Raw genomic sequence first — 57,671 nt, forward strand, 5'->3', positions numbered from 1 at the left:
GCTTTGATGTCAATAGTCTATTGGTACAAGGCGGAGGAAGCTTGTGCGCATCGTTGGATGTAGCTGGGGCGCCAGTTCACGTAGAGGAAGAAACAGAAGCTTGTACTGCTGAAGCAGGTAGGTTAAGATCAAGTAGCATATTAACGTGCTTAAGTGGTGGCGTGGCTACCATTAGTGCTAATCAAGTAGTGCCAGCTGAAATACCAACTGGTTATGAGCAATTATTTGTTTTGACAAACGCATTTAATCTAACGATATTAGATGTGTCAAGTACTCCTGAATTTGTGGTTTATCATGCTGGTTTTTACAGAATTCATAGTCTTGTTTACAATCCTGATACATTGGATTTAAGTATTGTTGATTTTGGTACTACAACGGCATTTGATGTTTTACCATTGTTACAACAAGGTGGTGGTGAAATTTGTGCATCTCTTGATGCAAAAGGAACTGTAACATTGGTGTTGCCAGGTTTCTTTTGCAATATTTTTGGTGGGTATTATTTCGGAAAAGATATAAATAATGACAAAGATGTTGTGAACACATGGGTAAATCAATATGACAGTTATAATGACTTTGAAAAGGATATGCTAAATGAGTTGACAGTGACTTCTGTTTATCCAAACCCGGTAAAACAAGATTTAAACGTAAATACTATTTTGTTAGATGAAGAATCAGTTGATTATACAATTGTGGATATGCAAGGAAGAATGTTAAAGCAAGGTGTTATTACTACGATGTCTAATGATTCATTTCAGATAGATATGAGCAACTTAAGTAACGGAACATATATTCTTCAACTTAAATCAGAGTTCAGGAACTATACTACTAAAGTGCAGTTGCAACGATAACTTATTATCTAGAATAGATTTAAAGCCACTAGTTTTCTAGTGGCTTTTTTTATTTGTTTAATACTCGATATACAGGGTATTGCATGTGGGCTTTCTCATAATTTCCACTTTGTTTATGTATCCAATCTAATTGCGCATACCAGTTCTCTGCAAATTCTTTATCAAATGTTTTTCTGAGGTTAAAATCAATCTGCAGTTTTGGATTTGCTCTTAAGACTAAATTTGCTCTGTCCTCCCATACATAAGGAGAAAATCCTTCTTTTTGCTGTAATATTGTATCGAAAAAATTCCAATTAAAGAAAGAATCAATAGCTGTAGGTTCCAAAGTTTCTATAAGATATCTAATTGAAGGTTGATCAGTGTAAATTAGATAATCATCCTTTCTGAATTTAATTTCCACAATGGATGACTTTACTTTTGTGGCGTAGTGTGAATAGTGTCCTTCATAAGGTGATCTTCGGGTTTTGTAGTCATCAATTTTATAAGATTCTACCTCTATAATTGTATCATTTTCTAATTGTGATAATTCTACATCATTTAATTGAACAAGGTCAATTACATTATGCCATCCCTGAGGAATTATATATGCTTTGGGTATTTCAATTTCTGAGTTTGATTTAAAGTAATTACGATATTTAACAGGCTTTTCAAATGGTTTTGTTCTGTCATATTTTAATCTTTGTTTTCCGGTTAGCTCGCTGGGTATCATAAAACCTTCAAATCCTTTAAAATTTAAAGTTGAAGACTTTGTAGTATCAATACTCCAGGTTAAAGGGTAGGTCCCACCAGCAGACCAAGTTTTTAATTGTTTATTTCTTAGTGCTTTGATTTGATCACCTTCTTCCTCAATAATTTCAATCATACTTACCATAAGCTCGTACGTTCCTTCAACCCTTTGTTGATATGGTTTTAGCATGTGGGTTTCAATCATCATACCGAGTGTATTAAATAGTGTGGTATAACCAGTGGAGTAACGTGGTGAATCCATAAATTGAGAAAAACCAGATTCTGGTGTTCTGTTAAATACATTTACATAAGGTGTAATGTCCCAAGTTTTTTCTTTCAATTTTTCTTCCAGATTAGGCATCATTTTATCATTGATATACTTGCCCAAAACACCACCCATTTTATTGTGTTGTGTAAAAAGATGCGTAAGTGTGTATTGATAATCAGCGCCATTACTAACATGATTATCAATAAAAACATCTGGTTTTACCAAATGAAATATTTGAGTAAATGTGCGAGCATTTTTACTGTCGGATTTTATAAAATCTCTATTTAAATCATAGTTGCGAGCATTTCCTCTAAAGCCATATTCTTTAGGTCCATTTTGGTTTGTACGCGTTCCGGAATTTCGGTTAAGACTACCACCAACATTATAGATTGGGATTGTCACTAATATTGTTTTTTCTGGTTTATCAATTTTATTTTGAACGATATCCCTGAAGAGCATCATTGTAGCATCAATGCCATCTGACTCACCAGGATGAATTCCATTGTTTATTAATAAAATTCTATTTGTATCTCTTAACTTGTCAAAATCATCTCCAGTACCATTAGTGTTCAGTGTAACAAGGTGCAATGGTTTTCCCGAATCCGTTTCTCCAATAGGTTTTATTGTTATTTCATTATAGGATTCTGCCAAGTCAGAATAGAATTGAATTGTCTGATCGTAAGTAGCAGTTTCAAGCCCCTTACTTTCTTCAAATATTGTAATGAAAGATTGTGATTTATCATTATTGGAATCTTTAGAACAAGACACTATAATTAGACATATAAATAGAAGTTTTTTCATATTCATAAAAATGACGAAAGGTTAAACGTTTCAATATCAAACATAAAGATTTTAATGCACAAAAACTCATTTGAAACTAATTTTCAAATAATAAAAAAGAGTAATTTTACACCACTTTCAAAAAACTAAAAATGCAACAGACAACAGACACAATTTTGATGGTTCGCCCAGTAAATTTTAGGAAGAATGAACAAACTGCTGTAAACAATTATTTTCAGGAGGATATGTCATTGAAGAATACTGAAATTAATACAAAGGCTCAAGAGGAATTTGATGGGTTTGTGAAAAAATTGAGAGCGGTAGGTATTAATGTTATCGTTGTAAGTGATGATGTGTTAATGGATACACCAGATTCAATATTTCCTAATAATTGGGTTAGTTTTCATAGTAATGGTGATGTTGCAATTTATCCTATGTTTGCGGAAAATAGAAGGCTTGAAAGAAGAGATGAAATTTTCATGAAATTAGAAGAAGAAGGTTTTAAAATTGAAAATATTGTTGATTATACTTCGGCTGAGGAAGAAGGGGTTTTTTTAGAGGGTACTGGAAGTATTTTAATGGATAGGGTTAATCAAAAGGCATATTGTGCATTATCTCCAAGAGCAGATGAAGAATTATTTATAGAGTTTTGTGAAGATTTTGAATATTTCCCAGTGATTTTTAATGCCAATCAAACGGTTAATGGAGAGCGTTTACCCATCTATCATACAAATGTTATGATGTGCTTGGCTGAAAACTTTGCTGTAATTTGTTTGGACTCAATTGATGATAAAAAGGAGAGAAAAAATGTTATTAAACATTTAAAGCAAACCAATAAGGAGGTAATTTCTATTACGGAAGAACAGATGCATCAATTTGCTGGTAATATGCTTCAATTAAGAGGCGAAAATGATCAGCGTTATTTAGTAATGAGTGGTGCAGCACATAAAAGCCTATCTAAAGATCAAATTGCAAAAATTGAAAAACATTGCCCAATTATATCAAGTTCCTTAGATACTATTGAAACATGTGGTGGTGGCAGTGCAAGATGTATGATGGCTGAGGTGTTTTTGCCTAAACACTAGTCTAATTTGTTAAATATATAACCACCTTTTTCTGCTCCCCATACGTGGTTACCATCAGCATCAAAACCACGATCCCACGAAATAATTTTATCCTCTAATATTTCTACTTCACTTTGTGCATAGGATGCCCCTCTTAATGAACTGGCACAAGGCTTATCACCTGTTTTGCCATTAAAATGATTTGGCCCAATACGTTTTAAAACAACTTCGCATCCACTTTTTAGAGAAATATCATTAATTGAAATAGAGTCAAAAGCTTTTAGGTTCTTCCATTTTCCTATCCAAAGTGAGTCTGCATTTAAAGTATATACTTCAGAAATAAATGTACTATCATTAACTCTTTTTACCTCATAAATTCTTTGGCGATATGGTTTGTTCTGCATACTGTTCAAGGCTTGCTCAACATATAAGAAATTACCTTTATCTTCCCAGATAGGATACATGTGCAATGATATATTAAAATATGTGGAGTCCACTTGAGATTGAATTTCAGAGTTAAATGACCCTTGCATCATCGTGAACAACTCCGATAAATCTTTATCTGCTTTAAGCTCTTCTGGAGTGTTGTTTTTGCAACTAAAAATAAGACCAATAAAAAGGAATATAATGGCAATAGATTGTCTCATGTAAATTAAAGTTAACTCCCTAAATATATTAAAAGTTATGTGGTAGGAGCTTGTTTTGGCAGTTCAATGAAGAATTTACTACCAACATTTAGTGTGCTTTCTACCCAAATTCTACCATTATTCAATTCTACCAAATCTTTAGCAATTGTGAGGCCTAGACCAGTACCTTTTTCATTTTTGGTACCTATAGTTGTGAAGTTTTTATTAGCCTTAAAAAGTTTGTCTAGATTTTCTCTAGAGATTCCAACACCTGTATCTTCAACACAGATAAGAGCTTTGCCATTAACATCTTGGTTTGAAACTGTAATTACATCACCTGTTCTACTAAATTTCACGGCATTGGTAATTAAATTTTGAATAACAATTTCAATCATACTTCTATCGGCATAAACAAAATCTCTTTGAGATTCATCGATAAGTACAATGCGTTTGTCCTCTAATTTTTGTTCTACTAAGGCAATCTTATTTTGGAATACCTCTTGAATATTGAAGTGTTCTTGTTTTGGTTCTAAATTTTGTAGTTGTGATTTAGACCAATTAAGCAGATTAAAAAGAAGTGCTGAAGCATTATTTGCATTCTCGCTTAACTCAGGTATTAGATCGTTGAACTCTTCTCTAGAGATGCTATCCTCTTTCAATAAATCTAAAAATGCTTTAATTGAAGAAATGGAATCTTTTAAATCGTGGGACACAATTGAGAATAACTTATCCTTAACTTGATTTACTTCTTCTAGATGATGCGTTTGTTCTAGAATTGCATCATTTCTAATTTTCTCAAGTTCTAATTCTTCTTTTTGCTCATTTACTTTTTTCTTATAGCCAGATAATTTTACAAGGCTGTAGATTAATAGTCCAGAGAGTAATAATAAAGCAAGAATTCCTCCATAAAAATATAGAGGATTCTTGCTAAACCAATTGTCTTTACCATCATTAGGTTGGATGGTATTTTCGCTATCAACAAAAGGATCATTGTCTTCAATATCTAAAGGTTCTAATTCTGTAGGGTAAACGGGTTGTTCTTCTTTAGATAGTTCGTCTTTTAAATCGTAATATTTATTCTGCCAAAAAAATGCATTCTGGTAATAACCTCGTGTAGAATCTAATGCAATATGTAGTTTGTAATTCTCTAAAAGTTCTGTCTTATTGTCTATTTTTTGGGCTATAGTATAGGCCTCGTTGAGTTGTAATTCTGCTAGTTTTACTTTTCTACGTTGTAAGTTTAAATTTCCAATAGCATTGAGAGTCCTTAGTAACCCTTCTTCATTACCTTGTCTACGATTGTATTGTAGCCCTTCTACAAGTAAAGAGGAAGCCTTGTCATATTCTTTAAACTTTAAATACTCGCTACCGAGTTTGGGCAATATTTCTCCTCTTAATTCTTGATCAGAATCAGGAAGAATCAGATCTAGAACCTTCTCGTAATATTCTATGGCTTTGCGATGTTCTTTCCTAAGCGAATATAAATCTGCTATATTTTTAGTTGAACTTTTAATACCATCAAAATCATCAATCTGCTTTCTAATAGCTAGAGCTTTAAAATTAAAATCTATTGCCTTGTCGATTTGATTGGTTTTAAAATAAGCTTCGGCTAAATTATTGTATGCGGAACTTAATTCACCCTTAAGACCCTTTTCCTCAAATATGTCAATTGCTGATAGCGAATTTCTAAGTCCAACTGCATAGTTGCCTCTTTTTATCTCTATCAGTCCAATACTGTTACTCACTTTGGCAACACCTAAAGAATCTTTTATTTGTAGAAAGTACTGACGTGATTTGTTATAATTATCAATGGCATTGAAATAGTCATTTTTTTGAGTGTAGATAAGTGCTCTGTAATAACTGCTCTCAGCAAGTCCTTTTAGATAATTTAAGTCTTCTGATAGTTTGGAGGTTCGGTTGACATAGAGCATTGCTTTTTTATAATCTTCAATGTCATATAATTCATTGATGAGTTCAATTGACAAATCTACCTTAGTAGAATCTTGGTCTTGAAATGCCAACTGTACGGTAAGATTATCTATTCTCTCATTTTGGGCAAAACCTGAAAATGAGACAACAAATAACAACAATGTCAGTATCCACCTCATGCTGGGGAGATGTTACAGAGAATTGTGTTGTTTTGGGTAGAAAAACTTTTATACTGATATACAAAATGTAAGTTCACACAAAACAAAATCAACCTAGTTAATGTTTGTTCCTTAAGCCTCATCAAAGTTTGGGACGTTTGTTAATAGCCTACCAAAAATGCATCAATGCTGTCAAAATCACTAATTATCGGGATTTAATACCAATAAATTAGATAAAAGGGCAGATGAAAATCACTAAAAAAAAGCTAAATCGACCAACGGTAAAAAACATAGAAAAACTACCGTTTTATCGATGAAATGCACGTTTCTTTTAATTGTCTATTTTACAGTAAGTTAGGTCTTTGGTGGTTGGAAGATGCATATATTTATTGTGATAAATAAACTTGAATAAAAAAATCAATTATTAGACTAATTCTTGTCAAAATTTCATGTGGTTTTCATCATTGACTAGAATTGCAAAATCCTACCGAGCATGAGCTTTGATTTCATGATTTAAAAAAGACAGAACTCATATACTTTTAATTAGAAGTTTTTGTCTTTTATGGCACAGATTGATTTTAAGCATTAGTGTTGGCAATTTATGCAATGCTTCTAATATTAAAACAATTAATCTGCTATCTTTGCAGGCGTTTAGAAACACAATATTAAACTTAAAATGAATCTTCAGGAAACTTTAGAAATACAAGTTAAAGAAGCAGTGCAAAAATTGTTTCAAGCTGAACTGCCATCAGTTGAATTTCAATCAACACGCAAGGAGTTTGCTGGTGATATTACCGTAGTAGTTTTTCCAATGCTTCGTGTAGTAAAAGGCAATCCTGTAGTAATAGGTGAGCAAATCGGAGAATATTTGAAATCAAACCTGGATTTGGTTAAAGACTTTAATGTTGTTAAAGGATTTCTGAATGTTGAAATTGATGACTCGTACTATCTGGATTTCTTAAATGCTATAAAGGATAAGGGTAATTATGGTTATGTTGATAGATTAGATGAAGGAGCTGTAATGGTAGAATATTCTTCGCCAAATACAAACAAGCCATTACACTTAGGGCATGTTAGAAATGTATTATTAGGATATAGTGTCTCTGAAATATTGAAAGCATCTGGTAAAAAAGTTTATAAAACTCAAATTATCAATGATAGAGGAATACATATTTGTAAAAGTATGTTGGCCTGGAAACGTTTTGGAAATGGTGAAACACCTCAGACTACTGGATTAAAAGGAGATAAACTCGTTGGAAATTATTACGTAGAATTTGATAAAGCCTATAAAGCAGAGATTTCTGAATTGGTAAATAAAGGACAATCGGAAGATGATGCTAAAAAGAATGCTCCAATTTTGTTGGAAGCACAAGAAATGTTACGTAAATGGGAAGCTGGAGATGAAGAGGTAGTGGCATTATGGAAAACTATGAACCAATGGGTATATGATGGTTTTGAAGCAACCTATAAAGCCATTGGAGTAGATTTTGACGCTTATTATTATGAAAGTGACACCTATCTTTTAGGCAAGGAGTTTATCGCCGAAGGATTAACAACAGGTGTGTTTTTTAAGAAGAAGGATGGTTCTGTTTGGTGCGATTTAACCGAAGATGGATTAGACGAAAAAATAGTTTTAAGAAGTGATGGTACAGCTGTCTATATGACACAAGATATAGGTACTGCGATTCAGCGATTAAAGGATTACCCAGATGTTGGAGGTATGGTTTATACCGTAGGTAATGAGCAAGACTATCATTTTAAAGTATTGTTTTTAATCTTAAAGAAGCTTGGTTTTGAATGGGCAAAGAATTTATATCATTTAAGTTATGGTATGGTAGATTTACCAAGTGGTAAAATGAAGAGTAGGGAAGGTACTGTAGTTGATGCTGATGATTTAATACAAGAAATGGCGGATACTGCTGAAGAGATTTCTAAAGAACTTGGGAAGCTTGATGATTATAATGAAAATGAAAAGAAAGCTCTATACAAAACTATAGGTCTTGGTGCATTAAAATATTTCATTTTAAAAGTTGATCCTAAGAAAAGAATCTTGTTTGATCCTAAAGAATCTATAGATTTTCAAGGGAATACAGGACCGTTTATTCAATATACATATGCAAGGATCCAATCTATACTGAGAAAATCAAAGGAGTCTGGAAATACAGAGGTATTGGATATTTCGCTTCATGAAAAGGAGAAACAGTTGTTAAAACAATTGGAGTTATTCCCTGAAGTGATACAAAACGCAGCGACACAACACAGTCCTGCTTTAATTGCAAACTACACATACGACTTGGTTAAAGATTTCAATTCCTTCTATCAAAATGTTTCAATTTTGGGAGCTGATTCAGATAAGGAAAAAACATTTAGAGTAGCTTTATCCAGAACTGTTGGTCAAACTATAAAAAATGCTTTCAGTATTCTGGGAATAGATGTTCCTGAACGCATGTAATTCTTTAATAACAGGCGGTGCAATACATATTTTAACCATTTTGTGGATAGAAAAATGCCACGATTTTCGTATCTTTACTAATGGCATTTTATAAAAATCTATAGTATTGTTTAATCTAAAAAATGCAGTTATGGAACGGTTAATTTTTAAGAATAAATTGAGTTTTATAGGTCTTGGTTTGATGTTATTTTTATTGTCACCAAGCTTTGCTCAAAATACATATTCCGAATATAAAGGAAAAGTAGTTGATGCTAGAAATAACAGGGCTTTAGAATATGTAAGTCTAAATGTGTTGGAAACTAATATAAGTACAATAACAAATTCTGAAGGAGAATTTTTATTAAAGGTACCAGAGGCTTATAAGGATTCTAAAATTGTTGTTGCCTTATTAGGGTACACAAAAAAGGTAATTAATCTTACCGATCTATCAGAAAACACATCTGTAATTAAATTGGAAGAGGCGTATACAGAACTTAAAGAAGTTAATGTTTCAGCTTTTAAAGATGCTGGTAAATTAGTTAGAAAGGTATTTGCCGAAAAAAGTAAGACCATTCAAAATCAGTCAGTGTACATGACAGCTTTTTATAGGGAAACTATAAAACGTAGAAATAGAAATGTTTCTTTAACTGAGGCCGTAGTAAATATTTTAAAACAACCTTATACTTCTGCAAATAGAGATGCCGTAAAATTAGGTAAGGCTAGAAAAAGTACAGATTATAAACGATTAGATACGGTGTCCGTAAAATTACAAGGAGGTCCGTTTTCAACATTGTATTTAGATATTATGAAATATCCTGAATATATTTTTACTGAGGAAAGTTTTGATACCTATAGATTTTCTTTTGACGCTCCTACCACTGTGAATAATAGAAATGTTTATGTGGTTGATTTTAAGCCTAGAAACAAGACCTTAGATTTAAGCTATTTCGGTAAGTTATATATTGATGTAGAAACTCTGGCATTGGTAAGTGCTAGTTATTCGTTGGATGTTAGTAACAAAGGCAAATCAAGAAACCTATTGGTTAAGAGAAAACCAAGAGATATTGTTGTTTATCCATTAGAAGCTAAATACAAGGTAGATTACAAACAAAATCGAGGTAAATGGTATTACAGTTACTCTAACCTGAGCTTAAAATTTAAGGTCAATAAAAAACGGGAAATCTTCAATAAAGTCTATACACTCTCTAGTGAAATGGCTGTAACGGATTGGGAATTAAATACTGATGATATTAAAATAAAAAACAAGGACAAATTACGTCCTACTGTAATTATTACTGATGCCATTTCAGGATTTTCAGACCCTGATTTCTGGGGAGAGTACAATCTTATTGAGCCAGATAAATCAATAGAATCTGCAATTGAAAAGATTAGAAAGAACATTAAGAAAGAACAAGAGAAAAACAGTCTTCCTTAATTGTATTTTCCCTTACCAGTTATCGCTTGTTTAATATGAGCCAAATGATGGTTGCTGTGCCATGCATAGACTCCTATGGTTTCTTCTATGGTATAAATTTTTCCGTATTCTGGATGGACAAATTCTCTTTTTAATTCTTCATCATTTAAACCTTTAAGAAGTATACCCAATTTTTGATGCACGCCTTTGAGTATTGAAATGGAAGAATCTAAAGGTTCATCATAATCAGATAATTTGGCAAACCTATCCTCAAAATATGGTCGTATTGCAGGTCTATGTTCAGTTAGCGCGAGTTTAAACCGTGTGATACTATTAATGTGGCTATCTGCACAATGGTGAACCACTTGTTTAATAGTCCATCCTTCTGGTCTATATTTATAGTTGAGTTCAACCTCACTCAATTTTTCTGTTAAGTTTAAAATTGAAGAAGGTAAGTTTTCAATAGTTTCAATCCAGTTGGCAATATGTTTTGCATCTATTTTTTCGGGCTTTTGAAATTCACCAATCGGAAACCTAAGTTTATGAAATTCTTGTTCAGTCATAATAGATTTTATTCTGATGATTTTTTGAAGTTATATCTATATGTATATCCAATACTCATTTCCGTAAAATCTGCTTGTCCTAAATTGGCATTAATATGCGCTCCTATAAAGATATTATGTTTTGGTGATTTATTAGTTGACCATAAATAATATTTTAGTCCCATTCTTGACGAAATGGTCCTTTTTATTTCGTAATACCAATCTAATTCGCCAAGTACAACTATGGTTTCTCCATTTCCAGTTTGGTAAGAATAACCTTGGTTAAGTTGCCAGTCTATTTTATAAAAAGGTTTATGAATATTCAAACCTAAATCAAATTCAAAACCAACATGTCCTAATAATAATTCTGATGTTGCGAAAAGTCCAAAATTAGTGGCATAACCAAATGGGTTATCTTTAAAATGTGGTAATTGCTCTTCTAATAAAGTGCCATTATTATTTATGTAATCGTAATAATGCTCATAGAAACGGTAATAGAAACCGCCTCCAAATTTAAAGGTGTTATTAATTATTTTTCCTGCATTCATTGCTATTGAATAAACCTCTTTTTTAGTATTGAATTCTTCTGAAAGTACATTTTGTCCTATGCCTAGTCGCCAAGAAAAATAATTTTGTGACTTAGATTTAAAATTATGTTTTACATCATCATTGATTTGTATTTCTTTTGAATCAATTTTCGCTGAAATGCTAGCGACTAAAGAATTAAGACCTTGGTTTGGCAATCTTGTATGACCATTAGAATGATGTAAATAGCCTAATCCAAAACGATAAGCAATATTATTTTTATTCACTAAATCGCGATATAGAAATGATCGAAATGACCAATTGATGTCAGTAGTTATTGCTCTATTAAATGGATTATTTACTTCGTCATATTGTGTATTAGTGTACGAAGCTCCAAAACCTACATGAACATTTAAATTTGGGATTCGTTTCTTTAAAAGTGAGAACTCTATAAATGGTAAAAGAGAAATTGCTTGACCAACTTTTTCAGAATTTCCAAAATCCGTATAACCAATGCTAATTCCTGTTTTTGGATAATTTAATCTGGCAGCCCATTCTTTATTTGGTTTAAAGTTATAATTCCCTAAACTGAAGAATATATTTTTTTGAAGATTGGTTTTTGGAAAATCAGTATTTGCTTCAAGGGTCTTTCCTAACATTAATTCTAAAACATAGAATGAAGATTCCTTTTCTAAAGTGTCTTTAGATTGACCTGTTAGACTAAGTGCATAACACAGTACAGAACAGGTTGTCAAAAATTTGAAAAATGATTTAATAAGAAACGAGTTAGTTGGTTGAGTTTAAAATTAATAACTAAAATCTTATTCTTAAACTTAAATTAGGTGTAAATTTTAAAGACCTATTGTCTATTTGAACAATGGTATTGTCAGAATCAAAAGTATAAAAGCGATTAATGATATTGGTTTGATCAAATAAATTCCAGATTGAGGCACCAACTTCTGCTTTGATATTATTCTTAAAATTAAAATTATAAATGGCAGAAACGTCAGTTCTAAAATAATTGCTAATTCTAGAGCTATTCGGTGTTTTGTATTCTATTGTGCTATTAGTATCATCTTGGGTTTCACTTGGCTCAGTATAAGGTCTACCAGAATGCCAATTGATACCTAATCCTATTTTTAAATTATCAATATTATAAGTAAACGAAGCATTTGCAGTATGTGTTAAATCTAATGTATTTGGAAATGGACTTCCATCATTTAAATTTCTAAATGTATAATCGTTTTTACTATAAGAATAACTTAACCAAGTGCTAAAATCTTCAAACCTTTTATTAATTAGAAAGTCAACACCTTTAATTGTGTACGAACCAATATCATTTACAAATTGAAATTGATTTTGAAACCCTTGACTTTTTGCTGTTATATTGTCTACAAACTTGTAATAGCCTTCAGCTGAAATTAATAAATCATTTTTATCATAGCTCAATCCAATTGATGCCTGTTGACTTTTAATGATAGGAACATCAGTTCCATTTGCGAGTTGCCAACGTCTTTTTTCAATACCAAAAAAATCTTGTTGTAGGTCTATAATTTGGGTAATAGATTGACTTTTTAATTCGGCCAGAAATTCTAGTCTAAAATTATCAAGGAACTTTTGGTTAAATGTAATTCGTGGTTCCATTAATACTTCAGAAACCTTATCAAAATAACTCATTCTTGCACCAAAACGGATTGAACTATTTTTAGATAAAGAATTCCATTCAACCTCACCAAATAAAGCATGTGTTCGTACAACCTCCTTTATTAAATTTGAGAATATAGGATTTGAAACATCTTCAAAATTAGTAACGCCAACCTCATTAAATTGATAGCCGCTATTTATGGCGAGGTTGTCACTGACAGTTTTAGAAAAGTCAATTCTAATACCTAAATCTTCAACTTTATTTTCTTGTACCAATATTTGGTTATTGGTAATATCATTATTAGAAGCCTCAAGATCATAATTTGAAAAATATGCTGTTACAGATGTTTCTAAGCTATTATCCCACAGTTTTGAGTATTTAATGCTGGCTCCAAAACTGTTTTGAAACAAGTCACTTTCGCTTTCTTGAAAACTATTCTGACTTGTGGTGTAGACTTGATTATAATCTAATCCGTTATAAATGTTTAAAAAGTTGACTCTTAATTTGGAGGTGTCGTTTATGTCGTAAAGGAATTTTAAGTTAAAATCATGAAATACAAAGCGTTCGTCCAAAGAAAGCTGAGTGCTGGTATTATTAGATGCATTTAGCTCAGAATCTCTAAAAATCCTATCAAAATAAGAGTCATAAGTTAGTGTCGCAAATACATCAGTAAATGATCGTCTAGCTGAAAGTTGAAGCTCGGTTTTTTGAGATAATGGAATTTTGGCGAACCCATCAGCGCTAATTAGGTTAGAGCCAATGCCAGCTTCAAATTTATTATCTAATTTATCAGAATTATTGATAGATATTATACTAGATACACCATTACCGAATCTAGCACTAGTGCCATTTTTTGAAATGTTCACCTCATTTGTTAAGTAAGGGTTAAATGCCGATATCAGCCCAAAAAAATGACCGCTTTGATACATTCTAATACCTTCGTATAAAATTAAATTTTGATCATTTGTGCCACCTCTTACATTTATGTTAGAAATTCTCTCATCAACACTTACAACGCCTGGTAATTTTTGTACTATTTGTAATACATCAGGTTCAATTAAACCTGGTAATATTTTAAAGGCTTTGGTGTCTACTTTAATAGCGCCATTGTTGGTTTTTGCGATTCCCTTTGTGAGGAAGTTTTTAATGACCACTTCTTCTAGGCGCTGAACAATAAAATTATTAGTGTTTGGATTTTTTGATATGGCAATGAATCTATTACTGAGTATTTTAAACTCTAAATCAGTAGATAGCCTCAATTCTCGTAAGACTTGTCTTAATGTGTAATTTGGATTGAGTTGAGGTAATGTAATTCCTTCTATACTCTTAGGTTCATAAGAGAACTTAACCTCAAATTTTTCTTCAATTCCTTGCAGAATTGTTGCCAAGGGTAGCTGTTCACTCTTTTCGCTTTGACAATAACTTAAGTTAGAGAAGGTGATTAAAAAAAGATAAAAAACTACACAACGAAATAGTTTACTCACGTCTTAGTACAATAGATGAACCTGATTTATTGTAACCTAAATTTAGTGGTATTGTAATGGATTTCAATGCTAAATCTAAATTTTTGTGGGTAAAACTTCCTGTAAATAGACGAGACGTATCAACTTCATCACTATCTATAGTCAGATTATAGTGGTTTTCTAATTCAGATATAACGTGTTTTAATGGAATTTCTGTAAAACTGCTCTCGCCTTCTAGCCAAGTAGGTGCAGAGGCAAATATATTTTCTTTTGCAATTAGATGCTTTCCATCGATTAGTTTAACTGTGTTGCCTGGTTTTAATTTTGTTTCACTACCATTATACTTAACAGAAACTAATCCTTCAAAACATGTAACTTCAAAATAGTCGTTTCTTTGCTTTACATTAAATTGTGTGCCTAGTACAGAAACAATACCATCGTTTGTTATTACATCAAATTTTTTACCTTTTGCAACTTTAAAAAAGGCTTCTCCATTAAGGTGAACTTCTCTGTTTTCTTCCCATTTTCTGTTATTATAAGTAATTGAGGAATTCGCATTTAATTCAACTTCAGAAGCATCAGGCAATTCAACTGTAGTAAGCTGTGCAATATCAGTATTGATATTTGTATCTAAAGAACCAGAATAATAATATATACTAAATCCTAGTGCCAAAACCGCTGCAATTCTTAATAAAGGTCTATACCAATTATTATGCGATTTAGTATTAAGTTTAGGATTTAATGCCTCAAAACTCTTATCTGCATTAAATTCAGGAGCTTTAAAACTTGCCATGGCGTTACCTAAGCGGATTATTTCTTTGTAATCCGGTAACTGCTCAAAGGCTTTTTGCTCTTGAGAATTGAGGTTATTATCTAACCATTTTTTTATGAGTTCGTCTTTATTCATAATTCACATTCAAACATAAAACAGTTTACTTTTATTTTTTCCTACCCTATCTATGCATTATTTTTAAAATTATAGTTCTTTTATGTCTTCCCTTAGTTTTTTTAGTGCACTATAAATTCTCTTTTCAACGGCTTTTGTTGATATATCTAATAAGGATGCAATTTCTTTAAATCGTTTGCCTTCAACTCTGTTCATTAAAAATGCCACACGTTGGGCTTCGGTTAAATTTGAGAGCGCCTTTTGGAGTTTTTGGTGGTATTCTTTTTCCTGCATTACAAATTCAGGAGATTCGTTTGTAGCACTTTTCTGAGGTTGTTTGTTATATTTTAGTACTACCTTTTCATGTGCAACAGCATTTAACATCAAATTATTTGCAGTAGTAAACAAGAAACTCTTGGCTTTATCTGGTGAAATTTTAGAACAGTTCTGCCAAACCTTAATAAAAGCTTCCTGAACCTTGTCTTCAGGATTTAACCGTTCTCCAAATTTATAATAGAGGAAGTTATGCAGATCTTTGGCATATTTTTTATAAAAATGCTCAAAGAAGGCATTCTCGCAAATATTATCTTTGATCGGTTGGCGCATATTTTATTTAGTGTTGCACAAATTATAAATATTTTTTTTAAATAAGGGGTAGGAGTTTTTTAGACTAGCCTGTTATATAAGTAAATCAACAAAATAAATATGTTATGAAGACCAAATTCAATCAATTTATCCTACTAGCCTTTTTTGCCCTATTAAGCTTTACAGCTTGTCAAAATGAAGAAACACAGGTTATCAATCCGTCTGAACAAGAAACAATAGTTCCTAGTTCTGCATTAGCCGGTTTAATGAGTAACACAACTGCTAATTATGGCGCTTATGACGATGTTTTAGATGGTTCTCCATGTTTCTCTATTGACCTACCAGTAACAATAGTTATTAGTGATATTACAATAACTATTGAATCAGAAGAAGATTTAGAAGAACTAGAAGATTTGTTTGAACAATTCGAAGGAAACGAAGATATTCTAGATTTTATCTTTCCTATTACAATCATTTTTAATGACTACACAGAGATAGTAATTGAAAATGAAGAGCAGTTAGAAAATTTTATTACTGATTGTGATGATGATGAAGATGATGTTATAGAATGTATTGATTTCGTTTATCCAATTTCATTTTCTGTATTCAATGCTGATTTTGATATTATTGATACGGTAACTATTGAAAATGATGAGGCGCTTTATCACTTTCTAGAAGAACTAGAAGAAGACGATAACGCCTTGATAGTTAGTTTAAACTATCCGGTTACATTAGAATATGCAAATGGTGAAACCATTGAAGTAAACTCTAATGAAGAATTAGCAGAAGCTATTGAATTGGCATCTAATGATTGTGACGATGATGATGAAGAATATGAGTGTAATGAAGATAATATCGCTGAGTTATTAGTTGAATGCCCTTGGGATATTGACGATGAGTTTAATGACTTTGATGACTATCAAATTACATTTAATGCAGATGGTACTTTAGAAATCTCTGAAGGTGACGCAACATCGGCAATAGGAGGTAACTGGGAGTTAACAGCTACTGACGATGGACTTAAGTTAATACTTTCTGATCTAACAGCTTATGATCAAGACTTAGGAGGTATTTGGATAATTACAGAATGTGATGATGATGAGTTAATCATAGAAAGAGGAGATTTCACAATTGAGTTAGATCAAGATTGTGATGATGATGAAGTAGATTGTTCTGTAGGAGAAATTTATGAAAGTATAGTAGAATGTGCGTGGTTGTTTGAGACTAATTTAATTGATACAACTGTAGCTGTATATGTTTACTTTACTCCAGATGGTCAGATATTAAATGCAAATGCAGATGGAACTGAATCAGTAATTGGTACATGGGAGTTAACACTTACAGGATCTTATATTTATTTTGATCTAGAATTTGAAAGTGAATTTGAAGTACTTAACGGTTTATGGAAAGTTGCTGAATGTGAAGATGATGAACTGTACTTAATTAATGAGAATAACTATATCTATCTACACCAGGAGTGTGATGATAATGAAGTGGATTGTGATGATGAAGATGTTGAGGTTAATCTTAAAGAGTGTGTTTGGAATGTTGTAAACTACAACGGAAGTGATGATCTAATTGATTTTAATTTTGATTTCACTGTAAATTATGATGTTTTTGTATCACTTAATGGTAATGTAGTCCAAGAAGGTAACTGGTCAGTTTCTTCTAATCCAGGAGGTTTAAACCTTAACATTGAATTACAATTTGAGAATATAACAGGTACATGGCAAATTATTGAGTGTGATGACGATAGATTAAAACTTGTTAGAGAAAATGATTATATCATTTTAGAACGCGATTGTGAAACTGATGCAAATCCATTTGAATGTTATGAAACTGATGGAGTAGAGCTAGAAGAATGTGATGAAGATGGAGATGGTTTCGGAGTATTTAATATTTACGAAGCTGTACCAGACTGTAGTAGTGAAAACACCTTGTCAATATCATTCCATACTTCTGCAGAAGGTGCTGCTACAAATACAGATATTTTAGAAGGAGCAACGGCTTATACAAACACTAGCAATCCTCAAACAGTATATGTAAGAGTTGCATTAGGTGATAATCCAGAGGTCTTTTATAAATACCCAGTAGAGTTAATTGTAGAAGATTGTTACGAAGGTGTATTTGATTGCTTCAGTGATTTTGAACTAGAAGCTTGTGCAAATCCAAATGGTGTTGCTGAATTTAACTTAAGTGCAAATACAATAGGCTTAATTGACTGTCAGTATAGTTTTACAGCTACATTCCATGAAACAGAGGCAGATGCTGAGGCTGGTATAGAGGCAATCCAAAATACAGAGTCTTATTATGCTGATACTGGAGAGGTTTACTTAAGAATAGTCTCAGAGAGCGGAAATTATGAAGTATATACAATCTACTTATTTGTTGCAGAATGTAATCCTTTTGAGTGCTTCGAGAGTTTTGATGCTGTAGTTGAAGTATGTGATGATGGTACTGATGGACCAAACCTATATGATTTAACAACTGCTTTTGCAAATTGTACGCCATCAGTAGATGTAGTAACATATCATGAAACACAGTCAGATGCGGCAAACGGAGTCAATGTAATTGCAAACCCAAGTGCTTATGCTTATGCTGGTGTTGAAACAACGGTATATATAAGAGTTGAAAGTGAAAACCAGATAGGAATATTCCAAATCCATTTAGTTGAATTAGATTGTAATCCAGGTGTATGTACTGAAGAAGATGTAGACGGTATATTGGCTGAGTGTTCTTGGATACCGGTTAGCTACAATGGAGATGATAATTTAATCGATTGGACATTAAACTTTGAAGCTAATAGCCAAGTGGTTGTTATGTCTAATGGAGAAACAACAGTAACCGCGACCTATACTACGTCAGGATCTGCTGACGGTGTTATAATAGAATTTGCAAATGTTGCAGGTCCAGATATTCAAGCCTTATCAGGTAGCTGGTTGGTTGTAGAATGTTCTGATGAAATGTTGCATTTACAAAACGGAGATATAAACTTAGTGCTAGAAAGAACATGTGATTAAGAAGAAGAACCGCTAAAGTAAGTTAGTATTTTTAGTAAGTTTAAGTTGATGAAAAGAGTTGCCCACCGCTAGGCGACTCTTTTTTATTGCATTATTATCAGTTTTCCATGTCTTAAATTAATAATATCGAGTTCGTTTATCTCTTGTAAATTCTTAAATTTGCAACTTCAAAAAGAGATAAAGATTATGTTTAATAATTTAAGTGAAAAGTTAGATAAAGCGTTACACGTTCTTAAAGGACATGGGAGCATTACTGAAGTAAATGTTGCCGAGACTCTAAAAGAAGTAAGACGTGCGCTTTTAGATGCCGATGTTAACTTTAAGATTGCCAAACAATTTACCAATAAAGTAAAAGAAAAAGCACTTGGTCAAAATGTATTAACAACATTGCAGCCAGGGCAATTAATGGTTAAAATTGTTAAGGATGAGTTAACCGAATTAATGGGAGGTGATGCAGAAGGTATTAACTTATCTGGTAATCCTAGTGTAATTTTAATGTCTGGTTTACAAGGATCTGGTAAAACAACATTCTCTGGTAAATTAGCCAACTATCTCAAAAACAAAAAAACAAAAAAACCTTTATTGGTTGCTTGTGATGTTTATCGTCCTGCCGCGATAGATCAGTTGCATGTAGTTGGAGATCAAATAGGTGTTGAGGTATATAGTGATAGAGGTAATAATGATCCTGTTGCAATTTCTCAGGCAGGTATTGCACATGCAAAAGCCAATGGACATAATGTCGTTATCATTGATACTGCAGGTCGTTTAGCTGTTGATGAGGCTATGATGACCGAAATATCAAATATTCATAAAGCTATTCAACCGCAAGAAACGTTGTTTGTTGTGGATTCCATGACAGGACAGGATGCTGTAAATACAGCTAAAGCTTTCAATGATATTTTAAATTTTGATGGTGTTATCCTTACTAAATTAGATGGTGATACTAGAGGTGGTGCTGCTATATCTATTAAATCTGTTGTTAATAAGCCGATTAAATTTATTGGTACCGGTGAAAAGATGGAAGCGATTGATGTTTTCTATCCATCACGTATGGCAGATCGTATCCTTGGTATGGGTGATGTTGTTTCTCTTGTTGAAAGGGCACAGGAGCAGTTTGATGAGGAAGAAGCGAGAAAATTACAGAAGAAAATCGCAAAGAATCAGTTTGGTTTTGATGATTTCTTAAAGCAAATCCAGCAGATCAAAAAGATGGGTAACATGAAGGACCTCATTGGAATGATTCCTGGTGCTGGTAAAATGATGAAAGATGTAGATATTGATGACGATGCGTTTAAAGGAATCGAGGCAATTATACATTCTATGACTCCTGGAGAACGTTCTAATCCATCTCTTCTTAATTCAAGCAGAAAAAAGCGTATAGCAAAAGGATCTGGTACAACTGTACAAGAAGTAAATCAATTGTTGAAGCAGTTTACTCAAATGAGTAAAATGATGAAAATGATGCAAGGTGGAGGCGGAAAACGCATGATGCAAATGATGAAAAACATGCCAAGATAAATCGAGTAGATATAAATTTATAAACCATTAGTATGACAATTTTAGACGGTAGAAAAACCAGTAGAGATATTAAAGATGAAATAAAGGCCGAAGTTGATAAAATGAAGGCTAATGGTGAAAAGGTGCCGCACTTAGCAGCTGTAATTGTTGGTAATGATGGAGCAAGTTTAACTTATGTTGGTAGTAAAGTTAGAGCTTGTGAGCGTGTAGGTTTTGAATCTACAATGGTACGTTTGTCAAACACAACTAGTGAAATTGAGTTACTTGATAAAATTGATGAACTCAATAACGATGATGATATAGATGGCTTTATTATTCAGTTGCCACTGCCACCTCAGATTAATACTCGTAAGGTTTTAATGGCAGTAAATCCAAATAAAGATGTTGACGGTTTCCATCCAATGAATTTTGGTAAAATGGCATTAGATATGTCTACCTTCATTCCAGCTACGCCATTCGGTATTTTGGAATTATTAGACCGTTATGGTGTTGAAACGGATGGGAAGCATACTGTAATAATTGGTCGTTCACATATTGTGGGAAGACCAATGAGTATATTGATGGGCCGTAAAGGATTTCCTGGAAATTCTACCGTAACCCTAACTCATAGTCACACCAAAAACATAACGCAAATAACATCTCAAGCAGATATCATTATTTCTGCTTTAGGTATACCAAAATTCTTAAAGGCAGAAATGGTAAAAGATGATGCTGTAATTATTGATGTTGGTATTACACGTGTTCCTGACGATTCTGAAAAAGGATATTACATTACTGGAGATGTAGATTTTGAAAATGTGAGTAAAAAAGCCAGTTTCATTACTCCAGTTCCTGGAGGTGTAGGCCCAATGACTATTGCAATGCTATTAAAGAATACATTATTGGCGAGAGAGCAACATCGCAGTTCATAACCAATCAACAATTATTTAGCAAACAGCTGGTCAATATCCTTAAATGCCTTAAATTCCAAGGCATTGCCTGAAGGATCTAGAAAGAACATAGTTGCCTGTTCACCAACTTGGCCTTCAAATCTTATGTAGGGTTCTATTATAAATTCAATGCCTTTTGATTTTAATAGATCTGCGAATTTTTGAAATGAATGCCAAGGTAATACTACACCAAAATGTGGTACAGGTACGTTTTTACCGTCTACGGCATTAGTATGCAGTTCTTCTTCAGATTTTGGCTTATAATGAATAACAAGTTGATGGCCGAAAAAGTTGTAATCTACCCAGTGGTCGCTACTTCTACCTTCTTCAAACTTTAAAACATTAGTGTAAAAATTTCTACACTCTGCTAAATTGTGTACAGGTATTGCGAGATGAAAAGGGGAAAGTTGAGTCATGATTTTGTAGCTGATAATTAATGACTAAAAATAATAATTACTCAGCTACGTTGTTCCAAATATCGAGATATATTTTCCAGTCATTACCAATTTTTTTCCAGATAATTACATACTTACCTTTCCATGAAACTTCTTGTTGTTCTTTGGTTAGGGTTGTGCCTTCATAATAGCCAAAATCATAAGCAATGTCGTTTTGTATATTTATTTCAGTTGGTGTTACCTTATGATTTAAAATTTTAACACCTTCAGGTAAATTCCAATAAGAGGATAAAGCCGATTTACCGGCTAGAATTTTCCTGTTATTTGGCATTATTTTACCATCGTCTGTATACATATCTACTAGTGACGCAATATCGTCATTCATATAAGCCTTTGAAAATGCCGCAATATTATTCTTAATTATACCCAAATCACTATTATCTCTAGAATCTCTTTTACATTCAATTTTCCAAGTTGGGTAAACAATTTTTTCAGTTACATCAACCCACTCACCAATCCAGCTATAGCCTAAATCGTTCATATTATAGAAGCTGATTCTGTATTTTCCGTCCATTCCATTCGGAGCTTTCTGATCTCTATAAAGTACAATACTATCATTGCTTACCTTGTTGCCTTCCCAAGTTGGTAATTTAGTGGTTGGAAAGTTTGTGGAATAATAGTGCACATACCATTTGCTGCTATCTGCTATGAATTGTCTAATGCTACCTGAATTATTACCATCGGGTTTTATGGTTTCATCTTGCACAGCCATTCCATTCATAATGTATTTCCATTCCCAAGTTATATTTTGTGTTTCTGCCCAAGTACCGTCTTGGTTTCTTAAGGTTGACTCACAATTGCATTTACCAATTAAAAGATGAAAGTCTTTTATTTGTTCAGGTGCATTTGGATTTGGAAGTCCATAAGGATGCGTATCAGATGGGATGTATTCGTTTTGTGAAAAGCCAAAAAATGAAATAAGCATAAAGAAAATTAATAGCGGTTTCATACTTTAAGAGATTGAATTAGTTCTCTTAAAGTTATATTTAAAACGGCTTTATTTCTGTGTAATTAGGATATAATTAACGTCTATTTCTTCTGTGGTGTTGATTTTTTGGGTCGAATGTTTTCTTAGAATCGCTAATAAGATCAGTCAGTGTTTTAAACTCATCATTTGTTAATTCACGGTACGTTCCTAATTTCATGTCTAATTCAATGTTCATTATTCTAACCCTTTTTAAAGTTTTGACATTATAATTAAGATAGTCGCACATACGTCTGATTTGACGATTTAAGCCTTGAGTTAAAATTATGCTGAATGTATATTTATCAATCTTCTGTACTTTACATTTTTTGGTGCGTTGTCCTAATTCTTCAATATAGATACCACCTGCCATTCGTTCAATGAATGTTTGAGAAATTGGCCTGTCAACTGTAACCACATATTCCTTTTCATGGTTATTGCTAGCTCTTAAAATTTTGTTTACAATATCACCATCGTCTGTAAGTAAAATTAATCCTTCACTTGGCTTATCTAATCTGCCAATAGGGAAGATTCGTTTTGGGTAATTGATATAATCAATGATATTATCCTTTTCAACCCTGGTGTCTGTAGTGCACACAATACCTACGGGTTTATTAAATGCTAAGTAGACAAAATCTTTCTTTCGTTCTCCTACAATTTCACCATCCACTTTTACAACATCACCTGAAGCTACTTTTGTACCCATTTCTGGTATAACATCATTAATGGTTACTCGTCCAGCATCAATTAATCGATCTGCTTCCCGGCGTGAGCAATAACCTGCTTCGCTCAAATATTTATTTAACCGTTTTAATTCGTTGGACATTATACCTTAATTATTTATAAATTTAATAATAGGAGGCGTTATGGACTTATCTCTTAAACTATGTCCAAAACCAGAGGTAGTTATAAGTTCTGAATTTTTATAACGATTTGCAAATAACAACGCATCTTCGTAGGGAATTATTTTATCCTTTTTGTCATGTATTATTAGTCCTTTAGCATTTATTGCTGTTGTGAAATTTGCTGCAGAAAAGTAGTCGGTTGGTTTGCCAAATCGCTCAAGGACAATTCTATCTAATCCTTCAGAAATACGATGATTATAGCCCATCATTGTTTTATATCTAGTAAAAACACCAGTAAAATGTGCAGGTGCACCTAAGAGCACCATTTTCTTTACAAAATCTAGTTGATGATTATGCATGCAAAAAACACTTGCCATTCCACCAACAGAATGTCCAATTAATACTTCTGGTTTATAAGCATTGGCAACTACATTGATAAATTCAGAATATAATATAGCATTAAACTGTTTGCCATCAGAATTGCCATGCGCTGGACCGTCCAGAAGAATGACGTTATACTTTTGTTTTAATAAATCATCTAATATATAAGACCAACGAGACGCATTACTTTCCCATCCATGGGCTAACAAAATGGTTTTGTTTGTGCCCTTAAAATTATACGTCGCTATTTTAAGATTGTTGTAAGACAGTTCTTGAAAATCTGCTGGCTCCAATATATTCTTTTGCGATTCATTGTATCTACCTTTCCTTGGTGAGGCAAATAAGTTTAAAGCTTTCTTTGATGCGTATTTAGCCGAAATAATACTAGTAGCATTTAATGCCTTGCCAATTGATTTAATTACAAAACTGCTCATTATAGGTCCTCTCTATTAACTGAATTTATGCAAAAGGCTGGTAAGCAAATTGCAATATACTCACAAGGTTCAGTGAATGGGTTTGAATACTGAAGTCGAGTATTTTTCTCAACTTTTATAGACTGACCTGCCTCCAAAATTATAGTTTCGTCATTTATGATAAATTGTTTTTTACCCTTAATTATAAAAGTGTATTCATCAAATTCAGGTGTTTGAAAAGGTTCACTCCAGCCAGGAGGCGCAACCATGTGAGCAATACTAATATTGGCGTTACCATCTGACGCTAAGCCAAAGTGTTCCTTTATTACTTTACCATCGTCAGTAGGTACAATAAAAGGTGATTTCTGAATAACATATTTTTTCTCTTTCATTTTACCAATGAATCATAAAATATTTAATCTTGGTCTCTCCTGGAATTTGAATTGCGTCAATAGTCCGTTCTGTAGTAAATCTGAGTGCTGCAGGTAAATCATTTTTATCAATTGTAAATGTAGCATCGATTTCATTTACGGAAATAACCAAAGAGTTATCGATGAGCTTGTCAATTTTAGAGATTTTATAGCTGTCATTTATTGCTTTAAACGTACTCAATGTGGAAATGTCTTTATCCGTTTTATATCGACTGTCCATTATTGTAATGCTAGAAATAACTGATGTGGAGTCTAGGGCCTCTCTAGGGGAAAGGTCTAGGAGTTTTTTACCACCTTTTTCAAAGACTTCAATACTATTTACAGAACCGGCAAACTCATCTCCAGCAACATAACGCACTACCGAATCGTTTGTGAAAATCATATCGAGATCCTTCACTTGGGTAGAATCAGTTAATAATCCTATTTGGCCTTTTTTAACCAAGAAGGGATCTGTTGATTTATCTTTTGTGCAACTTGCAAAAAGCAAAGCACATATTACTGAAACAACTAAAATGTTTTTCATAGCGTTTAAAAAATTAATTCAGGTTTGAATTTATTTGAGCATTTTTGTGAGTATACCAAGTACACTTCTGATAACAGTTGGACTTGATAAAACCTTAACAATTGGATTTTGTCTTGTACTTCTTCTACGAGACGAAGAGGTTCTTCTTTTACTTTCTGCTTTTTTAAGCGCTTCTTGTTCTTCCTTGGCTTTTTGTTTTGCTTCTTCGGCCTCCGCTTGCTCTATTTTTTTGTTTAGCATTTCATAGGCACTGTTGCGATCAATTTCTTCATTGTATTTTCTTGCCAATTTGGAAGCAGCGAGTAGACTACCTAACTCAGATTCCGTCAAGATATCCATTCTACTCATTGGTGCTCGCATCATGGTTGCTGCCAACGGAGTTGGTTTACCTTTTTCGTCTAAAGCAGAAACTAAAGCTTCACCAATACCTAAAGAAGTTAAAACATCTGCTGTATCATAATATTCAGTATCTGGATAGTTCTGTGCAGTTAGCTTAATTGCCTTTCTGTCTTTGGCAGTGAAAGCGCGCAAGGCATGCTGCACCTTAAGACCTAATTGTCCAAGAACAGCTTCTGGTACATCTGTTGGATTTTGAGTAACAAAATACAATCCAACACCTTTACTTCTAATAAGCTTAACGATACTTTCTATCTGATTAAGTAGTGCATCTGAAGCTTCATTAAATATAAGATGGGCTTCATCAATAAACATGATTAGTTCTGGTCTACCACTATCACCTTGTTCAGGGAACGTTGAGTAAATTTCAGCTAGTAAACTAAGCATAAAAGTTGAAAACAACTTAGGTTTATCTTGTATATCAGTTAATCTAATAATGTTTATGTAACCACGTCCATTTTTATCTACTCTTAGTAAATCTTGTGTATCAAAAGAGGTTTCTCCAAAAAACAAATCACCACCTTGTTGCTCTAGTTCTATCAGTTTTCTTAGGATAGCTCCAGTTGAGGCAGTCGAAATTCTACCATAAGCTTCTTGAAATTCTTTTTTGCCCTCTCCTGTAGAGTATTGTAAAATCTTCTTAAAATCCTTAAGATCTAGTAACGGTAGTTTGTTGTCATCGCAATATTTAAATATTACTGAGATAATACCAGCTTGAGTTTCGGTGACATCTAGAATCCTCGAAATCAATACAGGTCCAAACTCACTTATTGTTGCTCGTAATCTAACACCATCTTGTTCAGACAAGGTTAAGACCTCTACAGGAAATTCTTTTGGTTCAAAAGGAAGTCCAATTTTTTCGTGACGTTCATCAATTTTTGGATGACCTGGACTTGCCTTAGCCAATCCACTTAAATCACCTTTAATATCCATTAATAAAACAGGTACGCCTTTTTCAGATAAATTTTCAGCCAATACTTGTAGTGTCTTAGTTTTACCAGTTCCGGTAGCACCCGCTATAAGACCATGTCTGTTCATGGTCTTTAAAGGAACATTTACATATGCATTAGTCATAGTTTCACCTTCAAGCATTGCGGCACCAAGTGTTATATAGTCACCTTTAAAGGTATTGCCTTGTGCAATGTCATTTCTGAATTTGTCTGATTTCGTCATGGATCACATATTTTGCATAAAAATAATGTAATTTTAATCAAGTATAAAACTCAATTTGCTATGAAAACCCAATACTCTTTTTTTATCATCTTTTTTTTAATTATTCATTCATCTTGTACCTCAAAAAATAGGGAAATAAAGTTCCATCAGTCGCATGAGCCGAGCAGGGCAAATGTTCCTTACAGTGATGCTGTTGAAACTGATGATATGTTATTTCTAACAGGCCAAATTGGTAAAGATCATAAGAAAGGAAAACTTGTTGAAGGAGGTATTAAAGCTGAAACTAAACAGGTCATTCAAAATATAGAAGACGTCTTGAAACATCATAATTTAAGTTTGGATAATGTCGTAAAATGCACTGTAATTCTTAAGGACATAAACGACTTTAAAGCCTTCAATTCAGTTTACACACAGTATTTTACCAAGAAACCTGCTCGAACAACTTTTGCCGCTTCGGGTCTGGCAGGTGGTGCAAGTATAGAAATAGACGTTATTGCAGCAAAATAGAGTCTAGTATTTACAATAATTTTTCAAGCACTATTAGTTTATAGATTCCTGAGCTTTGCAACCAAAAAATGTGAAGTAATCAATATATTTGCCAACTATGACGCGAAGAGAACAACAAGAATTAATTGATAAGGGGCTTTTGCTTCCTTTAATGGAAGAATTCTATACCATTCAAGGCGAAGGCTATCATAAAGGAACTGCAGCATATTTTGTAAGAATAGGTGGTTGTGATGTAGGTTGCCATTGGTGCGATGTTAAAGAAAGTTGGTTGGCAGAATTACATCCACCAACAGAGACGTCTAAAATTGTTGAGAATGCTGTAAAATATAGCAATACCATTGTGGTAACTGGTGGAGAGCCTCTTACTTGGGATATGGATCCTTTAACTGAGCAACTGAAGGCAAAAGGTGTTCAAACTCATATTGAAACTTCGGGTGCTTACAAATTAACTGGTGAATGGGATTGGATCTGTCTTTCGCCAAAGAAAATAAAACTTCCTACCGAAGAAATTTATAGTAAGGCGCACGAACTTAAATGTATCATTTATAATAAAGACGATTTTAAATTTGCTGAAGAACAGGCGGCAAAGGTAAATAAGAACTGTATTTTGTATCTGCAACCAGAGTGGAGTAAGCGCGAAAAGATGATGTCTCAAATTGTAGATTATGTTATGGCAAACCCAAAATGGAAAGTGTCTCTGCAAACACATAAATATTTAAATATTCCATAAAAAAAAGCCTTGATTTCTCAAGGCTTTTTTTATTTGAGTTTAATATTTACTTAGTAAAAGGAACGGCTACTCTCACCTTGTCCCAACCTAGATGCATGTGTACGCCATCATCAGACTTTTCAAAAGCAATAGAAAAAGCTTCTAAGGATTCGTCTGCCATAGAAACAGGTACAGCTAAGCGTGCTACGTCATTTTCTTGCTTGTAGAAATAACTTCCCCAAACATTTAAATCTGTGCTAATTATTGCCGTCCATTCTTTCTCACCTGGAATAACATAAAAAGTATAAGTGCCAGCTTTAACCTTTGAATCGCCTAACATCATATCTGTATATAAAGTTAATTCTGCGGCTTCGTTGGCACCAGTTCGCCAAACTTTACCAGCAGGTGCTAAATCATTCATATCACGACCTTTTAATTGTGGTCTACCGTAAGTGATCTTAATAAGCTTGTTAGATTCTTTGTAAGAGCTTGGAAAAGTTGCAGCGTCCATTGGACTTTTGTCAAGTGGTTTGAATTCTTGAGCTTCAGCATTAAATGATAATAGCATCATAAATGCAAATGCAATGGATGTAAATAGTCTTGTAGTCTTCATAATTTAAGTTTGTTTTTGTAGATGTTAAAATTAGAATTTATAAAGTGCTTTTTGTCGTAATGAAATATTAAAATTTACACATTGACACTAATATAGTTTGTTTAATGGTATAGTACTTACATATTTATTAAAATATTATACTATAACTTTTTATTTATAATCAATATTAGATTATATGTTTAAAATATAAAACTTTCAACTCATATTTGCTTCATAATTAATAATAAAACGAAAAGTTATGTGCGGAATAGTATGTGCGTTTGATATAAAACAGAAAAGTGAAACCTTAAGACCACAGGTTTTAGAGATGGCAAAAACCATTCGTCATCGTGGACCAGATTGGAGCGGTATATATAGTGATGATAAAGCAATTTTAGCGCACGAGCGTTTAGCAATTGTAGATCCGGCTTCAGGTAAGCAACCATTATTTAGTGAGGACAAGAAACTTATTTTGGCAGCAAATGGAGAAATCTATAACCATAGAGAGTTACGTTCGCAATTTCCTGATTACAAATTTCAAACTGAAAGTGACTGTGAAGTTATCTTGGCACTATATAAAGAAAAGGGTGTTGATTTTGTGGATGATATGAACGGAATCTTTGGATTTGCAATATATGATGTTGATAAAGATGAATATTTTGTAGCAAGGGATCATATGGGAATTATTCCTCTCTACATGGGTTGGGACAAACATGGTACATTCTATGTTGCTTCAGAATTAAAAGCTCTTGAAGGAGTTTGTACCAAGATAGAATTGTTCCCTCCAGGACATTATCTAAGTAGTAAAGATGGTGAACTTGTACAATGGTATAAGCGAGATTGGGAAGACTACGATGCTGTAAAAGACAATGAAACAAGTATTGCAGAAGTTAAGCAAGCTTTAGAGGATGCCGTACACAGACAATTAATGAGTGACGTACCATACGGCGTGCTTTTGTCGGGAGGATTGGACTCTTCAGTAACATCTGCCATTGCCAAAAAATATTCAGAACGTAGAATCGAAGCAGATGATAAAGAAAAAGCTTGGTGGCCTCAGTTGCACAGTTTTTCAGTAGGGTTGGAAGGGTCGCCAGATTTAGCTGCTGCTCAAAAAGTAGCTGACCATATTGGTACTGTACACCACGAGATTCAATTTACAATTCAAGAAGGGCTAGATGCCATAAAAGATGTTATCTACCAATTAGAAACATATGATATCACAACCGTTAGGGCGAGTACACCAATGTACCTTATGGCGAGAGTTATCAAATCAATGGGAATTAAAATGGTATTGTCTGGAGAAGGAGCAGATGAAATATTTGGAGGCTATTTATACTTTCATAAAGCACCAAACGCTCAAGAGTTTCATGAAGAAACCGTACGTAAATTGAGCAAGTTGCATATGTACGATTGTTTAAGAGCAAACAAGAGTTTAGCGGCTTGGGGCATTGAAGGACGTGTACCATTTTTAGATAAAGAATTTATGGATGTTGCGATGCGAATTAACCCACAAGACAAAATGATTAATGGAGAACGTATGGAAAAATGGGTTGTACGTAAGGCGTTTGAAGACATGTTACCAGAAAGCGTAGCATGGCGACAAAAAGAACAATTTAGTGATGGTGTTGGCTACAGCTGGATAGATACCCTTAAGGAAGTTGTAGAAGCAGAAGTTAGTGATGAGCAGTTAGCAAATGCACACTTCCGTTATCCAATACAAACACCACAAAACAAGGAAGAGTACTACTACAGAACTATTTTTGAAAGTCATTTCCCTAGTGATGCTGCCGCCTTGAGTGTACCACAAGAACCAAGTGTAGCTTGTAGTACAAAAATTGCATTAGAGTGGGATGAAGCCTTTAAAAACATGAACGATCCATCTGGTAGAGCAGTGGCTAAAGTGCATGAAGATGCATATTAAACTGATTTTAAATACTATAAATCATTAAGGAGCATTTTAAATGCTCCTTTTTTTGTAACAATTTTACTACATTTATATACCTATAGATATTAACCATCCAACTCTACTTTAATTACCTGCTTACAAATTACTTGTAAGCAATGATTAAATTTTTTAGACGAATCCGTCAAAATCTTCTTTCTGAAAATCGTTTCAGTAAGTACTTGTTTTATGCCATTGGCGAAATCATTTTGGTAATGATTGGAATTCTTTTGGCACTTCAAGTTAATAACTGGAACCAAAGGAGACAGCTTGCCGGTGCCGAACAACTTCTTTTAAAAGAATTATTAAGTGATCTTGAATTTTCAAAAACTGAAATTGAAGGCGCAATTGAGGGGAATAACTACTTGTTAAACCAATATAAGAGTATAAGCCATACTATTGAAAAGGATTTTCCGTATAACGATTCCCTCAGCAATGCTTTTTCATCCTTAGCCTTTTGGAGTAGTCCTTATTTGCCAAAAAGCAGTTTTGAATCTATCAAAAACAAAGATTTAAAGATTATTAGTAATCCAGAAATTAGACAAAAATTGGTGAAATTTCATGAATATACCTATGTGCTTATCGCTGAAGACTACAATAAGATGGAATGGAATTTCTCTCAAACCATAACCTTACCAGTCTTGCTCAAAAATATTCATGTCAATGTTGATTCTGGTAATTCTACACCAGATGATTTTGAACAGTTAAAAGAAGATCGTGTTTTTCATAACTATTTAAATCAACTTATTGTACTTCGACAAGGAGGGCTGAGTTTGTTTGAAAAAGCACTAGTTGAAATTGAAATGCTTAGAGAGGAAATAACTAATGAAATTAAAAGTTAATGATTAAATTTTTTAGACGCATACGCCAAAACCTACTTTCTGAAAACCGTTTTAGTAAGTATCTCCTTTATGCCATTGGTGAAATTCTCTTGGTGGTTATTGGGATACTAATAGCACTTAACATTAATAATAATAATGAGCTCCGAAAACAACGTGTGCAAGAGTTACATTATCTAAAAAATATCAAGACTGACTTGCAATTAAATATTGCGCATTTAGACAATTACATTGCTACAAGAGAAAAAGCCATAAACTCTGCAAATACTATAATTGCGCATTACGAAGGTGAGCCCGTTACTGATTTAAAGGCGTTTAGTAGACTTACGGTTGATATCTACACTTGGCGAAAATTTTTTCAGATTAATAACACCTTTCAAGAGTTAATTAACTCTGGCAACTTAGCGTCGATTTCTAACGATTCAATTAAAGGTACATTATTAAATATGGAATCGCTTTATAAGGTTATGAAAGATGAAGAAGCCCATTTTAGATATGATGCCGAAATATTGTTGTATGAACCTTCTTATGATATGATGGACATGAATCCAATAGTTCAGAATTATATGCACCATATTTCAAATGGAGCCATGGGTGAAAGCCGAAAACTGTCTGAAGCCCAATTTGGCGAAATGCTAAAGGATACCAAACAAAAAAATGGGTTTGTTATGGCTGTATATCAGTTCACTGTTATGAACCAGCAGTTTAGACAAATGAAGGCTATGTGCCAAAAACTAATAGATTTAATAGACAAAGAATTGAAATATTAAATTTACTAGCTTTTATATTAAACAAAAATTAATCATTAATCAATAAACTAATTATTATGAAACAAAAACTGATCTTTTTATTATCCTGTGTTTTCTTGACTCAATTGGTTATAGCTCAAGGAACCCGATTGCTTAGAGATCCTGATATAAGTAATACACATATTACATTCACTTATGGTTGTGACGTTTGGATTGCAGATAAATCCGGTGGTTTGGCAAAGCGTTTAACGAGCACACCGGCAATGGAAAGTCATCCGTATTTCTCACCTGACGGGAATTGGATTGCCTTTACCTCTAATCGATCGGGAAGAAATAATGCTTATATCGTTTCTATAGAGGGTGGTACGCCAACGCAATTAACTTGGCATCCATCAGGGTCGTACGTTAGAGGATGGACGCCAGATGGAAAATCCTTGCTGATTGCTAGTAGTAGAGACACGGCGCCAAGAGCCTATGAGCGTTTATATACTGTTTCAGTGAAGGGTGGTTTACCAGAATTAATCTCGTCACAATGGGGTTATGATGGTGACTTCTCACCAGATGGTAATAAAATGATAGTTGATAAGATGGATCGTTGGGATGTTGAATGGCGCGCCTATCGTGGTGGACAAAACACACCTTTGATTCTGTTAGATTTAGAATCTCAGAATGAGACCTTATTGCCTAATACAGATCGAAGTACTGACATAAAACCATTTTGGCTCAATGACAAGATTTATTTTCTGTCTGATCGAGACTTGGTTGCTAATATATGGTCTTATAATCCTGAATCTTCACAGTTGAATCAGGTGACCAATTTTAAAGGATCTGATGTCAAGAACATATCAGGTCATGGAAATACAATCGTTTTTGAACGAGACGGTTATATCCATTCAATGGATATTAGCTCCAATAAAATCATACAGTTAAATATTGAGGTCGTTGGTGATTTCCCTTGGGCCGAAACGAAATGGGAGAATGTAAATAATTATGCCCAAGTAGCATCTCTGTCACCCAATGGTAAACGGGTTATTTTAGAGGCTAGAGGAGACATTTTTACTGTTCCTGTAGAGTTTGGTGATTCTAGAAATATTACCAATTCATCTGGAGTTGCTGACCGCAGGCCATTGTGGTCTCCAAAAGGAGATAAAATTGCTTGGTTTTCAGATGAAAACAGAAAGAACTATCAATTATTTATTAGTAACCAAGATGGTACTGAAATTTTTGATAAGATAAATATTGGCGAATCTAAATTAGGATGGGACCCAAGTTGGTCACCTAACGGAAATCAAATTGCTTTTGTGGATGACGATGTACGCTTACGTGTAGTCGATCTAAAGACAAAGAAGGTAAAAACTATTGATATTGGAGGTGTTAATCTAGAACGAGGTTCCATTGAAATGAAATGGTCTCCAGATTCAAAATGGATTGCCTATGCAAAATCAGGAGATAATATGCTCCGACAGATTTATCTGTGGTCTACGGAGTCAGGAAAATCTACTGCGATTACAGATCCCTTTGCAGACTCTTTTTCACCTGCTTGGGACCTTAATAAAAAGCAATTGTATTTCTTGGCAAGCACTAATATTGCCCTAGGGTCAGGTTGGGCAAATACGAGTGCAATGACGGCAGATGAAACCTATGCGGCTTATGTGGTTAATTTAGATGCAGAAGACAAGTCTCCATTCAAACCAAAAAGTGATGAGGAGGAAATCGAAGAGGAAGAATCCACAGATGATAAGGATGATAAGAAAGAGGACAAGGGTAAAAAGAAAGAAGACAAAGGTCTAAAAATAGACTTCAATAACATAGGAAGAAGAACTTTAGCGCTTCCGGTCCCTGTTAGAAATTATGCCTATATTTTAGCTGGTCCAGAGAATACAGCATTCCTAGCAGAACGCATGCCAAATAGTAGAGGTCTTACACTGCATAAATTCGATCTAAAAAAGCAAGAATCAAAAGAATTTACATCTGGTGCTAGTAGTACGTTTATCACGGCAAATGGAAAGCATATGTTAGTGCGTCTTAGTGGTAGTTGGAAACTGGTAAAAACTAGTGGAGCAAATGCAAAAGGGGCTAAATCCATAAAACCTAATCTTCAAATGAAACTTAATAGATCAGAAGAATGGGAACAAATGTTTGAAGAAGCTTGGCGTTATGAGCGTGACTATTTTTATGATCCAAATATCCATGGAAGAAATTGGAATACAGTTTATAAACGTTATGCGCCTTTAATACCATTTGTTAAGCATAGAGCAGATTTGACTTATATTTTTGATCAAATGAATGGAGAATTATCAGTAGGCCACAGCTTCGTTGGAGGAGGAGATTATCCAGATTTAGAACGCAATCAAGTTGGACTTCTGGGTGCTGATTTAAGTATTGAAAATGGGCGATATAGGATAAAACGCATATATACTACTGAAAACTGGAACCCTGGATTAGAAGGTCCTTTGGATGCTCCTGGCTTGAATATTAAAGAAGGCTACTATATCGTAGGGATTAATAATAAGGAGTTAAAGGCAGATGATAATATATTTGAACTTTTAGATGGTACCTCAGGGAAACAAACAGTATTGCATTTAAATTCTACATTAGAATTTAAGGGTCATTGGACTGAGATTGTGGAGCCTATACGCAGTGAAAATTCACTAAGACAACGTACTTGGGTTGAAGACAATAGGCGTCGTGTTGAGGAACTATCAAATGGACGATTAGGTTACATTTGGGTACCTAATACAGGCGGCCCAGGTTTTGTGTCTTTCAATCGCTATTACTTTGCACAACAAGATAAAGAAGGTGCCGTCATCGACGAACGATTTAATGGAGGAGGTCTACTTGATGATTATATGGTAGATTTAATGACCAGAGACTTGAGGGCAGCATTAACCAATGAAGTGCCAGACGGTAAACCAATGAAATTACCAGCAGGTATTATGGGACCAAAGGTGTTGTTGATTAATGAGCTAGCAGGATCTGGCGGAGATTTTTTCCCTTGGGTCTTTAGGCAACAAAAAGCTGGAAAATTAATAGGAATGCGAACTTGGGGCGGATTAGTAAAATCCTCTACACATTATCTAATGATAGATGGTGGAAGACTAACCTCACCAGACAACGCTGTATTTGATCCGATTAATAACAAGTTTATTGCTGAGAATGTTGGTGTACCACCAGATATAGAAGTAAGGCAAGATGCTAAATCTTTAAATCAAGGTGGAGATCCTCAATTAGAACGTGCGGTTGAAGAATTGATGAAGCAATTAGGAACTAAGAGGGAGATTAAGGTACCACCCTACAACAAGCCAGCAAATGGAAATTAGAAACTATTACCACACTTAGTTCAACTAAGTGTGGTAAATAAAATGGTTGAGTCTTCTTTAACAATAAGTTACAAAGTTCAACCAATATTTAACACTAACCCAACCTACCTATATATTCATACAGTAAGGCTGTGTGATGATTTTTAATTCACTTGTGTTTTGGTGATAAATTGAATCACTAAAACTATACCCAATGGAAATATTCTGGGACTTTATACAGCATAATCAGCTTATCAAAACGGATCATTTTACTAATTTAATAGAAGCAGAATTGGCAGATGATTAAATTCTTTCGTCATATACGTAAATCACTAATCTCAGAAAACAAAATGGGTATATACTTTAAATATGCTATTGGTGAAATATTACTTGTAGTAATAGGTATTCTTATTGCACTACAAATAAACACCTGGAACGAAGAACGCAAAGAAAGAAACAGAGAACAAGCCATTTTAAAAAATCTACAATTAGAATATAACAGTAATATCGGCAATGTTGCGGATGCCTATAATAGTTTTTATGAAGCCTATGAAGCTTCAGATAAATTGCTAGAAATTGTAGCCAGTGAGGATGCCATAAATCCACAAGAAGTTGATGCTTTATTAGATGTGATTATTAACAAAACAAAGTCTCTAGATATCATCACAGGAACTCTAGATGAAATAGTAAGCACGGGATCATTAAATCTAATTACCGACGAAAACTTGAGAAAGCAACTATCTAACTGGTCCTTCTTTATCACAGATACTCAAGACGACATTGTTATTTATAGAGATTATTTATTTGGAGTTTTTATTCCTGAGATAACAGATAAAGTGAATCTCAAAAATTTGCCAATACCAGATTTTTTTGATAAAAACTTAGGGTTTAAGCCAATTCCAAAATCGAATTTCAAAATAGACTATAACAAAACCATTAGAACGGTAGAGTTTGAGAACCAACTGTATAACAATACCTTAAATTATATGTATGTCCTAAATTCATATAAAGCTTTTAAGGATTATTTGTCAGGCACATTAGAACTAATAGATGGTAATATTAGATGATTAAATTCTTCCGTCATATTCGTCGTTCGCTCATAAATGATAATAAAATGGGTAAATACATTAAATACGCTATTGGAGAAATTATTTTGGTAGTCATCGGAATATTGATTGCATTGCAGATTAACAACTGGAATGAAAACAAAAAAAATGAAGCAAAATTAAAAACCTACATCTTAGAATTTAGAAATGATCTTAAGCTTAACCTTCTCATTTTTGAGGATGAACAAAAACGTGCAAAAGCAAGAATTAACAATAACACTAATCTTTTAAAAACAAAAGATTTTAGTGCTATACCAGTAGACTCATTAGAGAAATTGATTGAAACATTTTATATCAATTTTGACACAAAAAACTTTGTTTACGAATCCTTTAAAAATTCTCAGATTACAGAATTTGGTAAATATGATAGTATTGTTAATAATATGCAGGTGTATTATATATGGGTGTATTCAGAATTAAGTGATTATGTAAAACAACATAACAATACTGTAGATCTTGCAGATAATTATTGGCGGTATGAGCAAACTGATTATGAATTTAGTTATGGTAATGATGCTGAAACCCATTATCAAACAGAACAAGAACGCAAGACAAAACTTATTTCGCTAATACAAAATGCTAAAACGCGTAATATTTTAAAAATTGATAATAGAAAGAAAAAACAATACTTAGGCAGAATAGATCAACTAATTGAACTTACACAAGGTAATATCAATTTAATTAATAAAACATTAGAACTCGATGATTAAATTCTTCAGACATATTCGTCGTACACTAATCAACCAAAACCAAATGGGAAAATACTTTAAATATGCTATTGGTGAAATATTTCTTGTAGTAATAGGAATACTTATCGCATTACAGATAAATAATTGGAATGAGCAACGAAAGATAAACACACAGGTTGAAGAAATGTTTTATAAAACTTTTAGGGAATTAGAGTATAATATAAATCGAGCACAGAATTTAATAGCTTTTTATAAACCTAAAGATACGCTTTACTACATAGTTAGAAATGATACCTATGATATTGAAGATCCTAATCAAAAACGTCCATGTTTTCCATGTATTTTAAGTGCATTTGAATCTATTAATATTTCTACAGAAGCTGCTAATAATTTATATACCTACAATACAAGAGTTACATCAGAACTTAAAACCATAATTGAAGACATAGATTTATTTTATAAAGACTATAAGGTTCAATTAGATGATATGGATGAGGAAATGGAGATTATGGTAGATGACTACAATAGCATGCTGCGTGATACTAAAACTTGGTATAGTGCCTTTAATAATAAAAAGTTTGCGCAATACGAAAAAGAGATTATTAATTATTACATCAGTGATCCATTTTTTGAAAATTGGGTAGCACAATACGAACAGCTGGCATATTACCATAGGGCAGATGCTATTGCCTTCATATCCGACGCATTTAAAATATATAAGCGAATGTCTGAATACTTTGACTTTAAAAAGTCTAAGGCACTGATGGTAGATACGGATAAATTCAAATATTTTCTGGGTGTATACCAAGGAAAAATGGGCAACTTAACAGTAAGTCTAAAAGAGGATAACTACTATTTGAGTCTTATAAATGGTAAAAGAGTACAAGAAAGCCAGCTGTATTTTGATTCTGATTCTACAGGATATTCACGCTTGGGTTATATAAAATTTAACAGTAAAACATTAAGATTATCAGCTGGCAGTCGTGGAAAATTTGAATTCAGTAAAGAGATAGAATGATTAAATTCTTTAGAAAAATACGATACAACCTTATGAGTGAAAACAAAACAGGTAAATACTTTAAATATGCCATTGGTGAAATTTTACTTGTTGTTGTAGGTATATTGATTGCCTTGCAGATCAATAACTGGAATGAAAACAGGATAAATGCCAATAAGGAAAATACAATTTTAACAAGTATTCATAAAGAATTTAAATTAAACAAGAAACAATTAGACTCTGTAGTTGGTGAACATCAAATAGCGCACCGTAGTTGTGCAAAAGTAATAAGCATGTTTCCTATAAAATCTAAGCCTGAGCAAGTAGTTTTAGACTCATTAGGTGCTCACTTATGGTGGTCATATGGAGGCGTAACTTTTAATCCGTCACAAACTAGTATTAATGCACTGCAGAGCACATCTTCATTCGATATTATTAAGAATGAAACCTTGCGTGATTTGTTGATTTCTTGGAACGATTTGATAACAGATTATCAAGAAGAGGAACAACGCTCTAGAGATCATATTTGGGATCAGTACGATCCTTACATGTCTAAACATTTTGATTGGAACTTTAATTTTAAAGACGAGCGAAATAATTTTAATGCATTACAAACCTTGGAGTTCGAATATATGGTAAGAGGCAGATATGATTTTATTGATCAAATACTCTATGCCAGTGGTGAATTGCAAAAAGTCCAACAGACACTCAATAATATTATTGAGTTGTCTAAACCTCAAAACAACTAAGGATTACTATGATTAAATTCTTTAGGCATATCCGTAAATCATTATTAGAACAAAACAAAATGGGTAAATACTTTAAATACGCAATTGGTGAAATACTACTTGTAGTTATAGGCATTTTAATTGCATTGCAGATCAATAACTGGAATGAGAATAGGAAAGAGCGATTACAAGAACAAGAGCTTTTAGTTCAATTACAATCAGAATTTACAAGTAACCTCGAGCAATTAGACCAGAAAATACAAATGAGAGAAAGAATGATTTCTTCATCATTAAAATTGTTACAATATATTGATAGACCTCAAACTCGGAATAATGACAGTATATTAAAACATGCCGGACAAATTGTAATTGCACCTACCTTTGACCCCATTGTTAATGACATTATAAGTAGTGGAAGAATTCAGTTATTGCAAAATGCAAGCCTAAAAGAAAAATTGTCTCGATGGACCAGTGAGATAATACAGGTTACTGAAGAAGAACAGGTTTGGTTAAATTTTAGATCCAAGCATTACATGCCAACTTTAATGGAATATTATTCATTAAGAAATGTAATTAACGGTTATTGGGAGAATGAAGTCGTAGACCAATTTCATCTTGATGAAGGTGCCAAAACAAAGTTCTCCGTAGGCAAATCTAAAGTTAAAGATGATTTTTCTTCTTTATTAGCAAATGATGTATTCGAAGGTGCTGTTGCTAATTGCGCATCAATGGCCAAGCTTACCAATAGCCAGTCCTTTAGTTTGCGTAACAGAATAACAGGCATATTAGACTTAATTAAAAATGAACTAGAAAAGCTAGATGATTAAATTCTTCCGTCACATACGTAAATCATTAATCTCAGAAAATAAAATGGGTAAATACTTTAAATACGCCATTGGTGAAATTCTACTTGTTGTTATAGGAATTCTAATCGCATTGCAGATTAACAATTGGAATAATAAACGAGTTGAAGAAGCTCGTGCTGATAAATTTTTGCAAAAATTAAAGACACAATTAAAATACAATATCATAAAGACTGAAGAGCGTATTAAAGAGTTTGATTCTATATATAAAGCTTCAATTGAATTGATTGATATTATAGGCGAAAAAAATGTAGAAAATTTAGATGAGAAAATAAATAAGTTAGTCAATTTAAATTTAAGAGATTACCATCTCAATTTAGATATGAATATTATTACAGAAGGGAGAGAAAATGGAGATATAGCTCTATTGGCTTCAGATAAAATAAGACAAGCTTTATATTTTTTAAGTACTGAGAATACAGCACTAATTGAACGCGAACGTATTACCAATGAAGATTTAAACCTACTTTTTGTGCCCTATTTAAATAAAAACATGAATCTAAGAAACAGAATAGAATTTAAGAATATAGGCAAATCAAAATTATATAAAGACGATAATTATAAAATGTTATTTGATCAAGATTTTGAAAATTATATTATTTCAAGACTAGAATACAATCAATCAAATCTTGTAGTCTACAGAAATATGAAACAACATCTAGAGTCTTTGTCTCAATTACTCGAAACAAAATAGTTAAAACTATGATTAAGTTCTTTCGTAAAATTAGATATGACCTCATGAAACAGAATAAAATGGGAAAATACTTTAAATATGCCATTGGTGAAATTATACTAGTAATGATAGGTATCCTCTTGGCACTGCAAGTCAATAATTGGAATAACAATCGCCTTGAGGCTAAAGAAGAAAAAGAAGTCATTGAAAAACTACACGCCGACTTTAAAGAAAATAAAAAGATTTTAAAGCAATTTTTGATTGGTGTAAAAGGTTCAAGCAAATCTCAACAAATACTAATGAATTTAATTGGTGCTTCTAAAGAAGAGCTTTACAAACATAATTTAGACAGTCTATTGTATGTGTCTTTTGGAGCTACTGAAATGGCTTTTGCAGATAATACTATTAAAAACATTATGCAAAGTGGTAAACTAAACCTTTTAAAAAATGAAAAAATCGCAGACTTACTTTATCAATGGAATACACTTTCTGAGATTAGAAAAACCCGCATAACAAAATACGATTCTTGGTCAAATGATAAGTACATACCTTATTTGTTAGACAAAATATCTTTTAAACAAATGGATATGTACAGTGGTTATTCTTGGGCTGGTAAATCTAGAGTAAAGCCAGATTATTATCCCTTGTTTCAAGACATAACCTTTGAAAATTATGTGGATAATTATCTTTGGTATGCCCGACAAGTTATGGAACGCTGTGAAGATACTGACCAACTCATTGATGAAATTATTGAGGCCACAAAACCTAACGATAAATGATAAAATTCTTCAGAAAAATAAGATACGATCTCATGAAACAAAATAAGACGTCTAAATACTTAAAGTATGCTATTGGCGAAATTGCCTTGGTAATGATTGGTATTCTGTTGGCACTACAAGTCAACGAATGGAACAAAGAGCGTAACAGAAAAATGTCCGAACAGGTTGTCATAGAGCAACTTATTACTGATTTATCCCAATCGCAACATGAGTTAGAAGAACAAAAAGCAAGGAACTTAAGAAATGCAAGAGCATATTCTCAAGTGCTACGTGCCTATTGGAAAACCAATTTGCCAGAGAATATCCAGAAATATGTTAGAGGTGGTGGTGGTAGTGATGTATACAGTCCAGTACTGGGAACCGCACAATCGCTTATTAATTCAGGGAGACTGGATATCATCAGTTCCAAAATGCTCAAAAGTGATATTGTGGCCTATGTAGAAGAAGTAGGTTATAGGCTTAAAGATGTTAACAGGTATGAGGAATCCTATTTTAGACCTGGTATAGCGCTATTAAAGGAAGCTATTCCAAGTTCATATCGTTCTAAAGAATTCATTAATAAAAGTAGCGAATCATTTAAGAATGACTGGAACTATAAAAACAATCTTAATTGGAGGCCTGCTATTGTTGAAAAAGTCCCCTTTAAAACAGATTTACAGCAATTATTTGAGGATAAATCATTTTTTAAAGCTAATCAGAAACTGTTTATTTATCATCGCAATATTTCTTGGCGATATGATGATATTCTTGAAATGACTAATAAGTTGTTAGTTAAGTTATATCTAGCTTCAGACCAACATCATGAACTAGGTAAAAAACTTGGAGACAGCAACTACTATTTAGTGTTTGAGGCAGAAGATTTGGCGCTTCTTAAACAAGCGGATGCATTATTGAGTAATCCTTCTAAATGGAATAAAAGTGATGATGGTATTTGTGAAGACGATAGCGCCAATGAAAAATTCAGTTTAATATGCGCATTAAGAACAGCCTCTCAAGATGTGCTTGGTGAATGGAAAGAAGACCCTTATAGTCCTGCCATAAGATTGGTATTGCTTAAGCTTTTAGAAGATAAAAACAGACGTTATGTAGGCAATATGATAAGAGAGTGGAACAATCACCTAGATACCACTTTTGATGACGTAAAGAATTTATTGAAGGAGAGCATGAAGATAATCGAAAATCAAATTGCAACCAATGATTAAATTCTTTAGACATATTCGTAAATCTCATTGTCATTCCTGCGCAGGCAGGAATCCACATAGAATAAATGAGTGTCATGCATAGAAATATTCATCAATATTTTCTTTATATACTTTCAAATAAATATAACGGAACATTGTATATGGGAGTTACCAATGATTTAGAGTGTAGGATGTTTGAGCATAAAAATAAACTAGTTGAAGGTTTCACGAAGAAATATGATTTGAATAGACTAATTTATTTTGAGACCTTTCAATATATTAACGATGCTATTAAAAGAGAAAAGAATATGAAGAAATGGAAGCGACAATGGAAAATAAATTTAATTGAAGAAGATAATCCTAACTGGCAGGATTTATCTGACGATTGGCCAAATCTAAAAAATGTATAAATAAGCTAATAAATGGATTCCTGCCTGCGCAGGAATGACAGAAACCATGATCAAATTCTTTAGACATATCAGAAAATCGTTAATAGAACAGAATCAAATGGGAAAATATTTAAAATATGCCATTGGCGAAATTCTTCTCGTAGTTGTTGGAATCTTAATAGCGCTGCAGATTAATAATTGGAATGAAAGATCAAAATTAGAGGCTAAAACACAAGAGTATTATGTGCAATTATTAGAAGATTTAAATAAGGACGTCATTTTTGCAGATCAAACTATAAATAAGTTTGAGAACTATTTAAAAGATCTTGAAGGTTATGAAAACTCCTACTATAGTGAGGAGACGCTAACTCCGTTGGATGTTTATGAGAAAATCGCGAAACTTCCTGTATTATCAACCTCGTTTACATTTAATTCTAGCACTATAGAATCACTTCAGAATAGTGGCGATATTAGTTTAATTCCATCAGAAATAAGAAATCGATTAATCGATTTAAAACGGCAACAAGAATTGACCATCAAGAAAGCTAACTATACTGACGAAGGTAAGAATGGAATTATTCAGCGATTAAATCCATTACTAGGCTCTACAACCCTACCTAAACGATTGGCTCATCAACCTGAAATGAAGGAATTTTTTAACATTGACAGAAATTTGAAAGAGTTAATTTTAGTTTACGAAGGCGTACATCGTTGGAAAAGTATATCCGAAGAAACCTCCATGGTAAGCTTCAGAGAAATGAAAAAAGAAATAGACACTATTAAGACATTAATTAACATGGAACTAAAGAATGATTAAATTCTTCCGCCATATCCGTCGTTCATTAATTAACCAAAACCAAATGGGAAAATACTTTAAATACGCTATTGGTGAAATTCTTTTAGTTGTTGTTGGAATTTTGATAGCACTTCAAGTAAATAATTGGAACGAACAACGAAAACTGAGAAATTATGAAAAACAATTATTAAATCAATTAAGAATAGATTTTAAACGTAATTCTGATGATTTAAAATTTAATATCATGTTACAGAATAAAATAATTAATTCTTCCAAACTTATCCTGCAACACTTAGAAGATAAAAGACCCTTCCATGATTCTCTAAGTAATCATTTTGCAAACACCGTTTTATGGACAAAATTTATTGTCAGTGAAGGAGCATACAAGACAATAGAGTCCCAAGGATTGGACATAATATCAAACTTAGAATTACGTGATTTAACTTTTAGGGTATTTGAAGGTAATCTAAATTGGTTAAGACAAATGGAGAACACTGTTATAAATTTCACTGAAGATTTTCGTCAAGGAGATGCATCAAGGTATTTTACAGCATTAAATCCAATTGTAATTAAGGATGGAAGGTTTGATGACGGTTGGGTACAAATATCAGATTACTCTAAATTAATATCAAACGAGGGGAACAAATACAAACTTTATTTAAATACTGTTATAAACGAAACAAAAATTTTATTAAAAATTACAAAGGGTTATTTAGATGATAATGAACAAGGAGTTGTAAAGATTGATTCAATTTTAAATTTTGAATCAAATGATTAAATTTTTCAGAAAAATCCGTCAAAACTTGCTTATGGAAAATAAAACAGGCAAATACTTTAAATATGCCATTGGCGAGATAGTACTCGTTGTTATTGGTATTCTTATAGCACTACAGATTAACAATTGGAATGAAAAAAGGAAAATAAATAATGAAATAGATCTAGTATTTACGGCATTACAAACAGAGTTAGAAAGTAATATCTTAGAAACTTCAGGCTTATTAAGAGTAGGTCATTTGACGGATTCTCTTCGAACATTGTTTAGAGAAAATAAAGTGACTAGAGAAATAATTCGCAAAAAACCCTATCTAGCATTTTTAAGTTACAGAACGCGTTCTACGTTCTTAGAAGATGATCGTTTGAATGAAGTTATTGAACAAGAAAAAGAATTGTCAGCTAACTATAAATCTTTACTGCCAGAAATTAAACTACTAAAAAGAAGGATTAAAGCTTGGCGATTTTGGCAAGAAAAAACCTTAGAATTATCAATGCAACGAAGGAAAGAGCTAGCTAGTAAAACCCCATGGATAGGAACAAATGACTCACTTGGTTTTGAAAAAATAATTGATAGAACTTTAAATGATAAAATTCATCGTAGCGAGGTAAATCAATATGCGGAATATCAGTTAGGAGAAAACGTTTGGGAGGCAAATAAAATAAGAACAAGCTCTGTGGTTTTGTTGTGGAAACTAAAATCTACTAAGGATAAAAACCTGAAAATAGAAGATTTTCTTAATCATCTCAACCTTAAACCTTTTATAGAATTTACTTGTGGTAAAGTTCCAAAAAAACAGTACGAAACATACTTTGACAGAAGCGTTATTATTTATAATAATCAAAACAAAGAAGTAACTTTAAAATGGCGTTACAAGAACAATGATAATTTTAATCTCTTAAAAGTATCACCTAACTCTTTTTTGGATATCAATGAAGACATTTATATACACGAAGAAGGATATTTCGAATTAGAAAAAGATGGCAAATGTTCTAAAGTATATGATGCTAATAAAGAAGATTATATCATTTTATAACTATTATGATTAAATTCTTTAGACATATCCGTCGTTCACTCATAAACCAAAATAAAATGGGCAAATATTTTAAATACGCCATTGGCGAAATAGCTTTAGTGATGATAGGTATTTTACTTGCCTTACAAATAAATAACTGGAATGAGGCTCGAAAAAGCAGTATTAAAGAGGCTACGATTCTTAACAGCCTACGATCAGAACTAATGACCTCACTTAAAGAGTTAAAACATGACTATGAAGCTAGTCAAGTGTTTCATCAATCTACCATTAATATTTACGATTATATTCAAACAAAGCCTAAACTGGTAGATTCTATGTATTCGGATTTTTATAAGAGTGTTGCATTCAATTACTCCTTTCTAAAAACATCAGCTTATGAAACTTTGAAATCCGGTAATCTGGATTTAATTAAATCGGATTCACTGCGGATGCTTATCACTGATATTTATGAATCGGGTTATCAAAGAATCTATAAAAAGATAGATACCAGGCGTAATGCAGCTCGTTTACTTTTCCCCTATTATCAAAAACACTTTCGATCAATTTTGAAAGGTGATTCAATATCTGGATATAAGCGTTTGGGTATCCCAAATGATTATGATGCACTAATAAATGATCCTGAATATGAAACATTGATTTATGAAGCTCGAGCAGGAAGAAGGGGCGCAGAAGGAGAATTGGAAAGAACCATTAACGCAGTCGAAAATTGTATTAATCAAATTAACAAGTATCTTAAAGAATAAAGATTTAATTGATAACGAAATTGCAACAATTAACCAATGCTAAAATTCTTCCGTCATATACGTCGCTCATTAATTAACCAAAACCAAATGGGAAAATATTTTAAATACGCTATTGGTGAAATACTGCTTGTAGTTATTGGAATTCTAATAGCACTACAGATTAACAATTGGAATGAGGACAGAAAGGCCAGAAAGCAAGAAATTAAATACCTTAAAAACCTACAAATAGATGTATTGACCGAACTAAAAAATAATGATACAATAATTGACTTTAGAGCTAATAAAGCAAAGGCAGCAGCTAGATTGCTGAATTTTAAAAAGCTTAATACCGCTACAGATATTTTTGAATTAGAAGGTACAATACAAACCGTTTTTTGGTGGACGACATTTATACCTACAAATAATACATATAAGGAGCTGCTTAGCTCAGGGAATTTAAATTACCTAAAGAACGATTCCATTAAAAATTACCTTCTAGAACTCGATAAAAAGTATGTGGAAATAGATAATGCAGAACACCACATGCGCAGTGAATATGATAAATATTTATATGATGTAGCAATACTAAATGGTGATATGCTAAATGTAATGGACTTACAATTATCGGCAGAAAATGGAGAAATATTACTTAAGGATCCGTCTCAAATACCTATCGATGCTATTGTCCCTCAATACCAAACATTATTAAAAGACAAAACATTTACTAATGGTGTAAAACTCTCTATTATGAATAATATTTTTATTAAAAATTTTCATGTAGAGTTAACAGATCATCTAGAAAAGTTAAATCAATTGATACAAGATGATTTAAATAAGGGTTAATATGATTAAATTCTTTAGACATATTAGAAAATCGTTAATAGAACAGAACCAAATGGGAAAATACTTTAAATACGCCATTGGCGAGATTATATTGGTGGTAGTTGGTATCCTCATAGCTCTCCAGATAAATAATTGGAATGAGAATAGAAAACTTCAAAACGAAATCAATACTTATCTCAATCAAAAACTTGAAAACCTCAAAGAAGATAGATTACGGTTAACTGAAATTAGAGATGTTCGAATCGAGAAGGCTGAAAAAAGTAAATACATTCTTGATAATGGTTTGGAAAATGTTGATCCAGTTACAATCACTAACACAGTATATTTTGTCCTCGTTGAGCGTCATTTTATAAGTACTATAGAGCGCAATGAATCATCAACTACCAAATATTATGCAGGCGCTGAAGAAGCGACACTAAATAAGCTCGAACAATCGTATATCAATAATATTAAAGAAATGACTCTGGAAGAAAATCGCTTAAATACCTTTAGTGAGAATGCGGAATTTAGTTTGTGGACTGATGGTTTTTTAGTTGATAATAGGGAACTATTCTCATCAATGCTTGGAGATTTAGATAAATCAGAATTTAAAGGTAAAGTACCAGAATTAATCTTGGATAGTAACAATGGTCAAAAAGCACTCGAAGGCATTTTTAGAAGAAATGAATTGGCAAGCCAAAGCCTCATAGTTAAGCTTAACAATCTCATTGAGATTAATCAACGATTCATTGATGAAATAAAAATGTATTTAAATTAAATATGAGCTAATGATTAAATTCTTCCATCATATACGTCGCTCATTAATTAACCAAAACCAAATGGGAAAATACTTTAAATACGCTATTGGAGAAATTCTTTTAGTCGTTATAGGAATCTTAATTGCACTACAGATTAATAATTGGAATGAAAACAATAAACTAGAAGCTAAAACACAAGACTATTATAAACAGTTGTTAATAGATCTAAATAAAGATAAAGTCTTTGCAAAAAATACGATAGCGAAGTTCCAACAACAAAGAGAAGACTATAATAATTATTTAAAAAATTTCAATAAGCAAAACTATACAACAAGTGAAATGTATAATGACCTTGTTGCTTTAAATTTAGAATCTTTTGCAATCAATTTTAACACAAACACAATAGAATCACTGCAAAATAGTGGTGAAATTGTTCTCATACCTACTCATATTCGAAATGCTTTGATGAATTTAAAACGTAAACAAGAAAAAATATCGCAAGATGAAAGTCTCGATAATAGAGGTAAAACAGGCATCACTGAACGATTAAGCTTACTTATTGGGTCATTGAATCTAAAGGATCGCTTAGAAAATCATGAAAACATCAAAGCAGATTTAAACCTCGAAAAAAATAAAGGTCAAATAATTTTAGGGTTAGAGGCTATCCAAGATTGGATGCGTTTTTCTGAAACCAAATCGATAAGATTACTGAATGAAATGCTAAAAGAAATAGGAACAGTAGAAGAACAGATACAAAAAGAAATCAAATAATGATTAAATTCTCCAGACATATTAGAAAATCATTATTAGAACAAAATAAAATGGGAAAGTATTTTAAATACGCTATTGGCGAAATCATCCTAGTAATGATTGGTATTCTTTTAGCACTTCAGGTAAATGATTGGAATGCCAAAAGAACATTAAAATCTAAAGAGCAGGTCTATTTAAAACAAATTAAGATTAGCTTACAAAATGATTTAGAAAGCATAAAGAAGACCAAAGCATTTAATGCTTTAAAAGCTTCTAACATAGACTCAACATTTATAGTGTTAGAACAGTCTAACCCTGAAAAATATGTTCCTGCTATTATTAATTATATGAATATGACAGCTGAATTTGATGTTTTTGAACCTAATAACGTTGCTTTTGAAAACATGATAGCTTCAGAAAATATTGATCTTATTACAAATATGGAGTTAAGAAAAAATCTTTCACTCTATTATAAAAGAGATTTTGAGAATAGTACCCAAGAACGTGTTAAAGAGCAAACGCGCCAATTTGTAGATGATATCATGCCTAAATTAGGCAACAGACAAATTGTAAAACAATTTATGAAACACGATTCTCGTTTACCCGATATTTCAGAGGTTAACATACATAGTGATACACAAGTTTATGCCAATCTTCTTATTATGATTGCAAATATGGATGGTCAGAATGAACTTTTAGATACGACTACTAAAGAAATAAAACGTTTACTCAATTTAATTGATAAAAATCTAAAGTCATAAGCATGATTAAACTCTTTAGACATATACGTCGTTCATTAATCCAAGAAAACAAAATGAGCAAATATTTTAAATACGCTATTGGCGAAATACTATTGGTGGTCATTGGGATACTTATTGCACTACAAATTAACAACTGGAATGAGAACAGAAAAGAAGTTAAACAAGAGCAAATCTACCTTAATAATCTTAAAGATGATTTAATTGGTATAATAGAAGCTTATAATACGGCCAATGAAGTTGAGGATATAATCCTTAAACAATCTAACGATATCATAGAGCATTATGACTTAAATAATGGTTTTTACAACATGGATTCTATATTCCCTAAACTAAATGATTTAACCGTTAGATGGGGAGTTACTGCAAGCCCAACCACACTCGTTGAGATGATTAATTCCGGGCAAACAAAGCTTATTAGAAATGCTAACTTACGCCAAGAACTTGTGGCTTTTAATGAACAATTACAACTATGGTCAACAAATACCATCAATAACAATACGAACTTAGTTGATAATATGATTGTTCCAGAAATCATAAAACTCGGAACGTTAAGTTTAAACGGGTATTCAGGTGAAATGGAAGCAATTTTTAATAATTATTCGTACGCAAAGTTTATCCATTCAAATGATACATCGCTCTCAACTATTTCTGTAGAACAGTTAAACAATCCTGAGCAAAAATTGAATATTATAAATCTAATTAATTATAGACATACTATTGCTTCGCTTCAAAAAGGTGTAAATAACGGTATTATAAATAGAGTTAATGAGCTTTTAAAAAGCATTGAAATCGAATTGAACAATGATTAAATTCTTCCGTCATATACGTCGCTCACTAATCCAGAAAAACCAAATGGGAAAATACTTTAAATACGCTATTGGAGAAATTCTTTTAGTCGTTATAGGAATTTTAATTGCCCTACAGATTAATAATTGGAATGAACAACGTAAAGCAAATGCAGAAGAACAAGTGCTACTCAGTCAATTAAAATCAGATTTTATAGATAATCTAGAACAGTTAAATCAAAAGATTAGAACAAGAAATGTAATGCTCAAATCTTGTGATGAAGCATTTAAGATAATAGACAATCCAAGTTTAGCTGTAAAAGATAGTATTGATGTACTTATTGCTCGCACTATGCCTTATGCTACCTTCGACCCGATAATACACGATTTAAGTAGCTCTGGAGAGCTTAAATTAATAAACAATATAAAATTAAAGCAAGCACTGACCAATTGGTCAGCCGATATTATAGATGTTACAGAAGATGAGCACGCCTGGAAGCAATACAGGCACGATCATTACATTCCATTTTTGCAAAAGAACTATCAGCTGCGAAGCTTAAGAAATAAGGCATTTAAGGCAAATGTACTAGGTAGCTATACCATACAGAGAGAAACCTTAAATAGTACATACTCAGAATACGAGATTGGTTACTCAAAACACAAGGAGAATTATATAGCACTTTTAGAAAACCCAGATTTTGAAGACCACTTAACTAGATTGTATGCAATAAACAGTTGGACCAATGTACAATCTAATATTTTACGACAACATATAGAGGATATAATTAAGATGATAGATAATGAATTAGAATTAAAAAAATGATTAAATTCTTCAGACATATACGTCGTTCATTAATCCAAGAAAACAAAATGGGTAAATACTTTAAATACGCTATTGGTGAAATCCTTCTTGTAGTCATAGGAATTCTAATTGCACTTCAGATTAATAATTGGAATGAGAGTCAAAAAGAATCGGAAGAACTTAGGAATATTTTTATCCGAATTGAACAGGATTTTAAAAATTCAGCGGTTGAGATTAATGATGGGATTGAAGAGATGAAACTAGCATCAATATACACAAATGCTATTTTGTTAAATCAGGTTTCTGAGGATACACTTTATTTGGATGAAATGTATTTCAGAAAACACGCCTTTTCTTTCACGGGGTTTCCTGATATAAAAATTAATGAAACAGGGATTGAACTCCTCAAAAATAAAATTCAAAATAATTACGATTTAAATACTGTTGAAATAGAGCGACTCTTAAATCTATATACTGAACTTTTATACGAGATTCATATCGATCATAGTGATTTGTATTACCATTATAATGAGCTGAAAAGTTATATAGTGCCTACTACAGTTAGGTACAACTATAAATTTAAAGGCCAGAAGAACAAAATTATAACGATGATGCTAAATGATGAACAGTTTAAAAGTTATTTATATGAATTCCATAATCTTAGATCTATTTATCTTACTAAACTACAAGAATTTCAAGAGGATGGTGAAGAAATAATAGCTAAAATAAAGATGACATATAACTTTTAGAATAAAATTATTTCATGATTAAGTTATTTAGACATATTCGTCAGCAACTAATCCTAGAGAACAAAATGGGAAAATACTTCAAATATGCTATTGGCGAGATATTTCTTGTTGTTATAGGTATTCTTATAGCTCTACAAATTAATAATTGGAATGAAAGTAGAAAAGATGTTCAGCGTGAGATTAAAATGTTAATGGATATAAAAAACGATATTAATAATAATATCGCTAATATAACTGAGGGAGTAACAATCCTAGAAGAAGGCATACAGCTTACCACTAATATACTTACCGCCTATAAGGACAAAACATCATATGATTCTACAATGGTTAAAGACTTTTTGTTCTTCAACTATTATTGGGATCCAGATTTTAGATATGCCTCGTTTGAAAACTTACAAAAAGAAGGAGTGAACCTTATTTCTAATGATAGTCTCAGAGATAAGATTATAGAAATTTTTGAAATTGATATGGATATATTAGATGTTTCAGATCTTAATAAGCATAATGATTATATGACTTCTGTAGGTAACATGGTAATAAATAATCATTTGTATTTTGATTATGGGACGGGTTTTATTCTACCCATAAATTACCAAGATATGATGTCAGATAGTTCCTTTTACTCGTTTGCCTCGTTTCATTTGAGTTATCAATATCAGGCATGGGATAAATCAAAAAAGTTTATTGAAAAATCTCAATTACTCGATAACGCGATAGGAAAAGAAATAAAGCGTCTGCAGAATAATTAAATCCTTCGCCACATAAAATCTTTTTTTATTATAAAAAAGTACTCTACAATAATATTCCCTATCTTTAAACAAACCTCAAGTTTGCTTTAACTTACTGCTAACCAACTAAATTCAATCCATATGCAGTTAAAGCAATCTTTCATCATTGCCGTTATTTTAGGTGTTGGTGCAGTAGCTTGTTGGGAACTATATTGGCGTTCTCAAGGTGTAGAACCCTATTTAGACGATAACAAAGACCTTTGGGCCAACCAACGCGCTAGACTAGAAGATCATTCTAAAATGACCGTTTTTATTGGTTCCTCACGGATTCTCTACGACATTCAATTAGATATTTGGGAAGAATTGACCAATACAGAACCCATTATGTTGGCTGTTCAAGGTGCTTCACCAATTCCTACCTTAAAAGATATTGTTGAGAATACAGATTTTAAAGGTACCTTAATGGTTGGGATAACACCACCTTTAATGTTTTCAACGGTTTATCCAGAGGCTTTTCCAATGTTTCGTGCACAATCTAAGGTAGATTATTATCAGGATAGGACATATGCACAACGTATAAACCACAAATTATCAGTGCCATTACAAACCAATTTGGCATTTATACGTGATGGAGATGAAGAATGGGATACAGATGTAGATTTAAAAACACTATTACGGCAAATTCATATTGGTGATCGAGTTGGGCCACCTCATGTTCCTTTCAACAATTTTGAGGAAATAGCACTTAATAGACATATGAAAATGCCAGAGTTTGTAGCTAAGGATACTGCATATGCCAACACTATTAAAGCAGCTTGGGTAGATATGGTAAGTGGTGATATGCCACCACCAGACAAAGAGTCAACTACAACTGCTTTTGTAGACTTGGCTAAAAAGTTTACGGCAAGAGGAGGTAATCTAATTTTATTGCGTTGTCCATCTTCCGGATTTTTCAGAGAAATAGAGGGCAAGGGATTTCCAAGAACTGAATATTGGGATCAACTTGTTGAAAAGGTTGGTGCTAAAGCATATCACTATGATGATTACCCTCAATTTAGAAATTTATTTCTACCAGAATGGTCGCACTTGGCGACAGAGGACGCTCAATTTTTTACAAGAGAATTAATAGGGATTATGAAAGAGGATAAGGCAATCAACATTAACTAACCAATCTATTATTATGCTATTTAATTCATTAAGTTTTGTTGTATTTCTGGTAATAGTTCTAATCCTTTATTATTCGAAAATATTTGGTTGGACGAATAAAAAACGAATGCTTCTTTTTGCGAGTTATATTTTTTATGGTCTTTGGAATCCACCTCTGGTTATTCTTCTTTGGATTTCTACTGTGGTTGACTGGACCGCAGGCAATAAACTTGCGTTAGAAAATGATAATAAGAAAAGAAAGTTTTGGTTGTTGCTTAGCATGTTTGTAAATCTTGGGTTTCTTGGGTTTTTTAAATATGGTAATTTTTTAATGGAGAACTTTGTTTCAATGGTTAATGTTATTGGTCTCGATTACCAACCTAGACCAATGGATATTATTCTTCCGATGGGTATTTCATTTTATACATTTCAGACTATGTCTTACACAATAGATATGTATTATAAGAGAATGTCACCAGCCAGAACATTCTTGGATTTTGCACTTTATGTGACATTCTTTCCGCAATTGGTCGCAGGTCCAATTGTTAGGGCTAAAGAATTGATTACTCAGTTCTACGAAGAGAAAAGAGCAACTACCAATCAGTTTTTATGGGGAACTTTTCTGTTGACTATTGGCTTATTTCAAAAAGTGGTATTAGCAGACACCTTACTTTCTGGTGTGTCTGATGGTGTATTTGGTACCTCAAAAATATTGCATGGCGTTGATGCTTGGGTTGGTACCATAGCATTTTCAGGACAGATCTTTTTTGATTTTGCTGGCTATTCTACATGTGCTATAGGTATTGCACTTATGCTTGGCATTGTATTGCCAGACAACTTCAAGTACCCTTACGCGGCTTTAGGATTTTCAGACCTTTGGAGGCGTTGGCATATAAGTTTATCTACATGGTTAAGAGATTATCTATACATACCTTTAGGTGGCAACAGACGCGGTATAACAAGAATGTATGTAGCTTTAATGGTTACAATGTTACTTGGAGGTTTATGGCATGGTGCAGCTTGGACATTTATTGTTTGGGGAGGGCTTCATGGAACCTACCTTATATTAGAACGTTTGCAGAAACAGTACTTGCCTTTTAAAATAACCAAATACAATGGTATATTCTTGGCATTCATTACGTTTTCTTGTGTTAATATTACTTGGGTGTTTTTTAGGGCAGATACATTTAAAAAGGCTTGGGATATGATTAAGTCTATGTTTTATGCACAAACAGATGGTGAAATGATATTAGGGAATTTTGATATCATTAAAGTATGTACGGTAATAGGTATAATGTTTTTATGCCATTGGTTTATGCGAAACACCAGTATGAAAGAAGTCCATAGTAAAACTAATCCAATTATTTTTGGTGTGGTTTGGGCGATTATGGCCTTTTTAATTGTCATTGCACAAGGTAGTGGCGAGCAGTTTATATATTTTCAATTTTAATAATAAATAATAACAAACTAAATCAGTCTACAATGGGAATATTTTGGGATTTATTGCAACAAGATGAATTAGAGAAACAACAAAAACAAGCCAATAGTGTAGAGGAGCGTGTCAATCATTTAGAGACCGAGTTGGCAAACACAAAAGCCTTGCTTAAAAAAACATTAATTGCTTTAGAGACCCATTTATCTCAAGATATTGATGGTGATGGTGTAACAGGTTGATGTATTTGTGAAAGACTATTAATTCCTATTTAATGATTAAGTTCTTTAGGCATATTCGGAAATCATTATTAGAACAGAACCAAATGGGTAAATACTTTAAATACGCTATTGGAGAAATATTACTCGTTGTAATAGGTATTCTCATTGCACTACAAATAAATAACTGGAATGAAGCCCGTAAAACTGCGCAAGAAGAAAAATTATACCTAAAGCGTTTGCTAGTGGAGAATAAGGAAGATGTCGTAACCTTTAATTCAGAGATAAAAAGCTTGGAAAAAGGAAATGAAACAATTTTGAGTTTTTCCGAGGCTCTTAAAAAATCAGATATCACAGACTCTTTACTATTAAATAAGGCAAATGACTATTTTCAATTTGGTAGCATTTACCCAACATTTTCATCCTCTACCTCTACATTTGATGATTTGTCTAGTACGGGGAATTTAAAGGTAATATCCAACACCAATTTACGTGATCAATTAGTAAAGCATTATGCAAAACACTTAATGGCGGCAGAACGCATCCGTATAGGAATTGAATGGGCACTTCCAGTAGATGGACCGTTCACTTACGAGCATAGTATAATGCGTTTTGAACCGTCTTCGGCATTTCTCTTTCCTAACACACCAATTGATGAGTTGGCTTCATATTTAAGAACCAACAGGAATGACTTCATCAATATGGCGGCATCGCAATATTGGCTTAAGAATGATGCTATTTTACAATTAGAATCATTGGCAGATGATACAAATAAGTTAATTGGATTGCTTCAAGAAGAAATAGGCGAAAGTAACAACTAAATAATAGGATTATATCCATACTAAAAACCCATATTAAGACCTCTAAGCAATTTTAATATTTTTCAATTTCTCAGACAGAAAAAAATTAATTCAAATTCATTTTAAGGTACTTTTTAGCGTTTTTAAGACACTTTTGTGTTTTTAACAATTGTTGATAATTATTGCACAAAGTCCTTAAAAAGCTAAATTTTGGCTTTATTATTTTGTATCTTTGATAGTACTCAAAAGGGACGCTAAAAGCGTCTTTTTTAATGTGTAGTAAAACAAAATATTGATTAATATAAAATTATGAGCGAAGAAAACAAAAAGCAATATGGTGCGGATAGTATCCAGGCCCTCGAGGGAATGGAGCACGTGCGTATGCGTCCATCAATGTATATTGGAGATATTGGTACTAGAGGATTACACCACTTAGTATATGAGGTTGTAGACAACTCTATCGATGAGGCATTGGCCGGACATTGTGATAATATTACTGTAACTATTAACGAAGACAATTCTATCACCACTGAAGATGACGGTCGTGGTATACCTGTTGGCCTGCATAAAAAAGAAGGTGTTTCTGCTTTAGAGGTTGTAATGACCAAAATTGGAGCAGGTGGTAAGTTCGATAAAGATTCCTATAAGGTTTCTGGGGGACTACATGGTGTTGGTGTAAGTTGTGTTAACGCATTATCAGAGCATCTTAAAGCTACAGTTTTTAGAGAAGGGAAAATCTGGGAACAAGAGTATGAAAGAGGTAAAACAATGTATCCTGTAAAAGTTGTTGGTGAATCTGATAAGACAGGTACTGTTGTAACCTTTAAACCAGATCCACAGATATTTCAACAAACTTTAGAATATAACTACGATACTTTGGCAAGTCGTATGCGTGAGCTTGCTTACTTAAATAAGGGAATAACGGTTCATCTTGTAGACCGTCGTCATAAAAAAGAAGACGGCTCATTTGAAGGTGAAACATTCCATTCAGAAAATGGTTTACCAGAATTCGTAAAATTCTTAGATGGTAATCGTGAGCCATTAATGAAAGATGTAATTGCCTTTGAAGGTGAAAAAAATGGTGTGCCTGTTGAGGTTGCTATGGTTTACAATACCTCTTATTCTGAGAACTTACATTCTTACGTAAATAATATTAATACGCACGAAGGTGGTACGCACCTTTCAGGTTTCCGTCGTGGACTTACACATACGTTGAAAAAGTATGCAGATAGCTCCGGAATGTTGGACAAATTAAAATTTGATATTTCTGGTGATGATTTTAGAGAAGGGTTAACCGCTATTGTCTCAGTTAAAGTTGCAGAACCACAGTTTGAAGGTCAGACAAAAACTAAGCTTGGTAACAGGGAAGTTTCTGCGGCTGTGAGTCAATCGGTTTCAGAAATGCTTACGGATTATCTAGAGGAACATCCAGACGATGCTAAAATAATTGTCCAAAAAGTAATTTTAGCAGCTCAAGCACGTCATGCAGCGCAAAAGGCACGCGAAATGGTACAGCGTAAAACGGTGATGAGTATAGGTGGTTTACCTGGAAAATTATCAGACTGCTCTGAGCAAGATCCTGCTAAATGTGAGGTATTCCTTGTTGAGGGTGAT

At 32.8% G+C, this 57,671-nt stretch carries 55 protein-coding genes (1 of these 55 running past the window's edge); 39 read left to right on the top strand and 16 right to left on the bottom strand.

The window, feature by feature from the left end:
- Nucleotides 1-848: T9SS type A sorting domain-containing protein (locus LBV24_RS14160; protein ID WP_224479319.1), on the top strand; the 848-nt coding region annotated here is incomplete at its 5' end.
- Between the two features lie 49 nt (nucleotides 849-897).
- Here LBV24_RS14160 and LBV24_RS14165 read toward each other — a convergent pair.
- Nucleotides 898-2,643 carry a M14 family metallopeptidase gene (locus LBV24_RS14165; protein ID WP_224479320.1) on the bottom strand — a complete coding sequence of 582 codons (1,746 nt, stop codon included), beginning with the start codon at nucleotides 2,641-2,643 and terminating at the stop codon, nucleotides 898-900.
- A gap of 131 nt (nucleotides 2,644-2,774) precedes the next feature.
- Here LBV24_RS14165 and ctlX point away from each other — a divergent pair, with 131 nt between their 5' ends.
- A complete protein-coding gene (gene ctlX / locus LBV24_RS14170; protein ID WP_224479321.1) occupies nucleotides 2,775-3,707 on the top strand; it encodes a citrulline utilization hydrolase CtlX in 933 nt (310 codons plus the stop codon).
- On the opposite strand, the gene LBV24_RS14175 is transcribed toward ctlX, so the two are convergent.
- Together LBV24_RS14175 and LBV24_RS14180 are read right to left on the bottom strand one after the other, a co-directional pair.
- A complete protein-coding gene (locus tag LBV24_RS14175; RefSeq protein WP_224479322.1) occupies nucleotides 3,704-4,333 on the bottom strand; it encodes a chromophore lyase CpcT/CpeT in 630 nt (209 codons plus the stop codon). The two genes, ctlX and LBV24_RS14175, sit on opposite strands and share 4 nt — an antisense overlap.
- A gap of 35 nt (nucleotides 4,334-4,368) precedes the next feature.
- Nucleotides 4,369-6,420, bottom strand: a complete 2,052-nt coding sequence (locus tag LBV24_RS14180) for a tetratricopeptide repeat-containing sensor histidine kinase (RefSeq protein WP_224479323.1) — start codon at nucleotides 6,418-6,420, stop codon at nucleotides 4,369-4,371.
- Nucleotides 6,421-7,075: 655 nt separating this feature from the next.
- Between LBV24_RS14180 and argS the strand changes: the two genes are divergently transcribed.
- Nucleotides 7,076-8,851 carry an arginine--tRNA ligase gene (gene argS, locus LBV24_RS14185; protein WP_224479324.1) on the top strand — a complete coding sequence of 592 codons (1,776 nt, stop codon included), beginning with the start codon at nucleotides 7,076-7,078 and terminating at the stop codon, nucleotides 8,849-8,851.
- A 130-nt stretch (nucleotides 8,852-8,981) separates the two neighbouring features.
- On the top strand, nucleotides 8,982-10,265 hold the full coding sequence (locus LBV24_RS14190; protein ID WP_224479325.1) for a carboxypeptidase-like regulatory domain-containing protein: 1,284 nt from the start codon (nucleotides 8,982-8,984) through the stop codon (nucleotides 10,263-10,265).
- On the opposite strand, the gene LBV24_RS14195 is transcribed toward LBV24_RS14190, so the two are convergent.
- The 5 genes from LBV24_RS14195 to LBV24_RS14215 all read right to left on the bottom strand — a co-directional run bounded on the left by LBV24_RS14195 (nucleotide 10,262) and on the right by LBV24_RS14215 (nucleotide 15,911).
- Nucleotides 10,262-10,807, bottom strand: coding sequence for a YfiT family bacillithiol transferase (locus tag LBV24_RS14195; protein ID WP_224479326.1), 546 nt, complete (start codon nucleotides 10,805-10,807; stop codon nucleotides 10,262-10,264). The two genes, LBV24_RS14190 and LBV24_RS14195, sit on opposite strands and share 4 nt — an antisense overlap.
- 8 nt (nucleotides 10,808-10,815) lie before the next feature.
- Nucleotides 10,816-12,066, bottom strand: coding sequence for an acyloxyacyl hydrolase (locus tag LBV24_RS14200; RefSeq protein ID WP_224479327.1), 1,251 nt, complete (start codon nucleotides 12,064-12,066; stop codon nucleotides 10,816-10,818).
- A gap of 58 nt (nucleotides 12,067-12,124) precedes the next feature.
- On the bottom strand, nucleotides 12,125-14,344 hold the full coding sequence (locus LBV24_RS14205) for a TonB-dependent receptor plug domain-containing protein (RefSeq protein WP_224479328.1): 2,220 nt from the start codon (nucleotides 14,342-14,344) through the stop codon (nucleotides 12,125-12,127).
- Between the two features lie 88 nt (nucleotides 14,345-14,432).
- Nucleotides 14,433-15,326, bottom strand: coding sequence for a FecR family protein (locus LBV24_RS14210; RefSeq protein ID WP_224479329.1), 894 nt, complete (start codon nucleotides 15,324-15,326; stop codon nucleotides 14,433-14,435).
- Nucleotides 15,327-15,395: 69 nt separating this feature from the next.
- A complete protein-coding gene (locus tag LBV24_RS14215) occupies nucleotides 15,396-15,911 on the bottom strand; it encodes an RNA polymerase sigma factor (protein WP_224479330.1) in 516 nt (171 codons plus the stop codon).
- 104 nt (nucleotides 15,912-16,015) lie between these two features.
- Between LBV24_RS14215 and LBV24_RS14220 the strand changes: the two genes are divergently transcribed.
- The 3 genes from LBV24_RS14220 to LBV24_RS14230 all read left to right on the top strand — a co-directional run bounded on the left by LBV24_RS14220 (nucleotide 16,016) and on the right by LBV24_RS14230 (nucleotide 21,339).
- Nucleotides 16,016-18,910: a hypothetical protein gene (locus tag LBV24_RS14220; protein ID WP_224479331.1), complete on the top strand. Its 2,895-nt coding sequence runs from the start codon at nucleotides 16,016-16,018 to the stop codon at nucleotides 18,908-18,910.
- Nucleotides 18,911-19,096: 186 nt separating this feature from the next.
- Nucleotides 19,097-20,428, top strand: coding sequence for a signal recognition particle protein (gene ffh, locus LBV24_RS14225; RefSeq protein ID WP_224479332.1), 1,332 nt, complete (start codon nucleotides 19,097-19,099; stop codon nucleotides 20,426-20,428).
- A 32-nt stretch (nucleotides 20,429-20,460) separates the two neighbouring features.
- Nucleotides 20,461-21,339: a bifunctional 5,10-methylenetetrahydrofolate dehydrogenase/5,10-methenyltetrahydrofolate cyclohydrolase gene (locus LBV24_RS14230; RefSeq protein WP_224479333.1), complete on the top strand. Its 879-nt coding sequence runs from the start codon at nucleotides 20,461-20,463 to the stop codon at nucleotides 21,337-21,339.
- A gap of 11 nt (nucleotides 21,340-21,350) precedes the next feature.
- On the opposite strand, the gene LBV24_RS14235 is transcribed toward LBV24_RS14230, so the two are convergent.
- From LBV24_RS14235 to LBV24_RS14265, 7 genes are all read right to left on the bottom strand, one after another.
- Entirely contained in the window at nucleotides 21,351-21,773 is a 423-nt protein-coding gene (locus LBV24_RS14235; protein WP_224479334.1) for a VOC family protein, read from the bottom strand.
- A 37-nt stretch (nucleotides 21,774-21,810) separates the two neighbouring features.
- Nucleotides 21,811-22,761, bottom strand: coding sequence for a YybH family protein (locus LBV24_RS14240; RefSeq protein ID WP_224479335.1), 951 nt, complete (start codon nucleotides 22,759-22,761; stop codon nucleotides 21,811-21,813).
- A gap of 73 nt (nucleotides 22,762-22,834) precedes the next feature.
- Nucleotides 22,835-23,602 carry a 23S rRNA pseudouridine(2604) synthase RluF gene (gene rluF / locus LBV24_RS14245; RefSeq protein ID WP_224479336.1) on the bottom strand — a complete coding sequence of 256 codons (768 nt, stop codon included), beginning with the start codon at nucleotides 23,600-23,602 and terminating at the stop codon, nucleotides 22,835-22,837.
- Between the two features lie 6 nt (nucleotides 23,603-23,608).
- Nucleotides 23,609-24,436 carry an alpha/beta hydrolase gene (locus LBV24_RS14250; RefSeq protein ID WP_224479337.1) on the bottom strand — a complete coding sequence of 276 codons (828 nt, stop codon included), beginning with the start codon at nucleotides 24,434-24,436 and terminating at the stop codon, nucleotides 23,609-23,611.
- Nucleotides 24,436-24,807 (bottom strand): cupin domain-containing protein, encoded by a 372-nt coding sequence (locus LBV24_RS14255; RefSeq protein WP_224479338.1) that lies wholly within the window; start codon nucleotides 24,805-24,807, stop codon nucleotides 24,436-24,438. Before LBV24_RS14255 ends, LBV24_RS14250 begins: the two co-directional genes overlap by 1 nt.
- A 1-nt stretch (nucleotide 24,808) precedes the next feature.
- Nucleotides 24,809-25,369 (bottom strand): hypothetical protein, encoded by a 561-nt coding sequence (locus tag LBV24_RS14260; RefSeq protein ID WP_224479339.1) that lies wholly within the window; start codon nucleotides 25,367-25,369, stop codon nucleotides 24,809-24,811.
- A gap of 30 nt (nucleotides 25,370-25,399) precedes the next feature.
- On the bottom strand, nucleotides 25,400-26,938 hold the full coding sequence (locus LBV24_RS14265; protein WP_224479340.1) for a helicase HerA-like domain-containing protein: 1,539 nt from the start codon (nucleotides 26,936-26,938) through the stop codon (nucleotides 25,400-25,402).
- A 60-nt stretch (nucleotides 26,939-26,998) separates the two neighbouring features.
- Here LBV24_RS14265 and LBV24_RS14270 point away from each other — a divergent pair, with 60 nt between their 5' ends.
- Complete coding sequence (locus tag LBV24_RS14270; protein ID WP_224479341.1) at nucleotides 26,999-27,445, top strand: Rid family detoxifying hydrolase; 447 nt, start codon at nucleotides 26,999-27,001, stop codon at nucleotides 27,443-27,445.
- A 97-nt stretch (nucleotides 27,446-27,542) separates the two neighbouring features.
- Nucleotides 27,543-28,175 carry a 7-carboxy-7-deazaguanine synthase QueE gene (locus LBV24_RS14275; protein ID WP_224479342.1) on the top strand — a complete coding sequence of 211 codons (633 nt, stop codon included), beginning with the start codon at nucleotides 27,543-27,545 and terminating at the stop codon, nucleotides 28,173-28,175.
- Nucleotides 28,176-28,221: 46 nt separating this feature from the next.
- On the opposite strand, the gene LBV24_RS14280 is transcribed toward LBV24_RS14275, so the two are convergent.
- Complete coding sequence (locus LBV24_RS14280; RefSeq protein ID WP_224479343.1) at nucleotides 28,222-28,767, bottom strand: DUF2911 domain-containing protein; 546 nt, start codon at nucleotides 28,765-28,767, stop codon at nucleotides 28,222-28,224.
- Between the two features lie 238 nt (nucleotides 28,768-29,005).
- Here LBV24_RS14280 and asnB point away from each other — a divergent pair, with 238 nt between their 5' ends.
- The 30 genes from asnB to gyrB all read left to right on the top strand — a co-directional run.
- The gene (gene asnB / locus LBV24_RS14285; protein ID WP_224479344.1) at nucleotides 29,006-30,667 is read left to right on the top strand and encodes an asparagine synthase B; all 1,662 of its coding nucleotides are present in this window, start codon (nucleotides 29,006-29,008) and stop codon (nucleotides 30,665-30,667) included.
- Nucleotides 30,668-30,807: 140 nt separating this feature from the next.
- On the top strand, nucleotides 30,808-31,530 hold the full coding sequence (locus tag LBV24_RS14290; RefSeq protein ID WP_224479345.1) for a hypothetical protein: 723 nt from the start codon (nucleotides 30,808-30,810) through the stop codon (nucleotides 31,528-31,530).
- On the top strand, nucleotides 31,530-32,297 hold the full coding sequence (locus LBV24_RS14295; protein WP_224479346.1) for a DUF6090 family protein: 768 nt from the start codon (nucleotides 31,530-31,532) through the stop codon (nucleotides 32,295-32,297). Before LBV24_RS14290 ends, LBV24_RS14295 begins: the two co-directional genes overlap by 1 nt.
- 56 nt (nucleotides 32,298-32,353) lie before the next feature.
- Nucleotides 32,354-35,596, top strand: coding sequence for a S41 family peptidase (locus LBV24_RS14300; RefSeq protein ID WP_224479347.1), 3,243 nt, complete (start codon nucleotides 32,354-32,356; stop codon nucleotides 35,594-35,596).
- Between the two features lie 278 nt (nucleotides 35,597-35,874).
- Nucleotides 35,875-36,642 (top strand): DUF6090 family protein, encoded by a 768-nt coding sequence (locus LBV24_RS14305; RefSeq protein ID WP_224479348.1) that lies wholly within the window; start codon nucleotides 35,875-35,877, stop codon nucleotides 36,640-36,642.
- Nucleotides 36,639-37,391: a DUF6090 family protein gene (locus LBV24_RS14310; RefSeq protein WP_224479349.1), complete on the top strand. Its 753-nt coding sequence runs from the start codon at nucleotides 36,639-36,641 to the stop codon at nucleotides 37,389-37,391. The genes LBV24_RS14305 and LBV24_RS14310 overlap by 4 nt, the downstream gene beginning before the upstream one ends.
- On the top strand, nucleotides 37,384-38,388 hold the full coding sequence (locus LBV24_RS15325; protein WP_224479392.1) for a hypothetical protein: 1,005 nt from the start codon (nucleotides 37,384-37,386) through the stop codon (nucleotides 38,386-38,388). Before LBV24_RS14310 ends, LBV24_RS15325 begins: the two co-directional genes overlap by 8 nt.
- Entirely contained in the window at nucleotides 38,385-39,116 is a 732-nt protein-coding gene (locus LBV24_RS14320) for a DUF6090 family protein (RefSeq protein ID WP_224479350.1), read from the top strand. The genes LBV24_RS15325 and LBV24_RS14320 overlap by 4 nt, the downstream gene beginning before the upstream one ends.
- 8 nt (nucleotides 39,117-39,124) lie before the next feature.
- On the top strand, nucleotides 39,125-39,922 hold the full coding sequence (locus tag LBV24_RS14325) for a DUF6090 family protein (RefSeq protein WP_224479351.1): 798 nt from the start codon (nucleotides 39,125-39,127) through the stop codon (nucleotides 39,920-39,922).
- Nucleotides 39,915-40,652: a DUF6090 family protein gene (locus LBV24_RS14330; RefSeq protein WP_224479352.1), complete on the top strand. Its 738-nt coding sequence runs from the start codon at nucleotides 39,915-39,917 to the stop codon at nucleotides 40,650-40,652. The genes LBV24_RS14325 and LBV24_RS14330 overlap by 8 nt, the downstream gene beginning before the upstream one ends.
- A gap of 44 nt (nucleotides 40,653-40,696) precedes the next feature.
- Entirely contained in the window at nucleotides 40,697-41,410 is a 714-nt protein-coding gene (locus tag LBV24_RS14335; protein WP_224479353.1) for a hypothetical protein, read from the top strand.
- Nucleotides 41,407-42,612, top strand: a complete 1,206-nt coding sequence (locus LBV24_RS14340) for a DUF6197 family protein (protein WP_224479354.1) — start codon at nucleotides 41,407-41,409, stop codon at nucleotides 42,610-42,612. Before LBV24_RS14335 ends, LBV24_RS14340 begins: the two co-directional genes overlap by 4 nt.
- 74 nt (nucleotides 42,613-42,686) lie before the next feature.
- Nucleotides 42,687-43,001 carry a GIY-YIG nuclease family protein gene (locus tag LBV24_RS14345; RefSeq protein ID WP_224479355.1) on the top strand — a complete coding sequence of 105 codons (315 nt, stop codon included), beginning with the start codon at nucleotides 42,687-42,689 and terminating at the stop codon, nucleotides 42,999-43,001.
- A gap of 46 nt (nucleotides 43,002-43,047) precedes the next feature.
- Nucleotides 43,048-43,797 carry a DUF6090 family protein gene (locus LBV24_RS14350; RefSeq protein ID WP_224479356.1) on the top strand — a complete coding sequence of 250 codons (750 nt, stop codon included), beginning with the start codon at nucleotides 43,048-43,050 and terminating at the stop codon, nucleotides 43,795-43,797.
- On the top strand, nucleotides 43,790-44,554 hold the full coding sequence (locus LBV24_RS14355) for a DUF6090 family protein (protein WP_224479357.1): 765 nt from the start codon (nucleotides 43,790-43,792) through the stop codon (nucleotides 44,552-44,554). Before LBV24_RS14350 ends, LBV24_RS14355 begins: the two co-directional genes overlap by 8 nt.
- The gene (locus tag LBV24_RS14360; RefSeq protein ID WP_224479358.1) at nucleotides 44,547-45,584 is read left to right on the top strand and encodes a DUF6090 family protein; all 1,038 of its coding nucleotides are present in this window, start codon (nucleotides 44,547-44,549) and stop codon (nucleotides 45,582-45,584) included. The genes LBV24_RS14355 and LBV24_RS14360 overlap by 8 nt, the downstream gene beginning before the upstream one ends.
- Before the next feature lie 56 nt (nucleotides 45,585-45,640).
- On the top strand, nucleotides 45,641-46,327 hold the full coding sequence (locus LBV24_RS14365; protein ID WP_224479359.1) for a DUF6090 family protein: 687 nt from the start codon (nucleotides 45,641-45,643) through the stop codon (nucleotides 46,325-46,327).
- A gap of 87 nt (nucleotides 46,328-46,414) precedes the next feature.
- Nucleotides 46,415-47,149, top strand: a complete 735-nt coding sequence (locus LBV24_RS14370) for a DUF6090 family protein (RefSeq protein WP_224479360.1) — start codon at nucleotides 46,415-46,417, stop codon at nucleotides 47,147-47,149.
- 1 nt (nucleotide 47,150) lies between these two features.
- On the top strand, nucleotides 47,151-47,906 hold the full coding sequence (locus tag LBV24_RS14375) for a DUF6090 family protein (protein ID WP_224479361.1): 756 nt from the start codon (nucleotides 47,151-47,153) through the stop codon (nucleotides 47,904-47,906).
- A gap of 10 nt (nucleotides 47,907-47,916) precedes the next feature.
- Nucleotides 47,917-48,657: a DUF6090 family protein gene (locus LBV24_RS14380; RefSeq protein WP_224479362.1), complete on the top strand. Its 741-nt coding sequence runs from the start codon at nucleotides 47,917-47,919 to the stop codon at nucleotides 48,655-48,657.
- Nucleotides 48,657-49,397 (top strand): DUF6090 family protein, encoded by a 741-nt coding sequence (locus LBV24_RS14385; RefSeq protein ID WP_224479363.1) that lies wholly within the window; start codon nucleotides 48,657-48,659, stop codon nucleotides 49,395-49,397. The genes LBV24_RS14380 and LBV24_RS14385 overlap by 1 nt, the downstream gene beginning before the upstream one ends.
- Nucleotides 49,398-49,399: 2 nt before the next feature.
- Nucleotides 49,400-50,206: a DUF6090 family protein gene (locus tag LBV24_RS14390; protein WP_224479364.1), complete on the top strand. Its 807-nt coding sequence runs from the start codon at nucleotides 49,400-49,402 to the stop codon at nucleotides 50,204-50,206.
- Nucleotides 50,199-51,005, top strand: a complete 807-nt coding sequence (locus tag LBV24_RS14395; RefSeq protein WP_224479365.1) for a DUF6090 family protein — start codon at nucleotides 50,199-50,201, stop codon at nucleotides 51,003-51,005. Before LBV24_RS14390 ends, LBV24_RS14395 begins: the two co-directional genes overlap by 8 nt.
- Nucleotides 51,002-51,733 carry a DUF6090 family protein gene (locus tag LBV24_RS14400; protein WP_224479366.1) on the top strand — a complete coding sequence of 244 codons (732 nt, stop codon included), beginning with the start codon at nucleotides 51,002-51,004 and terminating at the stop codon, nucleotides 51,731-51,733. The genes LBV24_RS14395 and LBV24_RS14400 overlap by 4 nt, the downstream gene beginning before the upstream one ends.
- A gap of 14 nt (nucleotides 51,734-51,747) precedes the next feature.
- A complete protein-coding gene (locus tag LBV24_RS14405; RefSeq protein WP_224479367.1) occupies nucleotides 51,748-52,482 on the top strand; it encodes a DUF6090 family protein in 735 nt (244 codons plus the stop codon).
- Nucleotides 52,483-52,602: 120 nt separating this feature from the next.
- A complete protein-coding gene (locus tag LBV24_RS14410) occupies nucleotides 52,603-53,628 on the top strand; it encodes a hypothetical protein (RefSeq protein ID WP_224479368.1) in 1,026 nt (341 codons plus the stop codon).
- A gap of 13 nt (nucleotides 53,629-53,641) precedes the next feature.
- Complete coding sequence (locus LBV24_RS14415) at nucleotides 53,642-55,057, top strand: MBOAT family O-acyltransferase (protein WP_224479369.1); 1,416 nt, start codon at nucleotides 53,642-53,644, stop codon at nucleotides 55,055-55,057.
- A 32-nt stretch (nucleotides 55,058-55,089) separates the two neighbouring features.
- On the top strand, nucleotides 55,090-55,281 hold the full coding sequence (locus LBV24_RS14420) for a hypothetical protein (protein WP_224479370.1): 192 nt from the start codon (nucleotides 55,090-55,092) through the stop codon (nucleotides 55,279-55,281).
- Between the two features lie 32 nt (nucleotides 55,282-55,313).
- Complete coding sequence (locus LBV24_RS14425) at nucleotides 55,314-56,078, top strand: DUF6090 family protein (RefSeq protein ID WP_224479371.1); 765 nt, start codon at nucleotides 55,314-55,316, stop codon at nucleotides 56,076-56,078.
- A gap of 288 nt (nucleotides 56,079-56,366) precedes the next feature.
- On the top strand, nucleotides 56,367-57,671 hold the 5' portion of the coding sequence (gene gyrB / locus LBV24_RS14430) for a DNA topoisomerase (ATP-hydrolyzing) subunit B (RefSeq protein ID WP_224479372.1). The gene runs 633 nt beyond the window's last position; 1,305 of the gene's 1,938 nt are visible here — the first part of the coding sequence; its start codon is at nucleotides 56,367-56,369; the stop codon falls past the right edge of the window.

It is taken from the genome of Winogradskyella vincentii (assembly GCF_020166345.1).
Lineage (GTDB): Bacteria > Bacteroidota > Bacteroidia > Flavobacteriales > Flavobacteriaceae > Winogradskyella > Winogradskyella vincentii.

Coding starts and splice junctions, on each gene's coding strand:
- LBV24_RS14165 (WP_224479320.1), bottom strand. CDS start 2,643: ATGAAAAAACTTCTATTTATATGTCTAATTATAGTGTCTTGTTCTAAA.
- ctlX (WP_224479321.1), top strand. CDS start 2,775: ATGCAACAGACAACAGACACAATTTTGATGGTTCGCCCAGTAAATTTT.
- LBV24_RS14175 (WP_224479322.1), bottom strand. CDS start 4,333: ATGAGACAATCTATTGCCATTATATTCCTTTTTATTGGTCTTATTTTT.
- LBV24_RS14180 (WP_224479323.1), bottom strand. CDS start 6,420: ATGAGGTGGATACTGACATTGTTGTTATTTGTTGTCTCATTTTCAGGT.
- argS (WP_224479324.1), top strand. CDS start 7,076: ATGAATCTTCAGGAAACTTTAGAAATACAAGTTAAAGAAGCAGTGCAA.
- LBV24_RS14190 (WP_224479325.1), top strand. CDS start 8,982: ATGGAACGGTTAATTTTTAAGAATAAATTGAGTTTTATAGGTCTTGGT.
- LBV24_RS14195 (WP_224479326.1), bottom strand. CDS start 10,807: ATGACTGAACAAGAATTTCATAAACTTAGGTTTCCGATTGGTGAATTT.
- LBV24_RS14210 (WP_224479329.1), bottom strand. CDS start 15,326: ATGAATAAAGACGAACTCATAAAAAAATGGTTAGATAATAACCTCAAT.
- LBV24_RS14215 (WP_224479330.1), bottom strand. CDS start 15,911: ATGCGCCAACCGATCAAAGATAATATTTGCGAGAATGCCTTCTTTGAG.
- LBV24_RS14220 (WP_224479331.1), top strand. CDS start 16,016: ATGAAGACCAAATTCAATCAATTTATCCTACTAGCCTTTTTTGCCCTA.
- ffh (WP_224479332.1), top strand. CDS start 19,097: ATGTTTAATAATTTAAGTGAAAAGTTAGATAAAGCGTTACACGTTCTT.
- LBV24_RS14230 (WP_224479333.1), top strand. CDS start 20,461: ATGACAATTTTAGACGGTAGAAAAACCAGTAGAGATATTAAAGATGAA.
- LBV24_RS14235 (WP_224479334.1), bottom strand. CDS start 21,773: ATGACTCAACTTTCCCCTTTTCATCTCGCAATACCTGTACACAATTTA.
- LBV24_RS14240 (WP_224479335.1), bottom strand. CDS start 22,761: ATGAAACCGCTATTAATTTTCTTTATGCTTATTTCATTTTTTGGCTTT.
- rluF (WP_224479336.1), bottom strand. CDS start 23,602: ATGTCCAACGAATTAAAACGGTTAAATAAATATTTGAGCGAAGCAGGT.
- LBV24_RS14250 (WP_224479337.1), bottom strand. CDS start 24,436: ATGAGCAGTTTTGTAATTAAATCAATTGGCAAGGCATTAAATGCTACT.
- LBV24_RS14255 (WP_224479338.1), bottom strand. CDS start 24,807: ATGAAAGAGAAAAAATATGTTATTCAGAAATCACCTTTTATTGTACCT.
- LBV24_RS14260 (WP_224479339.1), bottom strand. CDS start 25,369: ATGAAAAACATTTTAGTTGTTTCAGTAATATGTGCTTTGCTTTTTGCA.
- LBV24_RS14265 (WP_224479340.1), bottom strand. CDS start 26,938: ATGACGAAATCAGACAAATTCAGAAATGACATTGCACAAGGCAATACC.
- LBV24_RS14270 (WP_224479341.1), top strand. CDS start 26,999: ATGAAAACCCAATACTCTTTTTTTATCATCTTTTTTTTAATTATTCAT.
- LBV24_RS14275 (WP_224479342.1), top strand. CDS start 27,543: ATGACGCGAAGAGAACAACAAGAATTAATTGATAAGGGGCTTTTGCTT.
- LBV24_RS14280 (WP_224479343.1), bottom strand. CDS start 28,767: ATGAAGACTACAAGACTATTTACATCCATTGCATTTGCATTTATGATG.
- asnB (WP_224479344.1), top strand. CDS start 29,006: ATGTGCGGAATAGTATGTGCGTTTGATATAAAACAGAAAAGTGAAACC.
- LBV24_RS14290 (WP_224479345.1), top strand. CDS start 30,808: ATGATTAAATTTTTTAGACGAATCCGTCAAAATCTTCTTTCTGAAAAT.
- LBV24_RS14295 (WP_224479346.1), top strand. CDS start 31,530: ATGATTAAATTTTTTAGACGCATACGCCAAAACCTACTTTCTGAAAAC.
- LBV24_RS14300 (WP_224479347.1), top strand. CDS start 32,354: ATGAAACAAAAACTGATCTTTTTATTATCCTGTGTTTTCTTGACTCAA.
- LBV24_RS14305 (WP_224479348.1), top strand. CDS start 35,875: ATGATTAAATTCTTTCGTCATATACGTAAATCACTAATCTCAGAAAAC.
- LBV24_RS14310 (WP_224479349.1), top strand. CDS start 36,639: ATGATTAAATTCTTCCGTCATATTCGTCGTTCGCTCATAAATGATAAT.
- LBV24_RS15325 (WP_224479392.1), top strand. CDS start 37,384: ATGATTAAATTCTTCAGACATATTCGTCGTACACTAATCAACCAAAAC.
- LBV24_RS14320 (WP_224479350.1), top strand. CDS start 38,385: ATGATTAAATTCTTTAGAAAAATACGATACAACCTTATGAGTGAAAAC.
- LBV24_RS14325 (WP_224479351.1), top strand. CDS start 39,125: ATGATTAAATTCTTTAGGCATATCCGTAAATCATTATTAGAACAAAAC.
- LBV24_RS14330 (WP_224479352.1), top strand. CDS start 39,915: ATGATTAAATTCTTCCGTCACATACGTAAATCATTAATCTCAGAAAAT.
- LBV24_RS14335 (WP_224479353.1), top strand. CDS start 40,697: ATGAAACAGAATAAAATGGGAAAATACTTTAAATATGCCATTGGTGAA.
- LBV24_RS14340 (WP_224479354.1), top strand. CDS start 41,407: ATGATAAAATTCTTCAGAAAAATAAGATACGATCTCATGAAACAAAAT.
- LBV24_RS14345 (WP_224479355.1), top strand. CDS start 42,687: ATGCATAGAAATATTCATCAATATTTTCTTTATATACTTTCAAATAAA.
- LBV24_RS14350 (WP_224479356.1), top strand. CDS start 43,048: ATGATCAAATTCTTTAGACATATCAGAAAATCGTTAATAGAACAGAAT.
- LBV24_RS14355 (WP_224479357.1), top strand. CDS start 43,790: ATGATTAAATTCTTCCGCCATATCCGTCGTTCATTAATTAACCAAAAC.
- LBV24_RS14360 (WP_224479358.1), top strand. CDS start 44,547: ATGATTAAATTTTTCAGAAAAATCCGTCAAAACTTGCTTATGGAAAAT.
- LBV24_RS14365 (WP_224479359.1), top strand. CDS start 45,641: ATGGGCAAATATTTTAAATACGCCATTGGCGAAATAGCTTTAGTGATG.
- LBV24_RS14370 (WP_224479360.1), top strand. CDS start 46,415: ATGGGAAAATATTTTAAATACGCTATTGGTGAAATACTGCTTGTAGTT.
- LBV24_RS14375 (WP_224479361.1), top strand. CDS start 47,151: ATGATTAAATTCTTTAGACATATTAGAAAATCGTTAATAGAACAGAAC.
- LBV24_RS14380 (WP_224479362.1), top strand. CDS start 47,917: ATGATTAAATTCTTCCATCATATACGTCGCTCATTAATTAACCAAAAC.
- LBV24_RS14385 (WP_224479363.1), top strand. CDS start 48,657: ATGATTAAATTCTCCAGACATATTAGAAAATCATTATTAGAACAAAAT.
- LBV24_RS14390 (WP_224479364.1), top strand. CDS start 49,400: ATGATTAAACTCTTTAGACATATACGTCGTTCATTAATCCAAGAAAAC.
- LBV24_RS14395 (WP_224479365.1), top strand. CDS start 50,199: ATGATTAAATTCTTCCGTCATATACGTCGCTCACTAATCCAGAAAAAC.
- LBV24_RS14400 (WP_224479366.1), top strand. CDS start 51,002: ATGATTAAATTCTTCAGACATATACGTCGTTCATTAATCCAAGAAAAC.
- LBV24_RS14405 (WP_224479367.1), top strand. CDS start 51,748: ATGATTAAGTTATTTAGACATATTCGTCAGCAACTAATCCTAGAGAAC.
- LBV24_RS14410 (WP_224479368.1), top strand. CDS start 52,603: ATGCAGTTAAAGCAATCTTTCATCATTGCCGTTATTTTAGGTGTTGGT.
- LBV24_RS14415 (WP_224479369.1), top strand. CDS start 53,642: ATGCTATTTAATTCATTAAGTTTTGTTGTATTTCTGGTAATAGTTCTA.
- LBV24_RS14420 (WP_224479370.1), top strand. CDS start 55,090: ATGGGAATATTTTGGGATTTATTGCAACAAGATGAATTAGAGAAACAA.
- LBV24_RS14425 (WP_224479371.1), top strand. CDS start 55,314: ATGATTAAGTTCTTTAGGCATATTCGGAAATCATTATTAGAACAGAAC.